The following is a 54,580-nucleotide window of genomic DNA, read 5'->3' on the forward strand; positions in this document are numbered from 1 at the left end:
CCCTCCACACCGCAGCGCTCACCTTCGAGCGGACGGATCGTACTTCCGGAAGCGATTTTTTAGGTGGGAGGCGGAAGTTCGTGCAAGCACCATCTACGTCGGCACTTGCGCCGACCGGAAAAGGTCGCGGCGTCTTATGCGCTCGTGCTCTGGCGAAGATGCGGGATCGCTGCGATCCGCCTCTTCAGATACGGTTCTGGGCGTCGTTAAAGCGCTCCACGAACCGGATAATGTCGTCGACCATCGGTGCGTCCCAAAGATCATTATGACCGAAGCCGTCGTAGATCAGCATTTGCTTGGGCTTGGGTGCGATTTCATATAGCGCCTCGCCCGAGGAAAGCGGAATGACAGGGTCACGTCGCCCGTGGATAAACAGCTTCGGTTGCCTGACCTTCGCTATTCTCAGATCGGAGCGGAACGGATCCTTTATAAGGAGTGCAACCGGGAAGTAGGGGTAGATCGACTGAGCGAGCGACAGCACCGACAGGTAGCCAGAAACGAGAATGCCGGCGATAGCCGGTCTTCGCCGCGCAATATCGACCGAGACGCCGCTTCCCAACGATTGGCCTAGAAGAATGATCTGGCTTTCAGATTCTGCGGCAAGCCAGTCGAATGCGGCAACTCCGTCGGTGAGTAGCCCGACCTCGCTCGGTGTCCCCGTCGACCCGGGATAGCCGCGATAAGAAATTGCGAGCAGGCCGATCCCCCGTGAGGCCAGCGCTTGGGCGAGAAAGCTATAGTTGTCGACCCGGTCAGCGTTGCCAAGAAAGAATAGCACGGCCGGCCTGCGGGGTTTGCCCCGGCTGTAGAGTCCGAAGAGCGTCTCTGCATCGGGCGTCCCAATATAGACAACGTCGCCCCAGCTTGCGTGCACCGGCGCCTGTCGCGCACCAGGGTAGAGGAGGGCTCTCTGGGAGAGGTAGGTCGCGCCGAGGAGGGACACATAGGCGATAATCGCCACAGTCAAGAACATCAGCAGGAGTTTTGCGGTGCTCACGACGCCATCCCCGGACGCCCAACCGAGTCCCTCAGCGCCAGAGTGATCGGCTTGCAGGGAGCCTCAACACCGCTTCGCTGCGGCCGCTAAACCTGTGGTGTCGCGGATCCCGGACTGGTAGGCATCGATCAGCTTCGCAGCAAGGACTTGAGCTTCCTCCGACTTCAGCGGCAGAGCCCGCAATTGCAGTTCGCTTCGGAAAATTCTCTCGATCATCTTGAGCTCGTCAGGCCCGATTGGGTCGAAGCTCCAAACTCGCTCGGATTTCATCAGCTTTTCCTCTGTGCCCGGCAACGCCGAAGGGTCGATGCTGGCGCAAAGTCTACGCCACTTCACCAATATGGCGAGTCATTAGAGCGCCTAGCGGATCAAGGGTCCGGAACCGTACGAACGAGGAGATCAGTCTGATGGGAAAAACAAAATTAGCCGACGGTGGCTCTGCTATTCCAATTACTCGGGGCGCAGATTGGCGGCGCGCAGCCGGCATGCTAATGTGCTATCCGTTTCGGTTATAGCGGAGCGGTCGGCGAGGCGCTGCGGTGGCCGGCTCCGCAGCCTAGGGGAGCGGCTATGGCAGTTCCTTCCCAAGCTTCGCTCAACAATCAGTTGCTGACCCTGCTCCCAGAGGCCGACTTTCGCCAGATCGCGCCCGATCTCGCCTCTTTCAATGTGGCGCGAGGGGCGTTGCTGGCAAGGGCTGGCGATCCCATCGAGCATGTCTACTATCTCACATCCGGCATAGGCTCGCTGGTCGCCTCCACGCCTGAAGGCAACAGAGCAGAGGCGGGCATCTTCGGGCGTGAAGGTTACATTCCGACCTCTGCCGCGATGGGTGTTGAGCTCAGCGTCCACGACGTCATCATGCAGATCCAGGGAGATGCTTACCGGATGGAGTTCACCGCATTCCGGAAGTGGATGGATCATAATCGGAACTTCGCCAGGGTCATGATCCGATGCATCGAGGCCTTCTCGATTCAGCTTACGTACACTGCCATTTCGAACGCCGTGCACGGGGTAGACGAGAGATTGGCGAGATGGCTGCTGATGTGTCATGACCGTGTATCAGGCGACGAAATTCCTCTGACGCATGAATTCATTTCGCTGATGCTCGCCGTTCGTCGTCCAAGCGTCACCACGGCGCTGCATGTTTTGGAAGGAAACGGCTTCATTCGCTCCGTCAGGGGGAACATCATCATCCGGAACAGACAGGCCCTCGAGGAGTTCGCCCGGGACGCTTATGGTAAGCCGGAAGCGGAATACCAGCGGCTTATGACAGGGCTTTTCTGATTCCGGAAGAAGGTCCCCAAGTCGCTCGCCAGCAGATGTCGTCGCGCTCACCCTCAGCGCTCAAAAAAAGCCCCTCGGAACATTTGCCGAGGGGCAGGCCATCAACGTGCAAGCCATTAGTGTGCGGTTTTGTAAAGTAGGGCACGAATCGAAATTGCTCCATCCTCGCTCGTCCTGCGTACGAAATCGGACCAAAGGCTCGCGCGGTGGAACGACACGTGCGCCTCCTGGTTGGATAGCAGGTTCATAGAAGGGAGGTCTCAATGAAGGAGATCCCCTGGCGCATAGCCCTTTCGGTAAGACTTCAAAACGGCATAGAGCGACGGTTCTGTGGCCCGTATGACGCCCTCGACTTCCTCGAACACGAGTGGCCGAACCACGGAAGACGTTACTACCAAGCAGTCAAAGATTGCCGTGCGGCGTTGTCGAGGCTTCAAACAGCCGAGGTGGCAAGGCTATCATTTATCGATGCCTGTATAGAGGCATCGATGCCATTTGCGGAGACCCGTGGCAGTCACACTCCGGCTCTACTTAAGGGCACGTCTGCGCGTCGGCGGTACTGACACGAAACTAGCGTGAATTCCCGACCGCACCCTCGAGCCTCTTTGAAGCTACGCAGACGATTTCACGCTCATTTGTATACGCATAGTCTGAATTCGAATTGGTTGTGTCCCGTCGAGTGGTGTAACTCGGCGGTAGCGAAGCCGCTCGGGAGCGCGCCCTCAACAGCGCTGTAGCGAGCGAGCGGCTAGCAGCGGTCATCGATGTTCCCCGGTAGGGTCGGGTTGCTCACACCAACCTGATTCGAAGGAAGCACCGATGACCGATGCCATGATGAACCTGCGCATGCTCGTGGAGAAGACCCCCGACGCCGATATTCTGCGCGAGATGATCGGCTTTGCCGCTGAACGGCTGATGGAGATGGAGGTGGGTGCCTCCACCGGCGCCGGCTATGGCGAGAAGAACCCGTTGCGCACGGCCCAGCGCAACGGATATCGCGACCGGGACTGGGAGACGCGAGCCGGCACCGTCGAGCTGCGCATCCCCAAGCTCAGGAAAGGCACCTACTTCCCTTCGTTCCTGGAGCCGCGGCGCATGGCTGAGAAGGCGCTGACGGCGGTGATCCAGGAGGCTTACATTCAGGGCATCTCGACCCGCTCGGTCGACGACCTGGTCAAGGCCATGGGCATGAGCGGCGTCTCCAAGAGCCAGGTCAGCCGGCTCTGCGAGGAGATCGACGGCAAGGTGAAGGCCTTTCTCGACCGGCCGATCGAGGGCGACTGGCCATATCTGTGGGTCGATGCCACCTACCTGAAGGTGCGCCGCGGCGGCCGCATCGTCTCCGTCGCTGTGATCATCGCCGTCGGCGTCAACACGGACGGCCGGCGCGAGGTGCTGGGCATGGAGGTCGGCACATCGGAAGCCGAGCCGATCTGGACAGAGTTCCTGCGCAAGCTAACTCGGCGTGGCCTGCGCGGCGTCAGGCTCGTCGTTTCCGATGCCCACGAAGGCATCAAGGCGGCGGTTTCCAAAGTTCTGTGCGCCACCTGGCAGCGCTGCAGGGTTCATTTCGCTCGCAACGTGCTGGCGCATGCCGGAAAGAGTGGCCGTCGTGTCGTGTCGGCCTTCATTGCCACCGCCTTCGCCCAGGAGACGGCAGAGGCGGCAAGCCTGCAATGGCGCGCCGTCGCCGACCAGATCCGCCCGAAAGTGCCGAAGCTCGCCGCCATCATGGACGAGGCCGAGCACGACGTCCTCGCCTACATGAGCTTCCCCAAGGAGCACCGCGTCAAGCTACACTCGATCAATCCGATCGAGCGACTCAATGGCGAGATCAAGCGGCGCACCGAGGTCGTTGGCATCTTTCCCAACGACGATGCCATCGTCCGCCTCGTCGGCGCATTGCTGCTTGAACAAAATGACGAGTGGGCCGTGCAGCGGGCTCGCTACATGACACTGGAAACTATTAGCCAGATGAGTGATGATCCGCTCATCAGCCTGCCGGCAGTGGCACGCTGATCAGTCCGGCCTACGCCGGAGAGCACGGCGACCAAAGCCGTCAGTTACACCACTCCAGTGGGCACGATCGAAAAACGCTGCACATTGTTCCTGAAATTGCCCTTAGCCTGCAGACCCGACCGATCTATCAGACGAGGTTGATCGAAACGTCGATGTTGCCGCGCGTCGCCTTGGAGTAGGGGCAGATGCCGTGCGCCGCATCGACCAGTTCACGTGCCAGTTCGCGATCGACGCCCGGCACGCTGACATTGAGGCGCGCCCGCAGGAAGTAGGAGCCGTCGCCGACGTTCAGATCGATCTCGGTATCGATCTCCGCATCGGCGGGGAGCTTGATCTTTCTCTGCGAGGCGGCGACCCCGACGGCTGCGATGAAACAGGCCGACCAGGCGGCGCCGAACAGCTGCTCGGCGGCCGGGTGCGGCTGCGCCAGCCTGAGGTCGAGCTGTCCGTCGCTGCTCCGCGTGCCGCCGTTACGGCCGCCGGTGTTGTGAGTCTTGCCGGTGAAAAGAAGCTTCTCGGTCATGCTGAAATCCTTTCTTGTTCGTTCCATTCGTTCCGATTTAATCGGATGCGAGCTAAGTAGCCGACGTAAGAGCCCATGTCAAGCGGATACGATTTAATCGGATGCGAGTATCCCTAACACTGTCCGCCATCGCCATTGCCGTCATACCGATGGTTCTTGTCGTGCCCGGCAACGCCCACCAGGCCGGCAGCGGCTGGACCTATCCTCCAGCCTGTTGCAAGGACAAGGATCTCGGAGGAGACTGCGCCGCCATACCCAGCTCAGATGTAAGAAAAGGCACCCGCGGCTTCTCCGTCACCCTGCTTCCAGGGGACCATCACCTCGCCACGAGAAGCCACCGGTTCTTTCATCCCCTATGGTGACGAGATTCCGTCCGGGGACGGCAACTATCACATCTGCCTTCATCCGACCGAGGACAACCTAAACTGCTTTTTCGCGCCGCCTGATAATGTGTGACGTGATGGGAGACGCATGATTTGCGAACCGGTGTGGTTGAAATTAAATCTGTGTTCAATTTTTAGAGATATTCGTGCGAGGCATTGTTGATTTCACATGAGTTGATATTGATGAGCGTATTTCAAAACAAAGCTGTTCGCCTGATGGCTGCCTGTGAAGCGGGGTCTTTGAATGATCTGGCAGAGCGCCGGAGGAAACTCTTGCTTTCGGCACTGGAACTCTACCGAGCGATAGGGGGATCGTTCGAGCAGCTCGAGGCGGTGATAATGCGCGATGAAGCGGAAATTCCCCGGCGCGTTGACGTGGTTCTCGGCGATCTGATGAGCGAATTGGCGGCTATTGGCTACGTCTATGACCTGGACATCATGCAGGCCGCGCACAACACGCTTGACAGCAGACGCCAAGAGGCGGCTGATCTCGCAGGCTGACCGCCCTCCAGTGCCGCGCTCATTGTGAACGCATGAGAACATCACCGTTCGGTAGACGGCAAGCAGGCTTCAAGATCAAGGGAACTAAGCGGCTATAGAACAGCATTTGACGGTGGACTTCATCAATTCTTAAATCGCCCAGTTTTACTCTGAGTTGTCTGATCGGGGCATCTAGCGCCAATATAACCGCATGAACGCGGGTCGGACACGACACTTCCTGCCGCCGTAAAATCCTATGCGAGGTCCTGGCCTCACGCCTACCCGTTCGACGTCGTCATGGGCGCCATTGCCTGCGACGTTCCTTTGAAAGGCGCTGCATGATGGCAATTGTGAATTCCTCTTCCAAACAACTTGCGCTGCAGAATCGCAAGGAACTTTTCTACAATGTATTTGCAACCTTGAACCGGCTGGAGATCGACGCATCTCCGGTGAACTACGAGCTCCTGTACGAGATCGTCAGCGGCAATAATCCGGAACTTCGTGAGAAATTCGCGCGGCTAAACAAGCCGATTTCCGAAGAGGAACTCGAGACGCTGGCACGAACCTATCTGCCGCATCACTTCGGGAAATCAATCCATGACCAGTCCGCAAATCGCCTGCAGAGCGAATTGACGACGTTGAAGGAGTCGCTGCTGTCGGGCCAGAACTCGCTATCCACCTACACCAGCATGCTTGGCCAGGCGACCGGCAAGATCTCCGCGGTCGATCCGCGCGACATGAATACAATACGGTCGGAGCTTCAGGCGATCCGGCAGTTGACGGAAGTGCAGCACTCGGCGAACACGCAGATCCTCGAGCGCGTATCGAACCAGATATCGGCCGTCGCGGAAATCACGAGCGATGTGGATGAGTTCGAGCGGACAAAGTTCACGCATCTCGTCACCAGTCTCGCCAACCGGCGTGGCTTCAACAAGAAGCTGGCCGAACTCTATGGTGGCCAACACTATCCCGACGGGGTGTCACTTCTTCTCTGCAATCTTCTGGTCCTCGAGCCCTTCGACGCCAAGGAACTCATCAAGGTAAAGGAAGCCATTTTGGAGCGCTTAGGATTCGCTGTGTCGCGCGCAGTCCAGGCCACCGACTTTGCCGCCTGGCTCGAGCGGCCACAGATTGGCATCCTCGTCTGGATGACCGCAGAGGCGGAAATCCAGAAAATGGCGGACCACCTTCGCAAGAGCTGCCTTGCGGCATTCGACAGCCGCCAAGCGAAGATGCCAGCCGTCGTCGCCCGGTTCGGCTGCAGCACCACCTATGACGCGAACACGGCCTCGGAACTGGTCGGCCACGCGGAAAAGGCCCTGCAGACCGCCACAGACGCGGCAAGCGACAAGGTTGCGTTCTTTTCTGCCGGCGGCGCCCGCAAAGATTGGATGCTCTACCGCGGATGACCGACAGGACGGGGCCTTCCTGCATTATAGTAAAATCATGTCGAATTGCAGTTCGGCCAAGCGAATAGGTGAGTAGGCGCGAACATGTCTGCGAACTCAGGAACCTAGGTTCGGATCGGGCCTAATGTAACGATGTGTTGCTTTGGATAAAGTGCAATAACGATGAATCGGTAGCTGCACGGCGATAAGGTGCAAGAACTATATAATTGATTTATGTTGGTTAGAGTAATCTCAAGGATTATTCGTTGATTGACGATTTTAACATAGAATATAAGACTACCAAAATAAATCAGCGAGGAAGCTATGCCGTACAAAGACAGCGTTCAGCGTGTTTCTCCGAGAAACGCGACTCAGATAACCGGGAACGTCAGTTGCAAGACAGGATCGAGCAACGGGATCGTCAAGGATCTTTCTGAAGAGGGGATCTGCTTTCAGCTCTTTTTCGACATCGGCGCCCGCACCGGACAGGAGGTCACGATCCGCAGCGCAGAGCTCGGCCTTCTGACCGGCATTGTCCGGTGGAACAGGGGAGACCGCATAGGTATCAAGCTCAAGCTCTCATCCAACACAGCGGCGCAGATCGCGTCATACTATAAGTTCTTCAAAGGCTGACGAGGATACAGGCCCGTTTCTCGACTAGCCGATCGGCTGCTTCGATCGGGCTCCATTATCGGGCCGCCCAGTTGGCGCCGCGGCGGAAGAGCGTCCTCATTTGCGGGACATCGAACTCCTTTGCCTGGTGGCCAAGCGAGGAATAAAAGACGCGGCCACGACCATGCTTCCGCTTCCAGGCGACGGGCATGACAACGCCATCGATCCAGTAGGAGTGATCGCCCGTGAACTTCGTCGTTGCCAGCACCTCGTTCGATGGGTCGACATGCATGTAGTATTGCTCTGACCTATAGGGAAAGTCGGTGATCCCTTCCATCACCGGATCGTCCGGCCGCGTGATGTTGACCGTGTAGTCGATGATGTTGCCGGGATGGGCGACCCATTGGCCACCGATGATGAACTGATATTCGACGCATTCGCGGAAGCTGTCGCCTGCACCGCCATGGTAGCCGGCAAGGCCGACGCCGTTCTCGATTGCGGCCGCCAGATTCTGGATCTCCTCCTTCTCAATCTTCGACATGGTGACGATCGGCACGACGAGGCTCAAATCATGCACGGATGGATCGGCGAAGGCTTCGCTGCCGTGCTCGACATGGACCTTGAAGCCGTCCTCCTCGAGCATGTCCTTGATGATGGCCGCGCATTGCTGCGGCTCGTGGTCGCTCCAGCCGCCCCAGACGATCAGTGCTTCACGCATGGTCTTCCCCTCAGTCCCAGTTGCCCACCCGCAGATCGGTGGCTCTGACAGAGGGCCGGACGCCCGGCCCTGGATCAGAGTTTTAGCGCCGCCGTGTATGTCTTGGCGGTGTCCGTCACATGGATCCGCATCAGCCGCTCGAATTCCTCGAAGGCCCCCTTTTCAAAAAGCTCGACGAAAGCGCGGTGCTCCTTGAAGGAGCGGGGTGTCTGCACGTCGATCGGGGCGCTGTAGTTGGTCCTGAGGGCCGCGACGCGCCCAGCCACCAAACGGTAGGATTCCTGGACGTAGCGATTTCCGCAGTGATTGACGAAAGTGTCATGAAAGGCCGTATCGGCGCGACCATAGGCGACCTTGTCCTTCGCTCCTACGGCCTTCTCCATCTCGCCGATCACCGTTTCGAGTGCGGCGAGCGTGCCGGACCGGTCGTTCCGGTAGGCCAGCCTGGCAGCCTGCGGCTCCAGAATGGCGCGGAACTCGCACAGCATGGCGATGTCGTCGGCGTCCGGGCTGAAGACGAAGCTGCCGACCTGCGGGCGGATCACAACGAGCCCCTGCAACTGGAGCTGGTTCAGGGCTTCCCGAACGGGCGTTCGGCTAATTCCGAAGGATTGCGCCAGCATCTCCTCGGCGATGACGGCGCCAGGCGGAAACTCGCCCTCGATGATCGCCTGTCGCAGGCGCGACGCCACCTTCTGGGCCAGAGATTGTGACGGCTCGAGCTTCAATGACGGCATGGCAGGATCCATTTACAGGCGATTGCCGCCGCTAGAGAGATCCGATCCGGGTCGGCCCGGCTTGCGGCGGCACGCCAGAGATATATACACGGCACCGGATGGCGACAAGCCGTACCGGCGCCGTGCGGATTGGCTTCCGGAAGGGGGTCATTCTCCCCGGATGCGCTTGAGCTCGCCGAAAACGAGGTCGAGCGTTTCGGGTCCGATCGATGCCGCATGGCGCTCGGAGATCACCTTGAGTTTGTCGCGTAGCCGCTCCATCTCCTCGGGCGTGATCTCGTTGACCTCCATTCCCTGGTCCTTGAGGTTCGCCAAGCTGACCTCGGACTTCTCCCGGTTGACCTTGCGCTGTTCCTTCTGGCCGACCAGGGCGCATTCCTTGAGGACGGTTTGCTCCTCCGGCGAGAGCCCGTCCCACACCTTCTTGGAGAACAGCACCAGTGTCGGGCTGTAGGCGTGTTTGGTGAGCGTCAGATACTTCTGAACCTCGTAGAACTTCATGTTCTCGATGTTGTTGAACGGGTTCTCCTGGCCGTCGACCGTTCCGGTCTCGAGTGCGGAATAAATTTCCGAAAAGGCAAGCGGTACTGCGTTGGTGCCGAGCTCCTTGAACGTGTCGATGAAGATGTTGTTCTGCATGACGCGCATCTTCACACCCTCAAAGTCCTCGACCTTGGTGATCGGGTGGCGCGAATTGGTGGTGTGGCGGAAGCCGTTCTCCCACCAGGCGAGGTTGACCGCGCCGACCGCCGGCAGCTGGTCCGAGAACCAACCGCCGACCTTGCCGTCGAGCAACTGGTCGGCTTCCTTCTCGTCGTTGAACAGGAAGGGCAGATCGAAGACGCCGAAAGACGGGATAATCGAGGTGAGCGGAGCCGTCGACGTCAGCACCATCTCGAGGGATCCGGTTCGAACGCTTTGGGTCGCAGTCAGATCGTTGCCGAGAGCGCCGTCCCAATAGGGCTGGATCTTCATCTTGCCGCCCGTTTTTTCGAGCGTGCAAGCTCCCATGGCGGCAAGGCCGTTGCCCATGGGATGTTCCTTGCTGACGCCGTTCGAGACGCGGATCGTCCGCTCTTCGAACTCGGCCTTAGCCGATCCCGCGGCAAACAGCGTCGAGGCGGCGATGGCCGCCGCAAGGCCGGTTTGTGTGATGAGCATGCGCATTGTTCAATCCTCCCTATGAATTTTTATCGGTGCGTGAGCCAGTCGAGTGGAACCATGACGAGACCGGGGAAGAGGACGAGCAGGAAGAGAACGATGAGCTCGGCCCATAGGAAGGGCCACAAGCCCTTCATCAGATCGCCCATGGAAATATTGGCGACCCTGCACATGACGTTCAGCACGATGCCGACGGGCGGCGTAATCAGCCCGATCGCGTTGTTCATGATGAAGAGGACGCCGAAATAGACCGGGTCGATGCCCGCCTGCTTGATCACCGGCATCAGGACGGGGGTCAGGATCATCAGGGTCGGTGCGAAGTCCAGCGCGGTACCGACGATCACCACGATGATCATGATGACGGCCATCAGCAGGATCTTGTTGTCCATGAAGGGGCTGAGCATCGCCTCGACCTGCGCCGGCAGCTCCGATAAGGTTATGAGCCAGGCGGAAATTAGCGCGGTCGCGATCAGGAAGACGATGACGGCGGTGCTCTTTGCAGCCGCGACGAGGATCGGGTCGAGCTGGCGCAGCGGCAGCTCCCTGTAGACGAAGGCGCCGACCACGAAAGCATAGACGCAGGCGGCGACACCGGCTTCCGTCGGGGTGAAGATGCCGAATTTGAGCCCGCCGATAATGCCGGCCGGCATGACGAGCGCCCAGATTCCGTCGATGCCGGCGCGCAACCGGGCGCTCCAATCCTGACGTGGCAGGGTCTTGACCTCGTCGCGCCGCGCAACCCACAGCCAGGCGAAGAGGAGAGAGAGCCCCATCATCAGCCCCGGAACAATCCCGGCCAGGAACAACTTGCCGATCGAGACGTTTGCGATGACGCCGAAGACGATGAGGCCGATTGAAGGCGGGATTACCGGCGCAATCACCCCGCCGGCTGCGATGAGACCGGCGGAACGCGGCACGTCGTAGCCGGCCCGGCGCATCATCGGGATGAGAAGCGCGCCAATCGCCGCCGCATCCGCCGCGGCACTCCCCGAAATGGCGGCCATCAACACGGAAGCGAAAATCGCAACGAAGCCGAGACCGCCGCGAAGATGGCCGACGAAGGTCAGCGCGAAGGTGACGATCCGCTTCGAAATGCCACCGGCATTCATGAGTTCGCCGGCCAGCATGAAGAACGGAATGGCAAGCAGCGGAAAGCTGTCGGCACCCTCGATGATCTTCTGCGACAGGATCGTGGTGTCGATATTGCCCTGCAGCACCATGAGCGCGACGGCGCAGATCAACAGGGCAAAAGCGATCGGCACGCCCAATGCGATGGCGCCGATCAGCGAACCGGTGAAAATCGCGATGGTCATCGGTCGACGCTCTCAGCTACGTGAACCGGGGGGATCTCCTCGCTCTCGCTGATTTCGAGAAGTTCGCTGTCGCTGATCTGCCCCGTTACCGCGCGCCAGAGCTTGACGAGTGCGTGGAGGCCGATGCCGGACGCCGACAGATAGACGACGCCATGGACCCAGATCATCGGAATTTCCGTCACCGGTGCCAAGGTGCTGGCATTGACCTCGTGCTGGAGCCATGTGCCGCGCAATAGCATTGCGCAGCAGATCAGGATCAGGCCCTGGCTGAGCACGCAACAGGCGATCTTGCCTCGCCGCGTCAGCGCCCGCACGAAAGTGTCCATTCCGAGATGCGAGCCGTCGCGCATTGCGACGACCGCTCCGATGAAAGTGATCCAGACGAAGAAGATGCGAGACAGCTCTTCGGAGACCGTGATGCCGGAATTGAAGACATAGCGCAGCACCACATTGCCGAAGACCATCACGACCATGCCGGCCAACAGAAGCGCGAGCAGCGTCTCAATCGCCTGGAACACCCGGTTCATAGCGAAATGACCTTGCCGGGGTTGAGGAGATTATCGGGGTCGAGCGCCCCCTTCAGCACCCTCATCAGGGCAATCTCGGCCTCGCTGCGGGCATGGCCCAGCCATTTCTTCTTCGTCGTGCCGATGCCGTGCTCGGCCGAAATGCTGCCGCTCATATCGCGCACGAGCCCGTAGATGATCGTATCCATCGCTTCCTTGGGTTGCTCATCAAGCGGCAGTCCCGGTACCCAGGCGACCAGATGCAGGTTGCCATCGCCGATATGCCCGTAATAGACGCTTTCGCAGCCGGGAATGCCCTCTTCGAGCGCCGCTTTGCATTGGCTCGCGAAGATGTCCATCCGGCCCACCTGGAGCCCGATATCGTAGGAGATATGGGGTCCAAGCCCGGTGCCGAATTCGGCGCAGGCGTCGCGTACCGCCCAAAAATCCTTCACCTGAGCATGGGACTGGGCGACCGCCGCATCGGCCAGAATGCCGCTCTCCATCATCTCCTCCAGCCAGGTTTGGAACCGCGCGGCATCGGTCGCCTCGTCGGATCCGTGCGTCTCGACCAGCACGTAGAAAGCGTGGCCGGAAGTAACCGGGGAACGGACTTTCAGGCGCTCTGTGACGACCTGCCAGTAATCGGGCCACATCACCTCGAACGCTGACAGGATGGGCCCGAGGCCGCTGCGGGCGCCGGCCAAGAGCGCCGCCACATCGTCGTAGCGCGAGAGGGCGCAAAGCGCCGCGGTCGTGGAACGCGGCTTGGGGAACAGCCGCAACACCACGCGGGTGATGATGCCGAGGGTCCCTTCCGATCCGATGAAGAGGTGCTTGAGATCGTAGCCGGCGTTGTTCTTCAGGAGCTTGTTGAGGTTGGTCAGCACGGTTCCATCCGGCAAAACCACCTCGAGGCCGAGAACGAGATCGCGTGTCATTCCATAGCGGATGACGCGATTTCCGCCCGCATTGGTGGAGAGATTGCCGCCGATGGCGCATGATCCGCGCGAGCCGAGATCCAGCGGGAACAGAAATCCCGCCTCGTCGGCGGCCTTCTGCACGACCTCGAGGGGCGTGCCTGCCTTGACGGTCATCGTCGCGCTGACCGGATCGATCTCTTCGATGCCCAACATGCGCTCCAGCGAGATGGCGACCCAGCCTGGCTCGGGCGTTGCGCCGCCGCACAGGCCGGTCAGGCCGCCCTGTGGTACGAAGGGCAGCCGGACGGCCCGGCAGGTCGCTACAGCGCGCGCCGCTTCCGCTGCATTGCTGGGTCGCACTACGGCGATTGGCTGACCAGGAGGCTTGCTGCTCCAGTCGTTCCTGTTGCGCAGGGGAATGTCGTTGCCGGTCAGGACCGCTTGAGTCCCGAGTTCGACCCTCAATTCCTCGAGTGCATCCTCCCTCGGACGATCCCGATCCACTGCATCCATCATCGGCTCTTTTCTTGTATGTAAGGTACTGTACCTTAGCAAAGGCAAGTGGTATGTCAAGCTCCGCCAACGCAGCAATGCCGCGGCTCCGATGTCAGTTATCGCGAGTGTCCGGTGCCAGCAGGAGGAATATCGTGATGCTAGAGAGATCCGGTCGGTTCGGCCTTTGCGCCGCAATGAGCACGCCGTTCCGGCCGGACGGCGCTATTGATCTTGCCCGCTTTGCGCGACACGCGCGGTGGTGCCTGGAGAACGGATGCGCCAGCGTGACCGCCTTCGGCACGACCGGCGAAGGTGCGTCGATCGACAGCTCCGGGCGCGAGCAAGTGCTCAGCGCTCTGGCCGGTGCGGGGATCGAGGGAAGGGACGTCGTCGTCTGCGTCGCTGCCGCCTCGGTTGACGAGGCGCTCGCGCAAGCGCGCATGGCTGCGGATTTCGGCAGTCGAAACCTTCTTCTGCCGCCGCCATTCTACTTCAAGGGTGTTAGCGATGACGGCCTGTTTCTATGGTTCAGCCAAGTCCTGGAAAAGCTGGGAGCGGCGGCGGGCGGCGTCATTGTCTACAACATCCCGGCGGTCACCCAAGTCGCCTTGTCTGTCGAGTTGATCGCCCGCTTGAGAGAGGCATTCCCGGGTGTTGTCATGGGCGTGAAGGATTCCTCCGGCGACTGGGCCTATACGCGGAAGCTACTTGCGGCGCACAAGGACCTCGCCATCCTGATCGGCGACGAGCGCTATCTGGCTGAAGGCGTGCGCCTGGGAGGAGAGGGGGCGATCTCGGGCCTCGCCAACGTCTGCCCGCAGGTGCTGCTGCCTCTGGCGCAGGACGGGCGAGGCGACGCGCGGATCAACAACCTGGTGGACGAGGTGCTCAGATACTCTGTTGTTCCAGCCGTGAAGGCCCTCGTCGCGCACCGCAGCGGCGATCGCACCTGGCTCAACGTCCGGGCTCCCCTGGTGGCGCTAGACGAGATTGAAGCGTCCCGCCTCGGTTCAGTTCTCGACCACCTCTTCGAAGTCCATACGGACTGACGTGGACACAGCGCAGTCCCATCTCACATTTTGTCGACCCTTAGCCCTTCAAGCAAGGCGCGGAACCCCTCCACCGCTCTCTTCGATGTTTCCTGGGGCTCGTCGGAATTGGCGATCCACAATGCGGCATGGCTGCTGGCGCCGTTGATCAAGCGCGCCGCCACCTCCTCGTCGATGTCGACGATCGCGCCCTCGGCTTTTAGCTGGCGCAGACTTTCGCTGAGAGCAGCGATGCAGCCGTTGGTGCTCGGCCATTGCGATATGTCCCCCAGCACGGCCGGGCCATCGCGGAACATGATGCGTTGGATTTCCGGCTCGAGTGCCATCTGGATATAAGCGACGCACTCCTCCACGAATCCCTGCCAGCGGCTCGGAGCGGCTGCCGAAACGCGATTGAGCCGATCCGTCATCTCGGCGTCGATTTCCTTGATGACCGCCTGAAAGAGGCCCTTCTTGTCCCCGAAATGGTGATAGAGGGCGCCTCTCGTCAGCCCCGCCGCTGCGGTGAAATCGTCCATCGAGGAGTCGGCATATCCGACGGTGCCGAAGGCTTGTCGGGCAGCGGCAATCAGCTTCGCCCGGGTCTCAGTGATCATGTCGTGGCGTTGTCTGCGCATATACTCTCCGGTCACATACGTCGCGTATTTTATTTGACATACGATACGTACGCAACTAACTAGGACATACGCCACGTATGTAAGTGGTGGAGCCGCACAAGGAACCTCCCATGTCCAATCCTTACGCAGAAATCTTCAGAGCGCCAGGAGCAAAGGGCTTTTCAGCGGCCGGCTTCCTCGCACGCCTGCCGATAGCAATGGCCCCGATCGGCATCGTTGCGATGCTCTCCCAGACGCACGGGGAATACTGGTTGGCGGGCGCGGTGTCGGCTACCTTTGCGCTGACGAACGCGCTGGTTTCTCCCCACTTATCGCGGCTGGTGGATCGCTACGGCCAGACGGCCGTCGTGGTCCCGACCACGATCATTTCGGTCTTTGCCTTCTTCGCCCTCATCGCGGCGGCCAATCAAGGATGGCCCGACTGGGCGCTCTTCGTCTCGGCCTTCCTGGCTGCAGCCATGCCCAGCATCCCGGCCCTGGTGCGGGCCCGGTGGACCGAGATCTTCCGCAATCGGCCCGAGTTGAACACCGCCTTCGCCTTTGAGTCATCGGCAGACGAGTTGGTCTACATCGCCGGCGCTTCGCTCTCGGTAGGCTTGGCGGTCGCTCTCTTCCCGGAGGCAGGCATGCTCGCCGGCACTATTTTCCTTGCCGTTGGAACTCTGGCATTCATCCTGCAGCGCTCGACCGAGCCGAACCTGCGCCATACGGAGATCGATGCCCCGCAAGGCTCGGCGATCCGCCTGCGTGCCGTGCAGATCATCACGCTCGCTCTCGTCTTCGTGGGTTCCATGTTCGCGACGGCCGAAGTGAGCGCCGTAGCAATCACCAAGGAACTCGGGCAGCCTAATGCAGCAACCATCGTCATCGGGGTTTATGCAATCGGCTCCTTCGTGGTCGGCCTGGTGCTCGGCGCTCTCAATCCAACGATGTCTTTGCACAGGCAGCTCTTGATCGCGGTCAGCGTGCTTGCCATCACGTCCTTGCCGCTCCTGGTGGCGGACACCGTGCCGCTTCTGGCACTCGCCGTGTTTGTCAGCGGTATCGCCATCTCTCCGACCTTCATTACCGCCTTCGGCCTGATCGAGCGCCGTGTGCCGGCCTCGATGCTGACGGAAGGAGTGACGTGGGTGATGACCGGCATCGGGATCGGCATGGCGCTCGGTGCCTTCCTCGCGGGCTGGGTCGTCGACAATTTCGGAGCGCAGAACGGGTTCTGGGTGTCCGTGATCGCAGGCGTGGCGACCGTGGTGACCATCGGTCTGGGTCAGCGGAGCCTGGCCGGCACGACAACGGAATGCCCTGTCGGCTCCCTTGCCCAGCCGGCAGAGTAGCGAAGCCGACGTCGCGCAGCTCAACCACATCGAAGTTGACGTGATGGTGGATTGGTGAATTTGAATACAACATGTCGCGCTCTCATGTGCGACATGTTCGTGGCGCTAAATCATCCGCATTCCGGGGCATGTCAACCGTATGTCGCAGTCGGCCGGTAACTCGCCGGAAGCCCGTCGCCGCTCGAACGCGCCGTGAGGGCCTTTGTCCGGCTCTCCTACACCGCGGCTGCGATAGCCACAGAAAGGCAATGCGCGCAAAAGTATGATTAATCAATAAACCCCTTATTTTTATTGTGTCTCTTATACTTTCGGATAATATCCTTTCTGCAACGGCACATTTTCCCCGAATTGCTCTTGGAACTTGCTGAATTGGCAAGGGGAATAAGCATTGCAGTGTCGATGCTCAATATTGCAGAAGATACGGTTTGAACATGATTAAGCCTGGGTCATTGCGATCCGGGCTTAATCCATATGCATCTGCCGGATATCTCTGAATACCTCATCTTGGCGCGTCCCCTGCTTGCGTCTCCTTACGGCCAGATTTGGTATACTTCATTGCGGATGGCTCTGAACATATTGCACCAATTGGCCAACAGGCCCGCCAATAAACACTTTCACCCGCCTTGAAGCTTAACGCCCGCCTTTGCTGTCGGCTGATTATCTAACGGTGCCGTTTTTCCCGGCGACGCCGGTTGCCATGCTCGGGCTGGCGCCAGGGCTCCTCCGGTTCGTTGAATCCAAATAACTCCGGGCCAACGCCTTGGTGGAGAACGTGACCGTTCCTTTCATCGGTATTGAGCGGTCGCGAGCAATTGCTGCAACACTATTCCCACCTGCCGACGGTTACCGGACCGATGAGGTGGCCCGTTCGTCCGGCTCGATGGGTAGATCTGATCCTATCGGCTTTTGAACCAAAGCTTCGAGGTCCCGTGCTAGAGCGGCGAGTTGCTCGGCTATCTCTAAAAGGGTCGAGGCCGGGGCGGTTGCTCTCGGATAGTCAATGTCGCAGTCGTCCATCTCTAGATTCCCTGCTAATAGAGTTTTCATTCGGCGCCGCTGCCGCGTGCAAAGCGGTCGCAGCCGCGCTTCGCTGTATTCACCTCGGAACTGCCGGTGATCGTGCTGCAATCGTAGAGGTTCCGGTCTTGGCCCATTTGGCTGCTGTCATCGCGGAGCCGAGCAGCAGAGCGGGCACAGCCAACGCTCCGATGAATCTAAGCAATTGAAGGCGACGCGTGCGCCTTCCTTCCCAATCGTAGACCATCTTCTGTCCGCCGGAATGGTTCTGAAGATCATGCCGCGGACATAGAAGCAGACAATCGCCGACAGGTCGAGATTTTTTTGGCGCAGCAACCTCCGGTCACGAAAGACTTTAGAACTCGCGAATTAATCGGCGTCGCTCTTCCATCTGGAGCGACTCGCGTGCCGGCATCGCGATGCCCTTCGGTGTTTCAGCGTAGTAAGGCGATCAAGCCCTTCTTGCATCCGAAGCACAATGCCGGGAGTCGGGGCCGCTACAGTCGCCGACACTCTTGAACAGCCGAAGTATCCCGGCATCGTCTGATCCGGACGGAGATGCCGCTCGGCGGTTCACAGATGTCATCTTGGCCGCAGCAAAAAGAGACATTCACTCAACGCAGGAGTATGATCGGATCAGCCTGGAATTCTGGCACCCCGAGAGTGGCAGTACACGAAGACTGGGTGGTCACATGAACGATGCGACGGTGCACAGACGTTTGACGGCCATCCTCGCCGCAGACGTTGTGACTTACAGCCGACTCATGAGCCGGGACGAGGCAGGCACCCACGCGGCATGGAAATCGCATCGCAGTGAACTGATCGACGCCAAGATCGCCGAGTATGAGGGGCGCGTCGTGAAGCTCACAGGCGACGGATTTCTGGCGGAATTTCCGAGTGTCGTGAATGCGGTCACCTGCGCGGCCACGGTCCAACTGGGTATGCTTGAGCGCAATGCGGGTGTGCCGCAGCGCAGCCGCATTGAGCTTCGCATAGGCATCAACCTTGGGGACGTGATCGTTGAGGGCGACGATATATTCGGGGACGGCGTCAATGTGGCGGTTCGGCTTGAAAGCATAGCGACGCCCGGCGGGATCGCGGTTTCTGCAGCCGTCCGCGACAATGTCGGCAACCGGCTCGATCTTCAATTTGATGATATGGGCGAGCAGACGCTCAAGAACATCGACAGGCCGGTGCGCGCCTATAGCATTACCCTGGACTTTCCACCGGCTCCCAGAACGCGCCGTTCGGATGCAAGCCCGCAAGAGCCCTGGGAGATCGAAAAGCCCTCCATTGCGGTCCTGCCCTTCAACAACATAAGCGGTGACCCCGAGCAAGAGTATTTTAGTGATGGGATCACCGAGGACATCATTACCGACCTGTCGAAAATCTCCGGCCTCTTCGTCGTCGCGCGCAACACGGCCTATACGTACAAGGGCAAGCCGGTAAAGGTGCAGCAGGTGAGCCAGGATCTCAGGGTCAATTTTATCCTGGAGGGAAGCGTCCGCAAGGTCGGCTCGCGTGTGCGGGTGACTGCGCAGCTCGTCGACGGAAGTGGCGGCGGTCATCTCTGGGCCGACCGGTACGACCGTGATCTCACGGACATATTTGCCCTTCAAGACGAGATCACCCATACCATTGTGGATCACTTGAAGGTCAAGCTGCTGCCAGAGGAGAAGAGGGTAATCGCTCGGGTGCCGACCGGGAGCTTCGAGGCCTATACGTACTACCTTAGAGGACGGCATTTCCTGCACTGGCACTCCAGATCTCATTACGTCCTGGCGAAGCGCATGTTCGCCATGGCGGTCGGACTCGACCCGCGTTTTGCGCGGGCCTACGCCGGAATTGCGGACTGCGATTCCTTCCTCTTTCTGCATTATAACGCGGATGTCTCGATCGATGGCATTCTGGCGACTAGCGCCAAGGCGCTGGAGCTTGAGAGCGGTCTCGCAGAAGCGCATGCTTCACGCGGTCTTGCTCTGTCACTTCGCGAGCGTCATCCGGAAGCGATGGAAGAGTTCGATCAGGCGATCGCCCTCGATCTCAATCTTTTTGAAGCCTATTACTTCTACGCCCGCGCCTGCTTCACCCAGGGGAAACTGGAGGAAGCAGCCAGGCTTTTCCAGCGCGCCGCAGAGATCAAGCCTGACGATTACCAAGCCTTGCTTGTGCTCATTAACATTCTCCGATCGCTTGGGCGCGAGCAGGAAATGAAGATGGCGGCGCGGGAAGGTGTTGCGCGCGCCGAGCGTGAGCTGAAGCTGCGTCCGGAAAATCCGAGACCCGCCTACTTGGGGGCTTTGGGGCTGGCGGCGCTTGGTGAGCTTGATCGTGCTAAGGAATGGGCGGGACGCGCTTTGGCCATCGATCCCGACGACCGCCTGGCGAAATACAACGTCGCTTGCTTCTATGCGCTCGAGGGCGAACATGAACGAGCGATCGACCTGCTAGTGGAGCTTCTCCCCGGTGCCACCCACGAAACGAAGAGGTGGGTGAAATACGACTCGGATCTCGATCCGATCCGTAGTCACCCGCGCTTCTCGAAGGTGCTTGAACTCCTCGGGTAAGAGGCATTGTCCTGTCACAGGTATGCAGGCCGCCTCGTCAGCCACTGGTTCTTCGCCCGCAGTCGTCTCTCGAACATGGTGATAGTCAAGGCGTCTGCCTTTTTAGCCGAGCTGTCCCGGGCGTATCTCTTGACAGAAATGGTATAACACCTTAACAGTTATACCATGAGCACGCTGGCGATACGCAAAAAACTCTCGGATGAAGTCCGCTTCCGCCTCGAGGAGATGATCCGGGAGGAGATCTACCCCTTGGGCACTACGCTTCCTTCCGAGCGGGACCTGATGGAAATGTTCGGGGTCGGGCGACCATCGATCCGCGAGGCGCTGTTCGCCTTGGAGCGCATGGGGCTCGTGAAGATCAACACGGGCGAGCGTGCCAAGGTCACACGGCCGACGCCGGATCATTTCCTCTCTTCGCTCGCAGGTGCGGCACGTATGCTGCTTGGCCGACCGGAGGGCGTCGCCAATTTCGAGCAGGCGCGGCTGTTCCTGGAGGAAAGTTGCGCCCGTCACCTCGCGGCGAACGCTACAGCGGCTCAGATTGAGGCGATCGAGGCCGCACTTGCCCGCAACGAGGCCGCGATCGGCAAGGCCCGCGCCTTCGCCATGACCGATGTCGCCTTTCATCGGACGCTGACGGAAATGGTTTCGAATCCCATTTTTCTCGCCGTCCATGATGCTTTCGTAGACTGGCTGATTGCTCAGCGGCCCTTGCCGGTCCAGCCGGAGATTTCCAACAGAGAGAGTTTCGAGGAGCACGTCGCGATCGTGGAGGCGATCCGCACCGGAGAGCCGGAGCGGGCCGGGCGCGCCATGCGCGAGCATCTGGAGAGTGCAGCACGCAAGTACAGGCAAACGAGCCCTTAGGGCCGATACGACAAGGGAGGAATGTTCAAATGAAAACGGGACTGATTTCACTGGCCCTCGCGGGCCTGCTGATGGCGTCGCAAGCCTCGGCTCAGGAGACGCGTACGCTGCGGCTGGGGATGCAGGGCACCGCCGGCGATCCGCAATTCGAGGGTGTCACGGAGGCGGCGCGGATCATCAAGGAGAAATCGAGCGGTCGGTTGACGCTGGAAATCTTTCCCAATTCCCAACTCGGTACCTTCAGCGAAATGATGGAACAGGTCACCCTCGGCGAGCTCGACTTCACGCTCAATCCGTTCGGGGGGATGGACGCCTGGGTTCCCCGCGCTGTGGTGGCCAGCACCGCTTATGTGGTTGGTGACTTCGATCACCTTCAAAAGATCATCGCCTCGGATTGGGGTAAGGGAATCGTCGAGGAGATGCGAACCGAGCACAAGTGGCGAACGGTCGACTCCTGGTATTTCGGAACGCGGCACACGACGGCGAAAAAGCCGATCGAAAAGCCCGCCGACTTCGCCGGCATGAAGTTGCGCGTTCCCAACTCGGCGCCGCTTCTCACCTGGGCGAAGGCGATGGGCGCCAGCCCGACGCCCGTGGCTTTCGCGGAAGTCTATCTGGCGCTTCAAACCAACCAGGTCGACGGCCAGGAGAACCCGTTGCCGATCATTGACTCGATGAAGTTCACCGAGGTGCAATCACATGTCTCGTTGACCGGACATCTAGTGCAAGACCAGCTCATCCTCATGTCGGAAGATACATGGAACGCGCTCGAACCGGCTGACCAGCAGGTCGTGATGGAGGCCTTCGAGGCGGGCGGCGTCCTCAACAACAAACTCGTCAATGAAAAGGAAGCGAGCCTCGTCAGCGCTTTCCGCGAGCGCGACATCACCGTAGTCGAGCCGGACAAGGCGGCTTTTCGGGAGGCCATGAAGCCTGTCTATGCCGATCTCGACGCAAAGTTCGGTGCCGGCACAGTGCAGACGCTCCTCGATCTCCGTTAGGCCATACAGGCGTTGCCGCAGGCGGCAACGCCTTCTGACCCCAAGGAATTCAGCAATGGCCAATCCAAGTCGCAGGCAAAGTCTTGCCCGTATCGAAGAGACACTGGCAGCCGGCCTCTTGGTCTTCGCATTTGCCGTAATCGCGCTTCAGATCATCACCCGGTTCATTCTCGGCGATCCGTTGTTCTGGACGGAGGAGGCTGCCCGCTACGCTTTCGTATGGCTGGTGGCGCTTGGCGCTGCAGAGGGGATCACCTCGCGCACGCACATCACCATGGATATTGTGCCGATGATGCTTCCGGAGCGGGCGCAGCTCGTCTTGCGGCTCATTTTGGATGGCCTGGTGCTCGGCGCGCTCCTCATCCTCGTCTACTACGGCATCTTCGGCGCAATTCGCGCCCATAAGGTGATGTCGATTGCGATCGGCGTGCCGGAATCCTGGCTCTACGGAGCTTTGCCGGTCTTCGGCATGCTTGCGGCGGTCAGGATCATGCTGGTTATGGCGCGGGATGCCCGAGCGCTTTTGAGCGGCGGTCATCCGGTCGCCGATGCCCCTTCCGAAAGGTACCTTTAGATGACGACGCTCTTCGGGGGATGGTTTGCTCTTCTGGTCGCCGGCATGCCGGTAGGCTTCACACTGATCGTGGCGGCTCTCGCCTATATGCTCTGGCAGGGCACGGGTCTCAATTTTGCTGGGCAGCGCATGGTCGCTGGCCTCAATAGCTTCCCGCTCCTTGCGGTTCCCTTCTTTATTCTCACCGCCCAGCTGATGAACGTTTCCGGCGTGACCGAGCGCATTTTCGATTTCGCCAAGGCCCTTGTCGGCCATATCCGCGGCGGACTCGGCCATGTGAACATCATGGCGAGCGTGATGTTCTCGGGCATGTCAGGCTCGGCTGTTGCCGATGCGGCCGGTCTTGGTCAGCTTGAGATCAAGGCAATGCGCGACGCCGGCTATGACGAGCAGTTCTCCGGTTCGATCACGGCCGCATCTGCGATCATCGGACCGCTTATCCCGCCCTCCATCCCTCTCGTGGTCTATGGCGTGATTGCCAACACCTCAATCGGCGGGCTTTTCCTGGGCGGTATCGTGCCGGGCCTCCTGTGTGCGGCCTCGCTGATGGTCATGGTCTATGTCATCGCCTGGCGGCGGAACTATGCGACAGAGCAGCGCGCCAGCCTTCGCCGGGTCTGGTCCACCTTCTGGCGAGCGCTCTTTCCGCTAATGACGCCCTTCATTATTATTGGCGGCATCTTTGCGGGGATCTTCTCGCCGACAGAGGCTGCCGTCGTTGCGGCCAGCTATGCGCTCTTGCTCGGCGTCGTAGTCTACCGCGAAATTACTTTCGCCAGACTCGTGACGGTGCTCCGCGAGACGGTCGGCCATACGGCCGCCGTCGGCCTCCTCATCATGGGCGTGTCGCTATTCGGCTATGTGATCGCGCGGGAGCAGGTGCCTCAGCACGTCGCCGCGTTCTTCCTCAACTATGCGGATGACCCGCTGACATTCCTCATCCTCGTGAACCTCATGCTGCTTGCACTCGGCACCTTCATCGAGGCGTTGGCGATCCTGCTGCTCATCGTGCCGGTGCTGGTGCCGACCGCGCTTCAATACGGTATAGATCCCGTCCATTTCGGTGTGGTGGTGGTGTTCAACCTGATGATCGGCATATTGACACCGCCGATGGGAGTGGCGCTTTTCGTGGTCTCGAAAGTCGCCAACATTCCCTTCGGTGTGCTTGCCCGCGGTATCCTTCCACTGCTCGTTCCGCTGATCATCGTCCTGGTGCTGATCACCGTCTTTCCAGCCCTCGTCACCTTCATTCCCGACCAGATGCTCGGAGCTGCTCGGTGAGCCTTCCCGCCAAACCGCCCGAAGGCGTCTGGGGAGCGGTGCTCCTGCCGCTCGATCAAAAAGGCGCGATCGATTGGCCCGCCCTACAAGAGCAGCTATCCGTGCTTCACGGGAGCGGCCTCGAGGGCATTTATACGAGCGGCACGGCAGGCGAATTTCACAGCCAGACGGAGGCAGAGTTCGACGGGCTTAGTCACCTGGTCGCCGATTTCTGCCGTAGCGTTTCCTTGCCTTTCCAGATCGGCGTCTCGCATACAAACGCACGCGTCGCACGCGAGCGGCTGGCCCGTATCGCAGTACTGAGGCCCGATGCCGTCCAAGTGACCCTGCCGGATTGGTGGGCACCGACCTATGACGAAGCGGAGCGTTTCGTTGCCGGCATGACGGCAACAGCACCAGACATTCCGCTGGTCCTCTACAATCCGCCGCATGCCAAGCGCCGGCTGAGCCTCGACGAGATCTCAAGGCTGCAGGCCGCAGTGCCCACCCTTATCGGCGCCAAGCTGCCGGGAGGCGATCGTACCTGGTACGAGGAGCTCCGCCGGAAGCTGCCGGATCTCGCTGTCTTCATTCCCGGACATTTCATGGCGAGCGGTTGCCTCGCCGGGGGGCGTGGCTCCTATTCCAATGTCGCGTGTCTCAGTCCCGCCGGCGCCGTGCGGTGGTGGCGGCAGCTCCATGAGGATCCGACGGATGCCCTCGCGTTCGAGACCCGCGTCATCGGCTTCATGAACGAGCATGTTCTGCCGCTTGCCGCGCGCTACGGCCTGTCGAACGCCGCACTCGACAAAGCGATGGCTGCAGCCGGCCGCTGGTGTCCAATTGGTCCGGAGCTGCTCTGGCCTTACAGTTCCGCGCCCAATGAAGCGGTTATCCAGCTTGGCGCTGCGGCCCGCCAGGAGCTGCCTGAGCTTTTTCCCACGAACCTTTGAAAGCGATCAAACCATGGACCTTGAAGGGATTTATTCGGCCCTCCTCACGCCGTTTTCCGAAGACGAGACTATCGACCGGCGGGCCATCGGTCCGCTTCTCGAGTTTCAGATCCGGCTTGGCATCGACGGCGTTTATGTCGGGGGCAGCTCCGGCGAAGCGATGCTGCAGTCGCTCGACGAGCGCGCCGACTATCTTTCCAATGTCGCTGCCGCCACGGGCGGCCGCCTAAAGCTGATCGCCCATGTCGGCACGATTGCCACGAGGGACGCGCTCAGGCTCTCGGAACACGCAGCCAAAGCCGGCTATCAAGCGATCTCGGCCATCCCGCCTTTTTACTACGATTTCTCCCGACCCGAAGTCATGACGCACTATCGAGAACTCGCCGATGCCTCCGGCTTGCCGCTCATCGTCTATAATTTTCCCGCCCGCACCAGTGGCTTCACGCTGCCTGAACTCGTCGAGCTTCTCTCGCACCCCAATATCATCGGCATCAAGCACACATCGAGGGACATGTTCCTACTCGAACGCATCCGCCATGCCGTGCCCGACGCCATCGTCTACAACGGCTATGACGAAATGTGCCTCGCCGGCTTTGCCATGGGGGCACAGGGTGCGATCGGCACGACCTATAACTTCATGGGCGACGTGTTTGTTGCCCTGAGGACGTGCGCGGCGGCAGGGCGGATCGAGGAAGCACGGCGACTGCAGGTCATGGCCAACCGGGTGATCCAGGCATTGATCAAGGTAGGGGTTATGCCCGGGTCCAAGGCATTGCTCGGCATCATGGGGGTCAACTGCGGACCTTCACGGCGTCCCTTCCGAAAGATCGAGGCGACCGATCTCGCCGCGCTTCGGGAAGCTGTCGCGCCCATATTGGCCTGGCGTGAAGACCGCGGGTGATTTCAGTCTGGGTCAGCGGAGCCTGGCCGGCGCCACAACAGAATGCCCCGTTGGTTCGCTTATCCAGACGGCGGAATAGCGGAGCGAATGCGGATGTCGCGCGCCTCGACCACTCCGAAGTTGACGTACGTCTTGGATTGCCGAATTCGAAGCGAACATGTCGCGCTATATCTTCGCGCGGCATGTTGTAGCGATGCGATTCACGTTATCAAGCTCGGACGAGAATCGGCAAATCGCGACAGGAGGTCATCATGAAGGCTCGTATCAAATGGGTTGAAGGGCGGACCTTCGTCGGCCAATCCGGGAGCGGCCACAATGTCGTGCTAGGCACGGCTTCTGAGCCGGAGGGAAGCACGCCGGGGCCGAGTCCGATGGAGATGGTGCTGATCGGTACCGGGGGCTGCTCCGCCTTCGATGTCGTCCACATCCTCGAAAAGGGTCGCCAGCCGGTCGAGGATTGTATCGTCGAGCTCAGCGCGGAGCGGGCGGATCAGGAGCCGAAAGTGTTTACCCGCATCCATATGCACTTTGTCGTCAAGGGGCGCGGGCTTGCAACCAGCAAGGTCGAACGCGCCATCGCGCTGTCGATCGAGAAATACTGCTCGGCGTCGGCGATGCTCGCCAAGACGGCGACGATCACCCACGACTTCGAGGTGGTCGATACGACTGCCGCTTCGCCGACCTGATTGCAAAAGGTTCCAAACTGGCCTCAACGCTGCCTTGCGGCGCCCGGAACGGCGGAAGCTAGCGGATGGATTCCGGCATTGACCGCTCATGGCAATGCCGGGTCCGGTCTACACGTGCAGGGACGTGCGCGAGGGTAATTGCCCTTGATTTCGCTTGCGCCAAAGCTATCTAAATACGCGTAATGCGACGTTCGAAGCGGTTCCCTTGGACGGAACAGGGCGCGAATGAGCGCCAGCTAATTGAGGATACGCCGCGATCGGAGCTGCAGTGGACCCGGCCAATCCGTCTGCAGCTCTGTTATGTGTAGCTAAGCCTATTCCGGACGTTTTATTCAGCTCAGGTGCCGCGGCGCTGGCAATGGCCGTTGTCATATCGGCTGTGTTCGATCATCGTCCTACCCTTTCCCGAGTTCGTCCATCGATATGCCCATGGCTGCCGCCAGCGCTCCTTTCCCGTTGTCCGGCATCATCGCGAGTCCAGATATGATCGCCTCTTGCCATGACGGCCCTCTCTCCCACGCCTCTTGGTAGGCATCGGCCAGAATATTGCTTTGGCGCGTCTCCCGCAGCGCCTCACAGAGCAACGAGGCCTGCAGTAGGTCCTTGTCGCGCTTCGCCCGCCCAAGCGCGTCTGTGAGTCGCCTGGACGCCACGATGAGCTTATGCACGGCATACCTTTCGGGCGCGGGGACGTTCACGCTCACGCCCTCCCTATGGAGCAGAACGGTCCTCACAGGCTCGTAGATCAGGAAATCCAAGAACCGGAGGTTTTCCGCCGACGCACCGCCGAGGGCTGGCATTGGCGACGGCTTGCCCGTGTATTCGTCCGATCCCCTGTTCCCCGTCAGGAATTCTACCCGATAGCCCCTGCCGTTCTGGAAGGCGACGACCTTCGCCTTGTCCGCTTGATGCGGGACCGCCCGGAACGCCGGATCGACCGATTGCAGGATTTCTAGAATGGGCGGCAGGCTGTCCCCGACCTCGGCCGAGATCGCGAAGTCCTGCGCGAAATCCGCATCGCCAGTCTGCATCGCCGTCGAAGGCAGCCGAACGCCGAGCAGGCCCGCATAGCAGCTAAAAGCCACCGACCCGATCAGCACGGCCCGTGGCCGGAACAGTCCGGCATCCGCAAGGGCTTTCGTGATGTCGCCCACGAAGGCATCGGGTCCCGACAGGCCGGCGGTTCGAAGGAGAGTGCTGACCATGCGCCGACGCTCGCGGAGCTCGTCTTTGATCTTCTTGTGAGCATTCACCCGCGCCGTGATTTCCGCGTCGCTGTGCGGGCCTACATAGCGCCGCTTGTCACCGTGGGGAGTAGGTAGATCGAAATACCAGTAGTTTTTCCCTTTGACGGGAACCGTTACAAACCGCCCCTCGAGCGGGAAATCCGCTTGGAACTGCGCATCGAGCGAGCGCTGCACCAGCTCGGCGAACATGGTCCGATATACCAGGTCGATCTGTCTCATTGGTTGCGATCCTTCGCAGCGGCTTTCGAGAGTGCCGAGGCCTCTTCCATGGTTTCGATTTCGTTAGACTGGACGGCGGGCCAGCCAAACCATCTTTAGGCAGCCAGGTCGGCCATCGCCTTCTCGAGTGCCGACCTCGCCCGAATCATTTTCGACGGACGACCGAGAAGCCGTTTGATTGCCTTCCACACCACGGGGCACCCTCGTTATAATGTTTCCGCAAAGACATCATAACTCCCTTTACGTCCCGAGTTATAACGTTTCAGCATAAACATTATAACTCCCATGCCCCATGTCAAGCTCGTCAGCCCAATCGCCTTGCAAACGCGGGCTTTCTTTGCCGTTGTTACACTTTGAATCAACGCCGTCCTGCCCCGTTAAGAACTGGATAGTCCCGGTTTTCGCGCGCTGGTCGAAAGGGTAGCCAAGCCTAGATCATCCAGTTCCCAGTGAACCCGACATCGTGACCCTGCCAATGCGGGAGCGTCACTTCGAAATCGTAGCAGGCGAGAACACCCGGAAACGCCGTCATCCCTGCGGGTTGGGGCAAACTGGTTCCGCAAGATGGCTCCGCCAGTTCATTTGATCGCTGGCGCTCGAATCATCGTCAAAGACGACGGAGAGTATGAGGCCGTGCCGTCGATCACGCGAGCCACCCAAGGTCGGATGCCCGGATCACCACCGGGATCGTCTCCGCCGAAGGGCGAGACATCGGGGCCGGCCCCCTATGACCACTTCATTCAGATCGATGCGCCGATCAATCGCGGCAATTCCGGCGGCACGGCCTTCGATGTCAACGGCGATGTGATCGGCGTCAACACGGCGATCTTCTCGCCGTCCGGCGGCAGTCGGCATCGGCTTCGATATCCCGGCCCACACGGCGAAAGCCGTCAACGCCGAGCTGAAGGACAGGGGCCATGTGACGCGTGGCTGGCTAGGCATCAAGGAACAGCAGGTCACTGCAGACATTGCCGAGGGCCTCGGCTTGAAGGAAGCCAAGGGCGCCCTAGTCGACGAAACGGACCCTGCCGCCCCGGCCGGCAAGGCCGATCTCCGCTCCGGCGACGTCATCACGGCGGTCGATGGGGCAACAATCAACGATCCGCGTGAACTGGCCGAAGGTCGGTGCGATGGCACCCGGCACCTCTGTGACGGTGAGCATTCTTCGCAATGGCGAGCCAAAGGACCTTGCTCTAAAGCTCGCAACGATGCCGGAGGAACGACCCGCGCCGGTCGAAGCGGCAAGCAGCGGCAGCGCTGCGCCAGCCAGCGAGCAGGATCTCGGGCTTCTGCTGGCGCCGGCGAGCGAGGTGGCCGGCCCCGGCGAGAAAGGCATGGTCGTCGTCGCCATCGATCCTAAAGGGCGGCGGCGCAGCATGACCCTCGAAGCGGGCGACATCATTCTCGACGTCGGCGGCAAGGCGGTCTCGAAAGCCAAGGACTTCCGCCGCGATCTCGCGTCGCTTCGTAAGGAAGGCAGAGTGGCCGCGCTGCTTCGCATCCAGTCGGGCGGTGCGTCGCGCTTCGTCGCTCTGCCGCTCGGACAGGCATAGTGGAGCGCGTGGGACGAGCTTGTCAGGAATCCATGCGAGAGGCGGGCTTGGCCTCTCGCGTCCCGCGCTTGGAGCAGGGATGTGGCTCCAGTACCACTCGATCAAAAATGCGCGCCGACAATGTGCTGGATCAGGCTAGCTGATCAAAGTGCCCCAGTTCGAGTCCCATTGAACATCTTCCACAAGCTCCACGTAAATCGGCGCTTCCCCCCTGCTATGTGCTTCGGCCAGACGAAAAGCGGCTTCCGGCTCCATTTCCTCGCCGGGGAAGATGACGTCGTCTTTGGACGGGTCGACGACCTGTCGTACATAGCCTCTCACTTCGTCGCCGTAGCGATAGAGCTTGACGATGATCGCGCCCGCCACCGGCTCGTCCGGCAACTGTTGGATCAGCATGGGCATCTCTCCATGTGCAGAGGTTCGAACCTCCCACGGCCGCTCAGTTTCCGGCAGACATAGACCGAGTTCTATAGCGAGCTAAGCCATTCCGGCCGGGTCACCGATCGGCAAAAGGGTCGGATCCGTTGGATCCTTGCTATCCTCCGGCTTTTTGATGGGCGGTTCGGCAGGCTTTTCCAGGCCGCGGTCCGGCCTGCCAGGAATGCCCTGTGGTTCCCTTGGAGTCTCGGCTGGGGTGGGAATAGGATCTTGCTTCGGCATGGCGTTCTCCTTTTGAAGGTCAACGACCATGGAAGGCGATGGTTCCTGGCTCATGTTTGCTTCATCGAAGACCCGGAAGCCGCGAAAACCGTCTACCAGCTCTCCAGGCCCTTTTCTTCCCGGGCCTCGTTCGTCATTGGCGGCGTTCATCAGGTCGTCTGCCGACCATCCTTCCTCCTCATTGCCTGTGCTATGGCGGCGTCTGCCGCTTTACGATGCTCAAGAACGAACATTTCCACCTGGTCTCAGCGCGACGAGCGGATGATCTGAACGCCCAGGTTCGCCTCCACCCTATCGCTAATCCGCTGCAGAAACGCGTCCTGCCGCAGCCGAGTGTGAACACAGGTGAGCGCTGAATTGTCGCAGTGAAAAGAACCTGACACTCTGCACGTGATGCTTGCACTCGCGAACAGAGCGCGCAAAGTATTCATCGCCTGTGAAGTCGAACGCTCGGGCGCAAAGCCTCTCTTGCCGGACCGGCGAGGGGGGCTTTTTCAGTTTGTCGCTAGTCACGCGCAAACGAATATCGCGGGACCATCCCCCTTGCCGCTTGTCGCGGCCTCATCTTAGCAAGTTGACTTACGCTTTGCATGCTCAGCTCGCGCCTGGCAAGGCAACTGGAACGTGCCGCGCCAAATGCCGACGCCGTGTGACCGTGCTTCTTCCTGTGCGCCTACATATACCCCTCTGCTATACTTCTCCCAATCCACGGCATTGCCGCTTTCGACAAGCCAGCGATTGACTTCGTGACCGTCGGCACGGAAGCAGACGCTGACGAACCGTCCGTATCGGTCGCGCTCGACGACCTCGCAGCGGATAGGGCGGGAAGCTGCCAGGAACCTGTCGAGTGCGAGTGCGGCTTCGTTGCCGCAGCGATAGGTGCCGCCGTCGCCATCCCCGCATTTTTGCCAGCTCTCCGGCGCGTCGACGCCGTGTAGACGGATGCGCTCGCCTCTGATCTCGATAGTGTCACCGTCGATTACTGTCGCTCGCCCGGCAATCGTTTCGGCGCCGCCAGCAGCCGCGGAAATTGCGAGAAGCAAGATCGGGGCAGCAGTCAGAAAGCGGCGAAGCATCATTGAGTCGTCCAGTTCAAAAAATCTTGCTGGAGTGGGCACATAGGAAGGCTGACGTCAAGAACGTCCGCCTCATCGGCCGATCCTGCCAATCTTGATGACGTTCCCGCCCTTATTCCCGCAGTCCGTGCAGTGCAGGTATCGCGCGAGGGAGAGAATCGGACGCTTCGCCCCGAACCGGCGCGCCAGCGCGCGCCGATCGATCCGGTTCTCGCGGCCGCATCTGCGGCAACTGCAGAACAGGTCATACCATTCCGGAAGGTTTGCGAAGGTGATCTCGTCGGGAGAGCCGGCCGGCGCCGCACCGTCGGCCGGTTCCATCGGGAGAACTTGTTATCCCGATCGGGCAGGGTATCTTGGTAGACCAGCCGACAACGGTCGTAGAACTTGTTGCCCGTTTTCACGCAACCGATGGCGATGGCCAATTCCGTCAACAAAGCGGGCATAGTGCGATCCCCGATCCGCTTTAGCATGGCCCTTGCGTCGTAGCGCCTCTTTACCCCGCATTCGCATTCGATCCGGATCTTGCGGTCGACAAGTTCGGACAGCCACCAGGCACCAGCTCTAGGCATTGCGCGGCTTCCATTCCGGACGGTGCTCGAGGCAGAACCAGTTCGGCTCCGCCTTGCCAACTGCGAAGCCGAAGGCACCCCATTTCTTGCAGTCGGGATGCTTGCAATAGTGCACGTAAAGCGTCGTATCGTGTTTGGCCGCGCCTTGCTCGTCGCTCACGTCGTCACCTCATCCTGGCGCTCTGGGCAGGGCGACCAGCCGCGAGTGAAGCCAAGACCCATCGCAATCTGAGCCAATGCTAGTTGCTCGCGCAGATGCTTGCAGTCGGCGAGCAGTGTGCGGATTGTCGCTTCCGCGTCTCCGCTATGCCAGGCAAGTGCTGATGCGACTTCATCCATCCACGCATCGAATTCCTCGACGTCGGAAGTTTGCCTTTCAGTAGGCATGACAACTCCTTCTCCGCGCACGCACGGAGTCCTATACCCCTCAGTTTCAGATTGGCGGCCGCAACGCCGATGAATGTTCCTATTATGTTCCGGTGGCGCTGAGAGTCAATCCGGCCCTTAGCCGTTGATTACTCCAATTGTGCAGCTTTTGCTAACTTGTGCCCTCTTCTACCATCGTCAGGCGAAATGCGGGAGGTGGCATGATTTATCGACAAGGCGACCGAAAGCAGCAACAGCGTTCTGCGCTTTTTGAAGCGCCGGGATTATTGGCCGCGGCGCTCGCGGTCGGCGCAGCCGGCGGCATCACCGTCAGCGACCTCCATGGTTTGTGGAACGGCTCAGGTGGCGGATCCTGCAACATCAAGGGTAATGTCAGCATCACGGGAGAGAGAATTTTCCACGTGCCCGGGCAGGAGTATTACTCGCAAACTCGGATAAGTCCGGCATATGGGGAACGTTGGTTCTGTTCCGAACTTGACGCGTGGGCCGCAGGTTGGCGGAAATCGTTTCGCTGACGCTTTTGCGGCGCCGCCCGCTTTAATCTGCGATGGCCAGATCTTCATCAAAAAAGCCGCCCGACACGCCTCAGCCAGACCCCATGCCTGCCCGCGTCGATCCCTGCGTCGCTATGCTCGTCGACAAGCCGCTAAAAGGGCCGGAATGGGCCTTCGAGGTGAAATGGGATGGCGTCGGTTGGCGCTTCATATCGAACCTGACAGAATCCGCATCATCACACGGGGTGGGTACGACTGGACGAACCGTTTTCCGTCAATCGTCGCCGAGGCGCGGCGGCTCCGGCTCACGGCCGCCATACTTGATGGCGAGGCGGTCATTCTCGACAAGCAGGGCCGATCCGATTTCGGCATGCTGCAGCGCGTCCTCGGCCGCCGTTCCTCCGCGCATGAGCCCGGCGAAATCATCCTCTTTGCCTTTGATCTCCTCTATCTCAATGGCCGCGACCTGCGCCGACTGCCGCAGCGGGAGCGCCGACGCAAGTTGGAGCCACTTGTTGCAGGCCGTGAGGGCGCCATTCGCTTGTCTGAACAGGTTGAGACAGACGGCGACGAGTTTCTCCGCGTCGTCTGCGAACTCGGCCTCGAAGGTGTTATCGCGAAGCACCGCGAGCGGCCGTATCGCTCAGGTCGAAACGATGCGTGGCGCAAGATCACCTGCACCCGCCGCGACAGTTTCGTCATCGTCGGCTTCGAGCCATCGACCGTTACCGGCGCAATCGGGCGTCTGCTGTTAGCGGCGCATAGAGGCGGCGAACTCGTCTACGTCGGAGGCTGCGGAACCGGCTGGACGCGTGAAGAGTCGGTGAAGCTTCGGGAGTTGCTAGAGGAGATCGAGACGGATTCGCCGGCGGTGAACCTGAAGCGGAAGGGCTCGGTCTTCACGGAGCCTTTCCTCGTCGCGGAAATCGCGTATCGCGCCTGGACGGAAGACGGCAAGCTGCGGCATCCGTCGTTCCAGGGGATCAGGGAGAGGGAGGATGATGCAATGGTGTTTGAGTTGAGTAACGGCAAATCGGCTTAGCGGTTCACGCGTGCCGCGAAGGAAGCAGACCAGCAGGAGAGATCGGCGGCGAGGTGCCGTTAGCGGCAGATATGTATTTCGGGGACCGTGGGGTCCCACTTTATGGGGCTGCGGCAGTGGATGCATCTCGTGAATGCCTTGGGTAGCTTTAACCAAGAACGACGCCACGCTGCGTTTCTTTCCTCTCGCACGTTAATGGCATCATCGCGGCGCTTCATCTCTGCCGCTCGTTCCTCGTCAGTAACGCCGCTCACTGCCATCCTCCGCCCCTAATCAGTACAACCAAGAGGCTTCAGCGTCGCACAGCGCAAGTTGCAGTCAAGGATTAGGGGCACCGCCCAAAGGGGCTACTGAAGCCCCGTGTAGCCTCTTTTCGTCGTCTATGGCTCGATCGATCGCCTCGATGCTCATCTGAAATTCAATCACGCCCTTTGCAGTTGCCACGATCTCCCCTGGCTCTTGATTACTGGCAACAGCGCGTCGACGCTCAACCAATTCCTGACGCAATTGGCGGCCTTCATGCCTTCAATGAGCCATTCCATGTACGTTTGCCCATCGATCGATACCGTGACTTCAGACGCTTGAGAATCGTCGCCGTAATTGCTGATATACTCACAGTGAGCGACACTGCGGATCGGCGTTCCGTAGGCGTTGGGCGCGTCATAGCTGATGATAACGGTGAACACCTTGGGGCTCACCTGTCCGTTGTCGTACTCCTGCATCTTGCTTTTGAAGTAGCTTGTGGGGATGTCAGTTCTACCAGCAACGCGCTTGGCAAAGGCCTGCGGATCCATTTTTGCTTCGGAGCGGACGATCTCAATGCGCTCGTATCTTGAAGGGGATCGCAACCGCTTTTTCAGGCTTTCCTCGCATGCGGTCACCAATTCGGAGTCAAAGAAATTACAGCCGGACAGTGCAGGCAAGATCAGCACGGCGGCCGACACACGTGTCAATCGCATCAATGGTTGACCTCCTCGAAGACTGTCCTTCCTTGTGCATGACAACGATCGAAATGTGTAAGCCACAAGCTCAAGAAGGAAACCAAAAGCCAAAGAGCATCTAGGGTCTCACAACTAGCGGTGACGTCAATGGCTTATGTCGTAACCGTGGCGTGTTGGGCGGCGATTTTTTGCGCGCCTTTGATCAACAAAAAAGGCCGGGCGAAATCATCGAATGGGCCGAAGCCCAGAAGCGCCAGAAGTTCACATGAAGATCACGGCCCGCGATCAAAGCGCCCGCGTCCTGAGACCGAGGCTGAGAACAAGCTGCGCGACATCGCCATGCTCGATGCCGTCATTGCCATCTGCAAGGGCGGCGGCATGACGGTCGTTGCCTCGAAATACGCGCGCATCGAGAACGATCTCTATCAGACCGAGCCCTGGGCCACGGAAGCTCTCGTTCGCCATTTCCCTGTGAAAGGGATGCGCATCTGGGAACCGGCTGCCGGCAATCACCTGATCGCCGATGTTCTCAAGGAAGCCGGCGCAACCGTCCACACAAGCGACTTTGCGACCTATTCCCGCCAGCAGGATCAATGGGTGGATTTCTTGGATGACCTGCCGATTACCTTCGGTGGCGATGGCATCATCACGAATCCGCCCTATGGCGTCCAGAACCGGACGGCTGTGAAGTTCGCGGAAAAGGCACTCGAGCGCTGCACCGGCCTCGTCGCGCTGCTGCTAACTGCCAAGTTCGATTCCGGCAGCACCCGCACACACCTGTATCGCGATAACCCGCGCTTCGCCGCAAAGATCACGCTGACCGATCGGATCAGTTGGACCCTCGACGGCATCACCGGGACGGAAGATCACGCCTGGTACATCTGGACAGAGACGCCCCGGCTGCCTCGTTCTCCCGTCATCCTCTACGCCGGGAGGCAGGCATGAACATGCACGCCGAGTTCAAGCTCAACGATCGGATCACCGAAGACGACGCATTCCAGGCCGCCGAGAAGTTCTTCGCCTGTGTGATGAGCGACAACAACATCATGGCCGACTGTGGCCTTGACGTCGACGACTTCGCCGAGGAGCTGCACAAGCGCATCTTTCGGGAGGCGGTGAAGCTCTTTCAATCTCAGCAGCACATCAACGCCGTGTCGCTGAAGCCAGCGGTTCCGAAGCACATCGAGCGCCTGCCGTGCTCGCCGGCCGAGTACCTGGTGAACCTGCAGAAGCTGAGCGTGAACCCGGCCATCCGATATGAGCTCGACGCCTCGCTGCAAATCATCAAGGGCGTCGCTCTCGCCCGCGGCCTGGCCGAGGATGCGAAGCTGGCGACGGAGATCGCTTCCGAAGGCCACTCGCTACTGACGCTCGATGAGGAGATCGAATCCCTCGAACAGCGTCTGAAAGAGCGCAGGACGCGCCTTGCATCGCTGAAGGCAGGAGTGTCGCCCGGAGCCTCATATCTCAACGCCTTCAACGCCTCGGCGCGCCGCGATGGCGTGGTCGGCGTTCCGATTGCCCTTCAGGAGATCGCCAAGGTTCTCTCCGAGCCGGTGCTCGAGGCGGGCAATCTCTACGGGCTCCTGTCCTCCTCGGGTGAGGGCAAGACCAGCCTGACCATCCAGCTCATCCTGCACGCGGTCAAGCACGGCCATCCGGTTCAGTTCCTCTCCTATGACCAGTCGGCCGCGCAGTGCGTGCGCCAGATGATCGCCCAGGAGAAGGGGATCGACATCCGCCAGCAGCGCGACCCGTCGAAGCTGATGACCCAGCATGAGCAGGATGAATGCGTCCAGTTCGCCATGTGGCTCGACAAGCAGCCGCTGGAAATCGTCCGCTGCCAGCGCGAGGGCGTCGGCCAGCTCGCCGCCTATGCCCGCCGCTTCATCAAGAAGAACGCCACCGGCCAGACGCCGCTGATCGTCATCGATCACATTGGCAAGGTGAAGCCGCGCGATCCGAAGCTCTCAGCCGACCGGATCTCAGGCGAGGTGACGGTCGAGCTAAAGGCCCTGGCTGACGAGACGCAGAGCGCGGTGCTCATCCTCAATCAGCGTAACAGCTTTGGCACCAGGCGAGACAACCCCCGGCCGATCGCCGCCGACCTTTATGGCGGCGAGGGCGCCCGCGCTGACTATGACGCCGTCATGTACCTCTACCGGGCCGAAAAATACAAAGCCGCGCGCGAGAAGATCGCCGCGAGCGAATCCGACTGGAAGAAGATCCACAAGGTGTTTGGCTCCGAGGTCGAGGGAATCGCCGAGATCGGTTCGATCAAGGTCCGCTTCGGCGATCCGACCATTACCGAAACCCTGAAATTTGAGGCCCGGTACACCCGCTATGTGTCGAACCGGCCGGCGGTCAGCCAAGAGAGGATGTTCTAATGGGGGTCCTCCAGAATATCCGCCTCGATGCACGCTTCGATGAAATCATCCTTGATCGAGCACGCCGCTACACGCCGTCCGAGCGCCGCCATGCACAGCCGCTTGGCCTTGTCATATCGGTCACCACGGACGTCCGGCCATCGGTGCGCCATGACGTTCAAAGCGGCATACGGACCATCTATCTCGAGAGGTTTCGCCCGGCCAATCCGGATCCTCACAGGTTCCGTCCAGTGAATATCACTGCAGTTTATTGCTGCTTCTATAAGCATTTTTGGGCTCCTCCCCGAGGCGAACGAATAACGGCGAAAGCTAATATTTGTTCCGTCAGGAGGCTCTCTTGAATGTGGCTGTACATCCCCAAGACAGCCTGCGGACCGCCGCCCAGGACGTTTCCAATCGGGTGAGGACCTCGGTTGATGCCGGCGCCGGATGACGGTGAAACGCAGGCCGATTGCATTCGCCGCTTTCGCCAGCAACACAGCGTTCCCATCCTTTCCGCCCTCAAGGAATGGCTCGACGAAATCGCCCCGAAGGTCTTGCCAGACAGCAAGCTCGGCGATGCCGTGTTCTACACCCTGAACCAATGGGGTTATCTGACGCGCTACACCGAAGATGGCAGGATGCCGATAGACAACAACCTTCTCGAACGCGATATCAGAATCTTTGCCACCGGCCGGAAATCCTGGTTGTTCAGCGACACAGTCCACGGAGCCAAGGCCAGCGCCGCCATCTACAGTCTGATGTTGACCTGTCGGGCCTGTGGCATCGAACCGTTGGCCTACTTGCGCTATGTCCTCACTGAATTGCCTCAGCGTGCCGAAAACGCCAATATCGACGATCTGCTGCCCTTCAACTTCCCGAAAGCTACAGCGGCCTGATCAAACCGCATGCAGTTCCCATTCCACCACGATCTGCCAAAGCGCGGGCGTCAACGTGCAGCGAAATGAGCGCTTACGGTCGAAGAGCATCCGGGTCCGGAGGATCACGCTTCATCAGAAGGTCGCCGCCTCGGCCCAGCGCGTGCTTGAGAAGGTCGCATCGACCTATAGCGCGAAGGAGAGGGCGGATCTCGGCCTCAATCTCTTCGGAGGTTAGCTGAACGTTCGCAAGATGCGCGGCGGCAACAGCTATTCGATGCACTCGTGGGGGATCGCGATGGACTTCGATCCCGAGCGCAATCAATTGCACGCATATAAACCGTCGGCGCGCCTCTCTCACTCCGACGCTGTTCCCTTCTGGGTGGCCTGGGAGAGCGAAGGCTGGCTCTCCCTCGGCCGCGCCAGAGATTTCGACTGGATGCACGTCCAGGCGGCCCGTCTGTAACTCCCACCAACCCTCAAAAGGGAAATCGAACAATGCGCTACCTGCTTCTCGCAGTGGCGGCCTTTGTGCTGTCCGCTTGCCAAACCACGTCGTCGATAGACACAGCCATCCAGAAGAACCTGCCGCAGATCTGCTCGGCGGCGGCGACGGCTCACTCCGCATTCCTGATCGTCGCCAGCACCGGAAACATCAAGCAGCGCACCATCGCACGAGAGGCGGCTGCTTGGTCGGCTCTCGACGTCGTTTGCAAGGATCCTGGCAGCGTCACCGCGGCGACCGCACTAGTGAAGGCTGCTGAGGCCTATGCGGCAATCACGCTCGCATTGCGCGAAGCCAAGGCAGCGGAATAAGGAGATCGCCATGAACACTGCACAGGAAAAGCTCGAGAACAAGATCGCCGCGGCGGTGACGGCGCAGCTTGGCGAGCGGGTGACGAACCTCGGACGCCGGCAGACAGACCTCGAGGCCGAGATGAGAACCGGCTTCAAGCAAATGGAATCTGCGGTTGGCGCGCTTGCGGCCGAGATGCGCAATTCCGTCGCCGCTCTGTCATCGACGCTTGCAGAGCGCAACCGTCCACAATGGCAAGCCCTCGGCGTTGCATTGAGCTTCTGCACGATACTTGGCGCTCTCGCCTATTGGCCGATCAATAGCGCGACCAGCGACCTGAAGGCCTCGGTCGCCATCCTGAACGAAAAGATGGTGACGCAGAAGGAGATGGAATGGCGATCGGCGCGCGGCGCCGAGGACCGGCTGCAGCAGCAGTCTATGCTAAAGGATCTCCGAGACGCTCAGGTCCCGCGCGCCGAGCTCGATCGGGTGTGGCAGTCCTACGATCAGCGCTTCTCCGACCATCAGAGGCAGATCGATGAGGTGAAGCAGGCGCAAGGCAGCGTCTACAGCCAGCGGGACATCATCCTCGACCTAAAGGAAAACCAGCACCGTCTGGAGCGGGAGATTGCCAGGCTTTTGGCTGCAAGCGGCGGCGGAGTGGAGCGGTGATTGCTCTGCTCCGTCACCGTCTGGTAACGAACAACAAGACGTTTCGCCGCCGGCCGTCTACAGGACGAAGTAGCCCTTCTGCAGGGTGACGGCGTCATCGAGATGGATCGCGAAGTCGGCTTTCTTGTCACCGTTGACGTCGCCGTAGATATAGGTGTCGGAGGCAGCGCGGTCGTAGCGCAACTCCCCCTTCTTGCCACTGAAAGCGGCGGCGAAGGTGAAGGCTTGATCGCCGCTCGTGGCCGAGTCGGCGTCGATCGCGGAAAGATCGATCCGATCGGAATCCGAGGCGGCGAAGTCGTAAATGGTGTCGCGGCCCGACGTGGAAACGGTGCTGTCCGCTACTGCCTTGAACTGGAATGTGTCGGCGCCAGCGGCGCCGAATAACTTGTCTGCGCCGCCGCCGCCATAGAGCGCATCGTTGTTCGATTCGCCGTACAAGGTATCATTGCCGTTGCCACCATAGAGCTTGTCCGCGCCCGAGCCGCCATAGAGCGTATCTTTGCCGGAAGCGCCACTCAGCGTGTCATTGCCGCTATTGCCCCACAGCCGGTTAGCCGCCTGGTTGCCGATGATCTTGTCGCCCGCCGAACCTCCCTTGACGTTCTCGATCAGCGATCGGGTATCGCCATGATAGAGCAGCGAGTTGAAGATGTTGCCTGCGGCAAAGCCGTTATTGGAACCGCCGCCGAGCCAGGCAAGCTGGTCGACGCTGAAGGTCGACGCGTTGCCGGGCCGCAGGTCGATCTTGAGGCCCGTTAAATACGCCGAGAGATCGTAGGTATCGTTGCCGCCGCCATCCCAAATCGTGGCGAAGATGCGGTTGGCGCCTGGTGCTATGCCGACAGCGCCATTGACAAGCGTGGCACCGCTGCCGGGCGTCCATTTGTAGACCGTGTCCCCGCTGTTGGTGGTGAAATCGGCGCCGTACATTTCCTGCAGCGCCGCAATGTCAGCCATCATGAAGGTTTGCGGCGCGCCGTATTGCTCGTAGTAGTAACCGTCGCCCGCTCCGACATAGCCACTATAGGTCATGATCGAATATTCGATCGAGTCGTATTGAGAAGGCAGAGGCTTGAAGGCCCCCTCTGCTTCGTGGCCGTGTTTCAGACCGAGCGCGTGGCCGAGTTCGTGCATGAGCGTGTGCCACGCATAGTTGCCGGCAACCGGCTTGCTGTAGTCGTAAATTGTGCCGGCGTAGCTCGTGCCAAACCAGATGTCGCCGGCTTCGGCATAGGTGCCCGGCAGATACGCCCAGGCGGTCGAGGGCATGGTCGACTGTGCAAACCGGATTGTCGCGCTGGATGCGCTTCCGGAGGTAAAGTCGGCATTGGTGAAGCCCTCGACGGAGAAGCCGTCATTGGCGGCCGAGCCGAATGTTTGCTCCATCGCGAAGAGCGCGGCGTTTATCTGCGCCTGTGAGACCTCGGCAAAGCCGTTGTCCTTTTCGCCGCTATAGCTGTAGCTGCTCTTCGATGCCGGAAAGGCATAGGTGATCGTCCCGGTCCAGGCATAACCCGAAAGTACGCCATCGATCAGACTGTTGCCGGTCGTATTTAAGGTCTTCCCGGTCTTGCCCGTACCGCTCATGCCAAATTCCTATCATAAGAGCGCAGGGCCGTTGCCTCGGCTCCAAAAAGCGCAGATCGTGCCGGCGACGATAGGCTCCGAATTCCTACGATTGTCGTAACGAGTTCAGCCCAAATCTGAGCGAACCTCGCGATTGCGCTGATTTGCTGATCAGCGCGCGGGTTACGTTATCAATCTGCTGTCTATCGGCCTCGATAGGCGCGGAGAAGAGTTTCCGGCTGCACCACGCATCGCCAACGAGCGCGGGTTTTAACGGCAGCTATGCGTACTGTCCATTAGACCCGGTGGACTAGACTTGAGAGAATACGTCAGACTTCATTCGGGCTTCAGAGGCGCGCCGAAGCGCTTACTCGCGGGACTGGCGTCGGTCCCTCGCTCAAGGCGGTGACAACGCTTCGCCTTTATCTAAAGGCCGAACCCGCCAGGGGCACCTTGAGCGACACTCGGCCACCAAAGGCCTTCGGCACCACGCCAGCCGACAATCGGAATGTCGCACTTGCGATCGAATTTCCCGATTGGCGCCTTGCGCTCACAATTTTTTGCGGTCTTGAACTTGTGGCCCGGAATTTGGACTGTGCTTCCCTCCGCAGGGGAGGAAAGACCAAACGACATGGCCAGCGCCGTTAAGGTGCACAGTGTTCCCCTCGACATATTTCTCCCCTTCGCATTTAAGAAAATGCTGATTTTACATCAGGCGGGGCAGGTTGAACTTTAGCCAATCGGATTTAGCTCGGACGGAGCACATCGCGTTTAGACGAGCCGGCAGCCCTTGATCTCGCTTGCGCTCTCACTATCTCAATATCCAGGCGACGTTCGAAGCGGTTCCCTTGAATGGAACGGGCGAGAGCCAAGTGAAGTTGAAAAAAGGGGTCGCGATTGGAGCTGCAGTTGGTCGCCCTCTGCAGCTCTGTTTATGCAGGACAATCCCAGATCAGCTTCTTCATCTTCTCGGTGACGGTCAGGATTCGCTCAGCAAGACGGCTCCCGCCTCGCATGTTCGGCGCGCGCCTGGCAAGGCAACTCAAACTTTCCGCGCCAAATGCCCGCTGATCGAGAACGCGCGTTCTCCTGAGCATCTGCATAGGCTCCCTTGCTGTACCGCTCCCAATCCACCGCATTCCCGACCTCCACGAGCCAGCGATTGACCTCGCGTCCGTCGGCACGAAAGCAGACACCGACGAAACGATCATAGCGGTCGCGCTCGAGGATCTCGCAGCGGGTGGGGCGGGAAGCTGCCAGGAACCTGTCAAGTGAGAATGCTGCCTCCTTGCGGCAGCGATAGGTGCCGCCGTCGCCATCCCCCGCATCTTTGCCAGCTCTCCGGTGCATCGAGGCCGTGCAGCCGAATGCGCTCTCCTCTGATTTCAATGGTATCGCCGTCGATGGTCGGACGGCCGGTGATGTCGTCAGCGGCGACCGCCGAACTGAACGGAGCAATCGCGAGCGCGATGGCGGCGACTGCAGACGGGATAGAGACACACTTCATGGAGTTGTTTCTTCCGTGAACCGACCATTCTGTCAATTGGCCAAGGCCCGGCGCACTTTGAACCACGTCGGGCCTCGTCGGTTACGCGAAGAGGAAGTCGGCGGCCGAGAACATGGAAGCGTTAATCGTACCGTTGATGTCTTTGATACGAATCGTGAAATCCTCACCGGTCGACAACTCGCCGCGGACCACCACGTCGCCCTGAGAGGCGTCATAGGCCCAGACCGATGCCACGTTGGTGCTCTCATCCATGTTGTCGGCATAGGTATTTATGCCGAGGTTCTCGATCACGATCCGGTCGACACCGTCCTGCCAGTCCCAGATCACGTCCGTGTTGCTCTCAACAAGTACGGCCTGGCCCTTGAAGACGAACGTGTCGGCATCTAGTCCGCCATAGAGCTGATCGCTCCCACCGCCGCCGATCAGGGTGTCGACGCCATCGCCGCCTTGCAACACGTCGTTGTCGCCGCCGCCGTCCAGGTAGTCGTTACCTGTGCCGCCGAGCAGCAAGTCGTCGCCGGCATCGCCAGTCATCTGGTCATTGTCTGCGCCACCATCCAGGGTGTCATTGCCCCCGCCAGCCGCGATCCGATCATCTCCGGCTTCGCCATAGAGTTCATCAACGCCCGCCTCGGTGTCGAGAATGTCGTTACCGTCGCCGCCCCAGAGGCGGTTGTTTTCCGAGCCGCCGTCCAAGGTGTCATTGCCGACTCCGCCATAGAGCCAATCGTCACCGGACTGGCCTTTCAGCAGATCATTGCCACCTTCACCATAGATCGTGTCATTTCCTGCGCCGCCTCCGACAGCCTGGAAGACCGGCTGGCCTCCGAATCCCGGCCACGGATGCGTTTGGCCGTTGAAGCCATCATCGCCGTCGCCAGCGTAGATCACATCGTTGCCAGCGCCGCCATCAATGTATTCCCGGCCTGCTCCGCCGTAGATCGTGTCATTTCCGCTACCCGCAACGAAGATGTCGTCTCCGTCGCCACCCTCGGCATAGTCGTCACCAGCTTTGAGATCAAATACATCCCAATCGATGGTGCCGATAAAGCTGTCGTTGTTCAGAGTGCCGTTGTAACTCGCCATAATCGGCTCCTTGAGTTAAGGTTGAGCGCCGGCACGCTACCATACTACAGGTAGCATTTACATACGGCAATTTTGCCTGAACGAGCAGTCTGTTCCTCCGGAAATTAATCTACGTGGAGCAGCGACGTCGCCGCGTTGCGGGACTTCCATTTCGGCTGGTGCTTGAAGCAGAATCAGTGCGGCTCGGCACGTTGCCCTGTCCTGCTGGCGCCGATGTGTTTCCCGCCGCCTTGCGAATGCCGACGGATCGTCAGGTGTTCAACCGAGCATCTGCCGCGCTTCTGCAACGCACGCCATCTCACCGGGTGGTGAGTTGCTGCTGCACGCTCTCGGCATAGCCGTCGGTCGCCGGCTTGGCCATGAACATGTAGACCAGGTCGTCGCAGCCGAGGCCGCAGCCCTGACGCTCTCTCGGATTCGGCCAGCGGTGGCAGGTGCCGCCAATCATGGCAATGAAATCGCGGATGGTAGTTTCCGGACCGAGCCTCTCGAGCAGGCGGGCGACATTTTATTGGCCCTTGCGGCAACTGATTGCACGTCAGCGCCATGTGAGGCAGCTTGAATTCGGCGAGCGTTTTCGGCTTTTCCGGCATGCGGAATCCTCCTCTGTCGAGGTGTCGATATCCCGCATGTCGTGAAAGGCGCCCGCACGCGCCGTATGCCCTCAATATGTTTCTGGACGTCGCCAAGTCAACGCGGCGGTTCATCGTTGCTGTGCGTTAATTGGCGCATGGGAAAAAACCTCATCAAAAAAACCACCCGCTCGATAACCCTCCCAATAGATCACGGTGTCCTAGCGCGGCATTTAAGGGTGCGCTAAAATGCTGCTATGGCCCAGCGATATGAATTGAAGGATGAGGGCAACGGACTTTGGAGCGTGATTGACCGCTTCACTGGAATGCCAGCACGTTGGGAGGGGGTGCTGCAGACTGGCTTGCAGCTATACGCTGCGGACAATCTAAACGAGTTGCTCAACCTGCTAGACGAACGCAGGCGTGCAAAGGGCAAACCAGAGCGAGACCAGCTGTTGTGAGAGGAGACGGCTACACGATAGCGATCTGGTTTAGGCGGTCGTTCTAGGCGTCCGGCTCGGTCCCACACATGCGGGGGCACAATCTGGACGTTCCTGCTAGCAGAGAAGTGAGCAGTGTCCGACGGAGATAGGATTGCGGACACTGCTCTGTCTCTCGATATGGTCATCGCCCAAGGAGGCGACGACCTACTAACCCAGAAATTGTAGAAACGTTCCAACACGAGATCAGCCGGGGCCACCGCCCTTCGCCCGATCAAACTCTTGGCAAAAAAACTGGCGAGCCGATTGCGAAGCTGAATTGTCGCAGTAAAAAGAGTCTAACACTCTGCGGGCGGTGCTTGCATCCGAACGAACCGCGCGAGATTTGATTCGCCTGTGAAGTCGAACGCTCGGGCTCTGGTCGGAATCAGCGAGGGGCCTTTTCTTTCACAGAGGCTCGAAGCCTTTTCACTTAGTCACATACCGGAGGCGCGTGAACTGATTAGGCCCTGCGGTGTTGTATTCGCACTTGGAGCACTCATAGATCCTTCGTCCGGTACTCGATTGATAGCCAACAGCTAGCATGATGGTGGGAGGAAACGCGCAGTGGCAAAGCTCGTATCCCATAACCCTCGCCACTTCTGCTTCCGCGACTGCCAGCTGTTTGGTGCTGCTCTCTATGGCCAAGGCTGCAGCCTCCCGTTTGTCCTCGGGTAACAGATCTTTTGCATCCTTAAAGATACCCAGCAGACCTCGGACGGCATCGAATGCCATTTCTGCAGCGCCAGCTTTTCGAGAGAAGCTCGCTGGATCGAAGTGGTTCATAAGGCTTTCCTTTCCGAGCACCAGATCTGTCGAAAGGTGGGAAAAACGGCACATCCCGGGTAAGCAGTGACACAAGAGCATCCGTGGAGGGGTTTCAGAACCCGTCTTTTGCGGTCTTGATCGTGACAGAGTAGGTGAAGTTGTCCAGTAAGCCGTTCTGACTAGCCTGATAGGCTTGTTGGGTCTGGGTCGACGAGCCGGTCACACGACAATGCGGCGTTTCGGCGGATCCGTGCGTTAATAAGCGCACGGCCAGAGCTTCATCAAAAAAGCCGCCTGATACGCCTCCGCCAGACCCATGCCGGCGCGCGTCGATCCCTGCGTCGCGATGCTCGTCGACAAGCCGCCAAAGGGCCGGAATGGGCCTTCGAGGTGAAATGGGATGGCTATCGGTTGGCGCTTCATATCGAACCTGACAGGATCCGCATCATCGCACGGGGTGGGTACGACTGGAGGAACCGCTTTCCGCCAATCGTCGCCGAGGCGGCGGCAGCTCCCGCTCACGACGGCTATACTTGATAGCGAGCCGGTCATTCTCGACAAGCAGGGCCGATCCGATTTCGGCATGCTGCAGCGCGCCCTCGGCCGCCGTCCGTCCGCGCATGAGCCCGGCGAAATCATCCTTTTTGCCTTTGATCTCCTCTATCTTAATGGCCGCGACCTGCGCCGACTGCCGCAGCGGGAGCGCCGATGCAAGTTGGAGCCACTTGTTGCAGGCCGTGAGGGCGCCATTCGCTTGTCTGAACAGGTTGAGGCAGACGGCGACGAGTTTCTGACGAGATCACTTTCGCGAATCTTCCCGAATGGTGCGACGTTCTATGCAAGTGCCGACGCTGCGGTGACATCGACAGGCGCTTGCCACGCGGCTTCGGCAAAGGCCAGAGAATTCTTCGCCTCGAAGGGCGAATGCGATGCAAGAAGTGTGAAAACAGGGACGGCAAAACGACGATCTTGATAGGAAAGCCCCGACAATAAGGAGAAAGGGCTATGCGCCGTAGACGCGGAAATCGATCTGATCCCTGAACAGGACACCATTAATCCGGATCGCGACACCAGTCATCTGCGGCTCGCTAGCTCGCGCAGATCCCCGTTCGACGCGGCGCCGCGCCAAGTGCGACCACAATCAATATGCGCGCGCCGATCGGACGAAGGTCCGTTACGCTTCCAGACTTTGCGCAGGCGCGCCTTCAGTCTGAAGTCCCAGCCCGGAACACGTCATGCTGGTCTGGATTGGTAGGCAGGTTGCAGCCACATGGACATCAATGTGAGGAAAGGAACTTCGAATGCGGTATTTCATCAGGACGGCCCTCGCGGCAGGCCTTCTCGCGGGCACGACGCTGGGCGCATTCGCGCAATCGAGCACGACCGTCGGTACCGGCGGCACCAGTGCGGGCGGCGGCACCTCAAGCAGCACCGTCGGAACAGGCGGGAGCTCGGCTGGCGGCAATTGCGATCCGAACACCAGCGATTGCCAATCCGGCTCGGCATCGACCCTCGGAACGGGCGGTTCTTCGGCCGGCGGCGGCACGTCGAGCAGTTCCGTCGGTACGGGAGGCTCGGCCGCCGGTTCCGGTAGTGGTTCCGCTTCGACCCTTGGTACCGGCGGCTCTTCGGCAGGCGGCGGAAGCTCCAGCAGCTCTGTCGGGACCGGTGGTTCAGCCGCCGGGTCGGGTGACGCAGGATCGTCTTCCACCCTGGGGGCGGGCGCCTCCACATCGGGCGAGACCACCGGCAGCGTCAAGAGAGATGAAAACAGTGCCCGGGACGCCGCCCAGGATGACGAGAGCAACAAGGATTGTCCTCCTGGCCTGGCCAAGAAGGACGGCTCGAAGGGAAACAGGCCGTCCTGTTGATCTTAAATCGGCTGGCTTCGGAGCGCCCTCCGAAGCCGGCTTTTCGAACGAGGAGGAGACCCGATGACCTCCAATCCATTTGCACTCCCGATTGCCGCGGCAATGATCGCGACCACAATGGCTGCTCCCAACCGTGCGGAAGCGGAAGAAATCAAACTTGATGACGGTTCGACGTGCATGATCATCGAACAAGAATCGTCGAATCGGAGCGGCGCTTCCACGTCAGTTACAGTCGGGTCCGGCAGCGTATCTTCGTCCACGACGGTAGGCGGCGGCACAACAGCGAGCGGTGGGTCTGCCACCACCAGCGCCGGATCCTCGGTGACGAGCGGATCCTCCGGTGGCGAGAGCTTTGCCACCGCGAGCGTGACCCGCCCAGACGGGACGACGATCACGCGCCGTTCGGATGGGACCTGCGCAATCATCAAGCTCGAGAAATGAAAGGAGCTGTCATGAGTCGAGGAGCGATATTCGCTGTTGCCGTCGCGGCAGCAACGGCAATTTCCGCGCCGATTGAAGCGCAAGAGTGCGCTGCGGCTGGAACCGTCGGGACGGGCGGAAGCGCCGCAGCCGGGGGCACCTCGGCCAGCACGATCGGAACCGCGGGCACATGCAGAACCGATGGCGGAACCACGTCGTCGATCGGCGTCGGTGGAAGCGCCGCAACGGCAGAGGGAAAGGCAAAGAACCGGACGAAGATAAACGAGAATCCCTCCCAATAGCAGGGTCAGTCAAAGGCTCAGGCCATCGATAAAGGCACATTCAGCAAGTCACAGACCAAGACCAAGGTTACGGACGACGGACTGCAGAGCCGGACGAAGTCCATGTCGCATGTCCCCGGCCAGAAGCCGACCAAGAGCAAGACGAAAATCCTGCTTCCCTTACCGCAGCAAGAGTGACTGCGGCATCTACCGCTTTGGCGCCGCCGAACCGATCGGTGGCCATGACGTCCCCTGAATGGACTTCGGCCGCTGCTTAGATGCAGCAAATGCGGGAATAGGGAAGGAAATGGCCTTGAAATCGGCAGGGCATACGGCGGTGGAGAATGGGAACGCATGCGCGATCGATACCGTGTCGAGTTTGACGAGCTGTGGCCCGTAGCCATGACCGACCACGCGAACCCGACGACTGCGGTGTTCCCCGAAAACCACTTCCACAGGAAGCGGCGTTACGTCAGATAAGAAAGTGGAGGAAATGCGACGAGTGCTGACCAGCGTACCATGATGTCCATCGCGCTTGTTGCCGCGATCGCCCTTGCCGTGGCGTCACTGATTGGAATATTTCTCGCCTGATGGCCTGGTTGGAAAGCAAGTCACTGATCTCGAATAATAATCCACTCGGTCTCAAATTCGAGCCGGTCGCTTGAAAGGTAAGGTGAGCTTTTTTAGCTCTGCTTGGAGCGGAAACGGCCAAACAAGATGATCCGCCAAGCGCTGAGGCGATCCCGCTCACCCTGAGAGAGCCATGCCCCGACTGCGGCGGCCGGATGCGCATCATCGAGATCTTCCGACGCGGTCAGAAACCCAGATCCCGGCACCACCGAGAAAGCAGGCCGCATGACAGGGTGCCCGTCACATTGGCCAAAGCCGATAAACACGCCGCATTCCGTGATTGCATCGCTCTGCGCGCAATAGCGTTGAGCATCGCAAGAGGATCGTGCCCACTGGAGTGGTGTAACTGACGGCTTTGGTCGCCGTGCTCTCCGGCGTAGGCCGGACTGATCAGCGTGCCACTGCCGGCAGGCTGATGAGCGGATCATCACTCATCTGGCTAATAGTTTCCAGTGTCATGTAGCGAGCCCGCTGCACGGCCCACTCGTCATTTTGTTCAAGCAGCAATGCGCCGACGAGGCGGACGATGGCATCGTCGTTGGGAAAGATGCCAACGACGTCGGTGCGCCGCTTGATCTCGCCATTGAGTCGCTCGATCGGATTGATCGAGTGTAGCTTGACGCGGTGCTCCTTGGGGAAGCTCATGTAGGCGAGGACGTCGTGCTCGGCCTCGTCCATGATGGCGGCGAGCTTCGGCACTTTCGGGCGGATCTGGTCGGCGACGGCGCGCCATTGCAGGCTTGCCGCCTCTGCCGTCTCCTGGGCGAAGGCGGTGGCAATGAAGGCCGACACGACACGACGGCCACTCTTTCCGGCATGCGCCAGCACGTTGCGAGCGAAATGAACCCTGCAGCGCTGCCAGGTGGCGCACAGAACTTTGGAAACCGCCGCCTTGATGCCTTCGTGGGCATCGGAAACGACGAGCCTGACGCCGCGCAGGCCACGCCGAGTTAGCTTGCGCAGGAACTCTGTCCAGATCGGCTCGGCTTCCGATGTGCCGACCTCCATGCCCAGCACCTCGCGCCGGCCGTCCGTGTTGACGCCGACGGCGATGATCACAGCGACGGAGACGATGCGGCCGCCGCGGCGCACCTTCAGGTAGGTGGCATCGACCCACAGATATGGCCAGTCGCCCTCGATCGGCCGGTCGAGAAAGGCCTTCACCTTGCCGTCGATCTCCTCGCAGAGCCGGCTGACCTGGCTCTTGGAGACGCCGCTCATGCCCATGGCCTTGACCAGGTCGTCGACCGAGCGGGTCGAGATGCCCTGAATGTAAGCCTCCTGGATCACCGCCGTCAGCGCCTTCTCAGCCATGCGCCGCGGCTCCAGGAACGAAGGGAAGTAGGTGCCTTTCCTGAGCTTGGGGATGCGCAGCTCGACGGTGCCGGCTCGCGTCTCCCAGTCCCGGTCGCGATATCCGTTGCGCTGGGCCGTGCGCAACGGGTTCTTCTCGCCATAGCCGGCGCCGGTGGAGGCACCCACCTCCATCTCCATCAGCCGTTCAGCGGCAAAGCCGATCATCTCGCGCAGAATATCGGCGTCGGGGGTCTTCTCCACGAGCATGCGCAGGTTCATCATGGCATCGGTCATCGGTGCTTCCTTCGAATCAGGTTGGTGTGAGCAACCCGACCCTACCGGGGAACATCGATGACCGCTGCTAGCCGCTCGCTCGCTACAGCGCTGTTGAGGGCGCGCTCCCGAGCGGCTTCGCTACCGCCGAGTTACACCACTCGACGGGACACAACCAGGTCTGATTCCGCAAGTCCGGTACGTCTAATCAAATAATGATCGGCATGGCGACTTTTTTAGTCCTTTCCATCCAGCACAATCTTCAACGTCGTGATGATGGCGGCCGCGTCGAGAAAGGCGTCTCTAGTCTCGGCCGCGGATGGCCTATTAGCGCGCTCCGCCGCGACTGGTAGATCGGTCAGCACGTCTTTCCTGCGGTTGCTGCCTTGAATGCCGATCTCGAGCATGTCGCATATCGTGGCGCTCGAGCGGTTGAGCAGCCGCTTTATATCGAACGGGCTTAGCCGGTCTGCCTCATTCGTAGCTTTGATCAGCTCGGCGATGAACTCGGTTGTGAGGCTCATTACCGGGAGGCTCCTTTTGTCCTCGGCTTAAGTCAACACCCGTCCCAGAATACGCCAGGCTTCAGGTGAAACTGCACGAAAATAGGCGCCCCTGTGGAGCTTATTTATCCGGAAACGGTAAAATCTCCGGCTTGGTAGACCCGCCAGAGATGGCGCACCTACAAACTCCCTCATCAGAGCGAGGGAAAGGCTATGCAAGACAATATCTGCCCAATTTCACCGATCAGCATTGCCGGAATCGAACCGCAACAACCTCCTACTGGCATGCCGATTTGCAAGACCGTCACTCCGTGCGACCTATTTGTTGATCCGGCCTATCAGCGTGAGATCAGCGAAAAGACATGAGGCAAATTCGCCGTATCATAGAGAGTTTCGATTGGGCAAAGTTCAAGCCGCCGATCTGCAATTATGCAGAGCAAGGCGGCGAGACTGTGCTGAAAGTGCTTGTTGGCCAGCACACAGCAATAGCAGCGGCGAGCAACCCGCATGTTTCCAGGATTCCCGTCATGATCGTTGAGGCAGAGGATACCGTCGCCCAGGCCAAGGCTTTCATTGGCCAGAACACTGAGCGTCTCGGCGTGACTAAGTTGCAGCTCCATCAGGCTGCCCTTGCCGCCGCAGATGAAGACGCCCAGACGCTCGAGCTCGTGTGCCAGCGTGCTGGCGTCACGGTTCTGAAGCGGCCGGCTCCTACAGTTCCACCAATTCCAGACAAACGATTGCGATTACCTCGATCGAAGCCCTAGTAAACCGAAGAGGGCCCATCCTCTCCCGTCAGATTCTTGAAGTGCTCGCAAATGCGGAGAGGGGTCCGCTCACAGCTCCCCAAATCAAGCCCGTCGAGTTGCTCATGACGGATCCTGAATACGCGGAGAAATTCAATCCTGAGGACCTGACCGAAGCTATTGTCGACCTGCTTCACACTGCGGAAGAGGAAGCGAAACTCTTGGCTGTTACACACAAGATAGCCATCTGGAAGGCGCTCGCCATCACCTGGTTCAGGAAATGCAAGAAGCGGCGACAGATTCCTGTAAAGGCGGCATAGAAGGTAAAACCGCTCATGCTATGCGCTCCCCTCCGTCTCGCTCCCTTCATCCAACTCATGGACCGGCAGAAAGCCGTACTGCTCCAGCCACTCTCGAAGGATGAGATGGATCACTTCTTCTCGCGTCATCTCCAGTTCTTCGCAGGCGGCAGTGATCGCGGCCTCAACGTCATCATCGAAGGTCATCAGAGCTTGACTTTCAGCGCGTTAATGGCCGTTCCCTCGGCCACTACTCGAGATGACGCCCTTGCTTACGAGCCACGCCTCGAAGGTCGCCGGACACCCCTCGTGAGTCCACTTCCCGCGATAGGAGAAACAAGGACCATGGACGCCACGCCCAATGGCGCTGAAGCCTTCATCAGGGAGGTGCTGGGCGCCACCTTACTATTTGCACGTTTCCGCGAAGTTTCCTCTTCGGCCCTCTGATCTTCACTGCCTGCCTCCTACGCACTACAACGAGAGGTCGTAGGGTCTCACAGCGCAGGCTGCAGTCAAGGATTAGGGGCGCCGCCCAAATAGGCTAGTGAATCCGTCGCTTGCGGGGATGCTGGAGATATCAGGTTGGGATTTGGGGAGTTCGTTTGCCTGAAATGAGACGAACACGCGGCCGGCGGTCCGCTTTCAATCGCTCCGAACGAAGGCGACCACCCTCGCGCATAGCCCGCGATTGTCGGGTGGTCGCTTGAATCAGGAACCAATTTAGTCCAGTTAGAGCTGGATCGACTGCGCCCGGATCAAATAGTACGGCGAAATGCACTCCTGGCGCGGCCCATAATAGGGCTGGAACGTGTTGTCGTAGGCTCGATACGAACGATAGCTCGCGTAGCACCATTCGACATGGGCCGAACTAGCGTCCGAATAGACCCTGCGCGGGGGCGAGGCGATTGCTCCGGCGATGGCCAGTCCGGCTCCGAGGGGATTTGATGTCGAACGCACCAGTTCAGGCAGCCGCCCTCAAGTTCCGTTTGCGCCGCCGCGTTTCACCACGCCGGACACAACGAAATTATATTCTCCGTCGAGCTGGTATGTTCGCTTCTTCCACCTCCGGCATCTCTCTGATCACGGACAGGCAGCCAGTCGCCTCGGAATGTCTCCTTAAACGAGCGAAATGGATCCGCCGCAAAGTCTCGCTGCTGCTGTCGCGCTTCACCGGAGCCGCGAGCTCGACACCTGGAATAGCTTGAATCTTAGTCAATAGCCGTTCACGTTCTTCGACGCTCACGCCGGCCCGGATCGTAAACATGATGTCAGTCATTGTCTGAATTCCTGGTCGCTATGCTGCCGATCAGCTGCTCCAAGTTCAAACGACCATAGCCGAAATCCGGGGTAAAGTCTTGGCCGCTCATGGCGGCGACCTTGTCGGCGCTTGAAGCCAACGCACTTCGGATCACTGCCGGGTCTCTCGCGCCACCATTTGCGATATAGAGCGCCGCAGCCGCAGCCACATGGGGAGATGCCATTGATGTTCCGGGCCAGGCATCATAATCGGTCTCGCGTATGTCGGCCTTTCCCTGCCTCCAGCGCCCGTCGGGACTTCTTTCCGCTTTCCAACGCAATTGACCAGGATAGGTCGGCAGCGTCGACCAGATCGCGTCACCGGGCGCTGCGATAGTTATGTGGTTGCCGCGGCTCGAAAAATTCGTTATCCGGTCCTGAAGGTTTGTCGCGCCCACGGCGATGACGCCGGGTGTGGCTGCCGGATAGGAGATCGGGCTGCCTTCGCGCCTTTCGTTTCCCATCGCCGCAACGATCGTCGTTCCATTCGCAAGCAGTGCCTCGAATGCCGCACTCTCCGTCGGGTCGGGCGCGCCCCCACCGCCGATCGAGAGATTGATAACGTCAATACCCGCATCTGCGCAGTCGAGCAGTGCACGCAAATACATCACCGGGTCGACGAAATAGGCGAACTCCGCCGTGCCATCAGGATAGGTCAGAAGGTCGGGGCGATCATCGAAAATCTTCCAGGCGTGGATCCTGGCTCTTGATATTCCATTGATCCCGAGATCATTGTTGATCGTTGCCGCAATGGTCCCTGCTACATGGGTTCCATGTCCGACAAGATCCTGTGCAGAGCTCGCTGCAGGAAGGTCCGGATGCTCATATACGTATCCACCGATTTGGTCCTTGAGGTCAGGGTGATCAATATCAATGCCCGTGTCGAGCACCGCGACCTTGACCCTGCTGGCGTCATCGAAGCCGCTTAGATTGCGCGCTTCATCCCACTTGATTTTGCGGAGATTCCACAACGTATGAGCAGGCAGCGGTAGCGCGGCAATTCGGCCACGACCGCCGGGCGACGATTTCCTGGAGGTGGACCCGGTGGTTTTTCGCGGCGATCTCGCCACCAGGTAGCGCAGCGGCACCCGGGACACGGATGCAACCGTCGGATCTCCGGCGAGAGCCAATTGAAGCTGGCGTAAATCGACGTCACTGACCAACTCGACCAGGCTGGTTGCTCCGCCCGGTGTTCGTTCATCGATGGCGGCGTTCATGTTCAGGGCCGTTGCCGACCATCCTTCCGCCTCATTGCCTGGGATCCCCACCAATTCCGCTTGGGCGCCGGAGTCACGGTTTGGCCGGACCAGCATTCGACTGGCGTAGTGTGGCGACTCCCGCGACAAAGGTGTCACGCGTTTCACCATCCCTGCTCGCTCGTAAAAGGACAATGCGTGGAGACCGCTGCTCAGGGGTGTGCGGGCGGCCGCAAAGGTCGCTTCGAAGTTTGGCTGGTGCGGCTGCGGCTTCATGCGGACAAACAACATCGCTTCATGGTAGGTCGGGAGCCCCGCGTTCCTGAATAGTGGTCCCATCGGTGCAATCCTCCGAATAAGTCTCTTGAGACAATTTCCTGCGATGCTGGGTATTGCACCGTACTCGGCGTCTGCCGCTCCGATTTCGAAGCATTAGTTTCAGGTTCGAGCAACGAGTTGGCTGCGCTTAGCGAGCGCCCAGTCGCCATTGGTACTGGATCGATTACCGCCGTTCGCG

At 59.9% G+C, this 54,580-nt stretch carries 55 protein-coding genes and 9 pseudogenes; 35 read left to right on the plus strand and 29 right to left on the minus strand.

Features of this window, described 5'->3' with window-relative positions; translation table 11 throughout:
* Window positions 1–184: 184 nt before the first annotated feature.
* Both USDA257_RS13400 and USDA257_RS13405 read right to left on the minus strand, forming a co-directional pair.
* On the minus strand, window positions 185–997 hold the full coding sequence (locus USDA257_RS13400; protein ID WP_014763502.1) for an alpha/beta hydrolase: 813 nt from the start codon (window positions 995–997) through the stop codon (window positions 185–187).
* Window positions 998–1,060: 63 nt separating this feature from the next.
* On the minus strand, window positions 1,061–1,267 hold the full coding sequence (locus USDA257_RS13405) for a hypothetical protein (RefSeq protein WP_041414189.1): 207 nt from the start codon (window positions 1,265–1,267) through the stop codon (window positions 1,061–1,063).
* A 300-nt stretch (window positions 1,268–1,567) separates the two neighbouring features.
* Here USDA257_RS13405 and USDA257_RS13410 point away from each other — a divergent pair, with 300 nt between their 5' ends.
* The 3 genes from USDA257_RS13410 to USDA257_RS13415 all read left to right on the plus strand — a co-directional run bounded on the left by USDA257_RS13410 (window position 1,568) and on the right by USDA257_RS13415 (window position 4,303).
* Complete coding sequence (locus USDA257_RS13410) at window positions 1,568–2,284, plus strand: Crp/Fnr family transcriptional regulator (RefSeq protein WP_014763504.1); 717 nt, start codon at window positions 1,568–1,570, stop codon at window positions 2,282–2,284.
* Between the two features lie 263 nt (window positions 2,285–2,547).
* Window positions 2,548–2,847 (plus strand): DUF982 domain-containing protein, encoded by a 300-nt coding sequence (locus USDA257_RS34015; RefSeq protein WP_080605584.1) that lies wholly within the window; start codon window positions 2,548–2,550, stop codon window positions 2,845–2,847.
* Window positions 2,848–3,103: 256 nt separating this feature from the next.
* Window positions 3,104–4,303 (plus strand): IS256 family transposase, encoded by a 1,200-nt coding sequence (locus USDA257_RS13415; protein WP_014761859.1) that lies wholly within the window; start codon window positions 3,104–3,106, stop codon window positions 4,301–4,303.
* A 127-nt stretch (window positions 4,304–4,430) separates the two neighbouring features.
* Here USDA257_RS13415 and USDA257_RS13420 read toward each other — a convergent pair whose 3' ends face one another.
* A complete protein-coding gene (locus tag USDA257_RS13420) occupies window positions 4,431–4,826 on the minus strand; it encodes an organic hydroperoxide resistance protein (RefSeq protein ID WP_014763506.1) in 396 nt (131 codons plus the stop codon).
* A gap of 149 nt (window positions 4,827–4,975) precedes the next feature.
* Here USDA257_RS13420 and USDA257_RS37800 point away from each other — a divergent pair.
* The 4 genes and pseudogenes from USDA257_RS37800 (at window position 4,976) to USDA257_RS13435 (ending at window position 7,710) form a co-directional block, all read left to right on the plus strand.
* Window positions 4,976–5,282, plus strand: a pseudogene (locus tag USDA257_RS37800) (hypothetical protein).
* 110 nt (window positions 5,283–5,392) lie between these two features.
* Window positions 5,393–5,710 carry a hypothetical protein gene (locus USDA257_RS13425; RefSeq protein ID WP_041415226.1) on the plus strand — a complete coding sequence of 106 codons (318 nt, stop codon included), beginning with the start codon at window positions 5,393–5,395 and terminating at the stop codon, window positions 5,708–5,710.
* A 320-nt stretch (window positions 5,711–6,030) separates the two neighbouring features.
* Complete coding sequence (locus USDA257_RS13430; RefSeq protein WP_041415227.1) at window positions 6,031–7,098, plus strand: diguanylate cyclase domain-containing protein; 1,068 nt, start codon at window positions 6,031–6,033, stop codon at window positions 7,096–7,098.
* A 303-nt stretch (window positions 7,099–7,401) separates the two neighbouring features.
* The gene (locus USDA257_RS13435; RefSeq protein ID WP_014763509.1) at window positions 7,402–7,710 is read left to right on the plus strand and encodes a PilZ domain-containing protein; all 309 of its coding nucleotides are present in this window, start codon (window positions 7,402–7,404) and stop codon (window positions 7,708–7,710) included.
* 55 nt (window positions 7,711–7,765) lie between these two features.
* Here USDA257_RS13435 and USDA257_RS13440 read toward each other — a convergent pair whose 3' ends face one another.
* From USDA257_RS13440 to USDA257_RS13465, 6 genes are all read right to left on the minus strand, one after another.
* Window positions 7,766–8,407 carry a ThuA domain-containing protein gene (locus USDA257_RS13440; RefSeq protein WP_014763510.1) on the minus strand — a complete coding sequence of 214 codons (642 nt, stop codon included), beginning with the start codon at window positions 8,405–8,407 and terminating at the stop codon, window positions 7,766–7,768.
* Window positions 8,408–8,481: 74 nt separating this feature from the next.
* Complete coding sequence (locus USDA257_RS13445; protein ID WP_041415231.1) at window positions 8,482–9,144, minus strand: GntR family transcriptional regulator; 663 nt, start codon at window positions 9,142–9,144, stop codon at window positions 8,482–8,484.
* 147 nt (window positions 9,145–9,291) lie between these two features.
* Window positions 9,292–10,311: a TRAP transporter substrate-binding protein gene (locus tag USDA257_RS13450; RefSeq protein ID WP_014763512.1), complete on the minus strand. Its 1,020-nt coding sequence runs from the start codon at window positions 10,309–10,311 to the stop codon at window positions 9,292–9,294.
* Between the two features lie 23 nt (window positions 10,312–10,334).
* On the minus strand, window positions 10,335–11,618 hold the full coding sequence (locus USDA257_RS13455) for a TRAP transporter large permease (RefSeq protein ID WP_014763513.1): 1,284 nt from the start codon (window positions 11,616–11,618) through the stop codon (window positions 10,335–10,337).
* Window positions 11,615–12,145: a TRAP transporter small permease gene (locus USDA257_RS13460; protein WP_014763514.1), complete on the minus strand. Its 531-nt coding sequence runs from the start codon at window positions 12,143–12,145 to the stop codon at window positions 11,615–11,617. Before USDA257_RS13460 ends, USDA257_RS13455 begins: the two co-directional genes overlap by 4 nt.
* Complete coding sequence (locus USDA257_RS13465; RefSeq protein ID WP_041415233.1) at window positions 12,142–13,560, minus strand: FAD-binding oxidoreductase; 1,419 nt, start codon at window positions 13,558–13,560, stop codon at window positions 12,142–12,144. Before USDA257_RS13465 ends, USDA257_RS13460 begins: the two co-directional genes overlap by 4 nt.
* 137 nt (window positions 13,561–13,697) lie before the next feature.
* Between USDA257_RS13465 and USDA257_RS13470 the strand changes: the two genes are divergently transcribed.
* Window positions 13,698–14,591 carry a dihydrodipicolinate synthase family protein gene (locus USDA257_RS13470; protein ID WP_014763516.1) on the plus strand — a complete coding sequence of 298 codons (894 nt, stop codon included), beginning with the start codon at window positions 13,698–13,700 and terminating at the stop codon, window positions 14,589–14,591.
* Between the two features lie 23 nt (window positions 14,592–14,614).
* Here USDA257_RS13470 and USDA257_RS13475 read toward each other — a convergent pair whose 3' ends face one another.
* Window positions 14,615–15,208: a TetR/AcrR family transcriptional regulator gene (locus tag USDA257_RS13475; RefSeq protein ID WP_014763517.1), complete on the minus strand. Its 594-nt coding sequence runs from the start codon at window positions 15,206–15,208 to the stop codon at window positions 14,615–14,617.
* Window positions 15,209–15,318: 110 nt separating this feature from the next.
* On the opposite strand from USDA257_RS13475, the gene USDA257_RS13480 reads away from it, so the two are divergent.
* The 9 genes from USDA257_RS13480 (at window position 15,319) to USDA257_RS13520 (ending at window position 26,368) form a co-directional block, all read left to right on the plus strand.
* Complete coding sequence (locus USDA257_RS13480; protein WP_014763518.1) at window positions 15,319–16,542, plus strand: MFS transporter; 1,224 nt, start codon at window positions 15,319–15,321, stop codon at window positions 16,540–16,542.
* 1,709 nt (window positions 16,543–18,251) lie between these two features.
* Entirely contained in the window at window positions 18,252–20,126 is a 1,875-nt protein-coding gene (locus USDA257_RS13485) for a TPR end-of-group domain-containing protein (protein ID WP_014763519.1), read from the plus strand.
* Window positions 20,127–20,291: 165 nt separating this feature from the next.
* Window positions 20,292–20,993, plus strand: a complete 702-nt coding sequence (nanR, locus tag USDA257_RS13490; protein WP_014763520.1) for a transcriptional regulator NanR — start codon at window positions 20,292–20,294, stop codon at window positions 20,991–20,993.
* Window positions 20,994–21,022: 29 nt separating this feature from the next.
* Window positions 21,023–21,994 (plus strand): sialic acid TRAP transporter substrate-binding protein SiaP, encoded by a 972-nt coding sequence (locus USDA257_RS13495; protein WP_014763521.1) that lies wholly within the window; start codon window positions 21,023–21,025, stop codon window positions 21,992–21,994.
* A 55-nt stretch (window positions 21,995–22,049) separates the two neighbouring features.
* Entirely contained in the window at window positions 22,050–22,568 is a 519-nt protein-coding gene (locus USDA257_RS13500) for a TRAP transporter small permease (protein ID WP_014763522.1), read from the plus strand.
* Entirely contained in the window at window positions 22,569–23,849 is a 1,281-nt protein-coding gene (locus USDA257_RS13505) for a TRAP transporter large permease (RefSeq protein ID WP_014763523.1), read from the plus strand. It abuts the gene before it with no gap.
* Window positions 23,846–24,781, plus strand: coding sequence for a dihydrodipicolinate synthase family protein (locus tag USDA257_RS13510; protein WP_014763524.1), 936 nt, complete (start codon window positions 23,846–23,848; stop codon window positions 24,779–24,781). The genes USDA257_RS13505 and USDA257_RS13510 overlap by 4 nt, the downstream gene beginning before the upstream one ends.
* Window positions 24,782–24,794: 13 nt before the next feature.
* Window positions 24,795–25,682, plus strand: a complete 888-nt coding sequence (locus tag USDA257_RS13515) for an N-acetylneuraminate lyase (RefSeq protein ID WP_014763525.1) — start codon at window positions 24,795–24,797, stop codon at window positions 25,680–25,682.
* Window positions 25,683–25,933: 251 nt separating this feature from the next.
* Window positions 25,934–26,368, plus strand: coding sequence for an OsmC family protein (locus tag USDA257_RS13520; RefSeq protein ID WP_014763526.1), 435 nt, complete (start codon window positions 25,934–25,936; stop codon window positions 26,366–26,368).
* Between the two features lie 395 nt (window positions 26,369–26,763).
* On the opposite strand, the gene USDA257_RS13525 is transcribed toward USDA257_RS13520, so the two are convergent.
* Window positions 26,764–27,834: a nucleotidyltransferase family protein gene (locus USDA257_RS13525; protein WP_014763527.1), complete on the minus strand. Its 1,071-nt coding sequence runs from the start codon at window positions 27,832–27,834 to the stop codon at window positions 26,764–26,766.
* A gap of 919 nt (window positions 27,835–28,753) precedes the next feature.
* On the opposite strand from USDA257_RS13525, the pseudogene USDA257_RS37805 reads away from it, so the two are divergent.
* Together USDA257_RS37805 and USDA257_RS37810 are read left to right on the plus strand one after the other, a co-directional pair.
* Window positions 28,754–28,894: pseudogene (locus USDA257_RS37805) on the plus strand (hypothetical protein); the annotation flags it as partial.
* Window positions 28,895–28,916: 22 nt separating this feature from the next.
* Window positions 28,917–29,387 carry a PDZ domain-containing protein gene (locus tag USDA257_RS37810; RefSeq protein ID WP_014763528.1) on the plus strand — a complete coding sequence of 157 codons (471 nt, stop codon included), beginning with the start codon at window positions 28,917–28,919 and terminating at the stop codon, window positions 29,385–29,387.
* A gap of 135 nt (window positions 29,388–29,522) precedes the next feature.
* On the opposite strand, the gene USDA257_RS13535 is transcribed toward USDA257_RS37810, so the two are convergent.
* From USDA257_RS13535 to USDA257_RS13555, 5 genes are all read right to left on the minus strand, one after another.
* Window positions 29,523–29,783: a hypothetical protein gene (locus USDA257_RS13535; RefSeq protein WP_014763529.1), complete on the minus strand. Its 261-nt coding sequence runs from the start codon at window positions 29,781–29,783 to the stop codon at window positions 29,523–29,525.
* Between the two features lie 81 nt (window positions 29,784–29,864).
* Window positions 29,865–30,197: a hypothetical protein gene (locus USDA257_RS37815; RefSeq protein ID WP_223843430.1), complete on the minus strand. Its 333-nt coding sequence runs from the start codon at window positions 30,195–30,197 to the stop codon at window positions 29,865–29,867.
* 416 nt (window positions 30,198–30,613) lie between these two features.
* The gene (locus USDA257_RS13545) at window positions 30,614–31,126 is read right to left on the minus strand and encodes a thermonuclease family protein (RefSeq protein ID WP_014763531.1); all 513 of its coding nucleotides are present in this window, start codon (window positions 31,124–31,126) and stop codon (window positions 30,614–30,616) included.
* A gap of 561 nt (window positions 31,127–31,687) precedes the next feature.
* Entirely contained in the window at window positions 31,688–31,855 is a 168-nt protein-coding gene (locus tag USDA257_RS37120; protein ID WP_014763532.1) for a hypothetical protein, read from the minus strand.
* Window positions 31,852–32,082 carry a hypothetical protein gene (locus USDA257_RS13555; protein WP_041414195.1) on the minus strand — a complete coding sequence of 77 codons (231 nt, stop codon included), beginning with the start codon at window positions 32,080–32,082 and terminating at the stop codon, window positions 31,852–31,854. Before USDA257_RS13555 ends, USDA257_RS37120 begins: the two co-directional genes overlap by 4 nt.
* A gap of 200 nt (window positions 32,083–32,282) precedes the next feature.
* Between USDA257_RS13555 and USDA257_RS34035 the strand changes: the two genes are divergently transcribed.
* Both USDA257_RS34035 and ligD read left to right on the plus strand, forming a co-directional pair.
* Complete coding sequence (locus tag USDA257_RS34035) at window positions 32,283–32,597, plus strand: sunset domain-containing protein (RefSeq protein WP_080605587.1); 315 nt, start codon at window positions 32,283–32,285, stop codon at window positions 32,595–32,597.
* A 32-nt stretch (window positions 32,598–32,629) separates the two neighbouring features.
* Window positions 32,630–33,618 (plus strand): annotated as a pseudogene (gene ligD / locus USDA257_RS13560) (non-homologous end-joining DNA ligase).
* A gap of 422 nt (window positions 33,619–34,040) precedes the next feature.
* On the opposite strand, the gene USDA257_RS13565 reads toward ligD, so the two are convergent.
* Window positions 34,041–34,577 (minus strand): hypothetical protein, encoded by a 537-nt coding sequence (locus USDA257_RS13565; protein ID WP_014763534.1) that lies wholly within the window; start codon window positions 34,575–34,577, stop codon window positions 34,041–34,043.
* Window positions 34,578–34,898: 321 nt separating this feature from the next.
* On the opposite strand from USDA257_RS13565, the gene USDA257_RS13570 reads away from it, so the two are divergent.
* Complete coding sequence (locus USDA257_RS13570; protein WP_196777096.1) at window positions 34,899–35,504, plus strand: hypothetical protein; 606 nt, start codon at window positions 34,899–34,901, stop codon at window positions 35,502–35,504.
* On the plus strand, window positions 35,501–36,946 hold the full coding sequence (locus USDA257_RS33205) for a replicative DNA helicase (RefSeq protein WP_014763536.1): 1,446 nt from the start codon (window positions 35,501–35,503) through the stop codon (window positions 36,944–36,946). The genes USDA257_RS13570 and USDA257_RS33205 overlap by 4 nt, the downstream gene beginning before the upstream one ends.
* Here USDA257_RS33205 and USDA257_RS38790 read toward each other — a convergent pair.
* Window positions 36,943–37,215 (minus strand): DUF982 domain-containing protein, encoded by a 273-nt coding sequence (locus tag USDA257_RS38790; RefSeq protein ID WP_048657384.1) that lies wholly within the window; start codon window positions 37,213–37,215, stop codon window positions 36,943–36,945. The two genes, USDA257_RS33205 and USDA257_RS38790, sit on opposite strands and share 4 nt — an antisense overlap.
* Before the next feature lie 156 nt (window positions 37,216–37,371).
* On the opposite strand from USDA257_RS38790, the pseudogene USDA257_RS13585 reads away from it, so the two are divergent.
* The 4 genes and pseudogenes from USDA257_RS13585 to USDA257_RS13600 form a co-directional block, all read left to right on the plus strand.
* Window positions 37,372–37,824 (plus strand): annotated as a pseudogene (locus USDA257_RS13585) (IS66 family transposase); the annotation flags it as partial.
* Window positions 37,825–38,056: 232 nt separating this feature from the next.
* Entirely contained in the window at window positions 38,057–38,269 is a 213-nt protein-coding gene (locus USDA257_RS37390) for a M15 family metallopeptidase (RefSeq protein WP_014763540.1), read from the plus strand.
* Between the two features lie 32 nt (window positions 38,270–38,301).
* Complete coding sequence (locus USDA257_RS13595) at window positions 38,302–38,619, plus strand: lipoprotein (RefSeq protein WP_014763541.1); 318 nt, start codon at window positions 38,302–38,304, stop codon at window positions 38,617–38,619.
* A 10-nt stretch (window positions 38,620–38,629) separates the two neighbouring features.
* On the plus strand, window positions 38,630–39,271 hold the full coding sequence (locus USDA257_RS13600; protein WP_014763542.1) for a hypothetical protein: 642 nt from the start codon (window positions 38,630–38,632) through the stop codon (window positions 39,269–39,271).
* A gap of 57 nt (window positions 39,272–39,328) precedes the next feature.
* Here USDA257_RS13600 and USDA257_RS13605 read toward each other — a convergent pair whose 3' ends face one another.
* The 5 genes and pseudogenes from USDA257_RS13605 to USDA257_RS13630 form a co-directional block, all read right to left on the minus strand.
* A complete protein-coding gene (locus USDA257_RS13605; protein WP_014763543.1) occupies window positions 39,329–40,861 on the minus strand; it encodes a M10 family metallopeptidase C-terminal domain-containing protein in 1,533 nt (510 codons plus the stop codon).
* A 969-nt stretch (window positions 40,862–41,830) separates the two neighbouring features.
* Window positions 41,831–42,347, minus strand: a pseudogene (locus USDA257_RS13610) (thermonuclease family protein).
* An 81-nt stretch (window positions 42,348–42,428) separates the two neighbouring features.
* Entirely contained in the window at window positions 42,429–43,433 is a 1,005-nt protein-coding gene (locus tag USDA257_RS13615; protein ID WP_014763545.1) for a calcium-binding protein, read from the minus strand.
* Window positions 43,434–43,731: 298 nt separating this feature from the next.
* Entirely contained in the window at window positions 43,732–43,881 is a 150-nt protein-coding gene (locus tag USDA257_RS37820) for a hypothetical protein (protein WP_014763546.1), read from the minus strand.
* A gap of 1,032 nt (window positions 43,882–44,913) precedes the next feature.
* On the minus strand, window positions 44,914–45,270 hold the full coding sequence (locus tag USDA257_RS13630) for a hypothetical protein (RefSeq protein WP_041414199.1): 357 nt from the start codon (window positions 45,268–45,270) through the stop codon (window positions 44,914–44,916).
* A gap of 251 nt (window positions 45,271–45,521) precedes the next feature.
* On the opposite strand from USDA257_RS13630, the pseudogene USDA257_RS13635 reads away from it, so the two are divergent.
* The 5 genes and pseudogenes from USDA257_RS13635 to USDA257_RS38795 form a co-directional block, all read left to right on the plus strand.
* Window positions 45,522–46,042, plus strand: a pseudogene (locus USDA257_RS13635) (ATP-dependent DNA ligase); the annotation flags it as partial.
* Window positions 46,043–46,553: 511 nt separating this feature from the next.
* Window positions 46,554–47,123, plus strand: a complete 570-nt coding sequence (locus tag USDA257_RS13640) for a hypothetical protein (RefSeq protein ID WP_014763551.1) — start codon at window positions 46,554–46,556, stop codon at window positions 47,121–47,123.
* Window positions 47,124–47,186: 63 nt separating this feature from the next.
* The gene (locus USDA257_RS13645) at window positions 47,187–47,564 is read left to right on the plus strand and encodes a hypothetical protein (protein ID WP_041414200.1); all 378 of its coding nucleotides are present in this window, start codon (window positions 47,187–47,189) and stop codon (window positions 47,562–47,564) included.
* A gap of 11 nt (window positions 47,565–47,575) precedes the next feature.
* Window positions 47,576–48,022: pseudogene (locus tag USDA257_RS37825) on the plus strand (hypothetical protein).
* Window positions 48,023–48,513: 491 nt separating this feature from the next.
* A pseudogene (locus tag USDA257_RS38795) lies at window positions 48,514–48,683 on the plus strand (IS91 family transposase); the annotation flags it as partial.
* 161 nt (window positions 48,684–48,844) lie between these two features.
* On the opposite strand, the gene USDA257_RS13655 reads toward USDA257_RS38795, so the two are convergent.
* Together USDA257_RS13655 and USDA257_RS13660 are read right to left on the minus strand one after the other, a co-directional pair.
* Complete coding sequence (locus USDA257_RS13655; RefSeq protein ID WP_014763555.1) at window positions 48,845–50,044, minus strand: IS256 family transposase; 1,200 nt, start codon at window positions 50,042–50,044, stop codon at window positions 48,845–48,847.
* A gap of 215 nt (window positions 50,045–50,259) precedes the next feature.
* Complete coding sequence (locus USDA257_RS13660; protein ID WP_014763556.1) at window positions 50,260–50,547, minus strand: hypothetical protein; 288 nt, start codon at window positions 50,545–50,547, stop codon at window positions 50,260–50,262.
* Window positions 50,548–50,739: 192 nt separating this feature from the next.
* Between USDA257_RS13660 and USDA257_RS36610 the strand changes: the two genes are divergently transcribed.
* The 3 genes from USDA257_RS36610 to USDA257_RS33015 all read left to right on the plus strand — a co-directional run bounded on the left by USDA257_RS36610 (window position 50,740) and on the right by USDA257_RS33015 (window position 51,592).
* Window positions 50,740–50,892: a hypothetical protein gene (locus USDA257_RS36610; RefSeq protein WP_153297028.1), complete on the plus strand. Its 153-nt coding sequence runs from the start codon at window positions 50,740–50,742 to the stop codon at window positions 50,890–50,892.
* Entirely contained in the window at window positions 50,889–51,293 is a 405-nt protein-coding gene (locus USDA257_RS33010; RefSeq protein WP_014763557.1) for a hypothetical protein, read from the plus strand. Before USDA257_RS36610 ends, USDA257_RS33010 begins: the two co-directional genes overlap by 4 nt.
* Before the next feature lie 104 nt (window positions 51,294–51,397).
* The gene (locus tag USDA257_RS33015) at window positions 51,398–51,592 is read left to right on the plus strand and encodes a hypothetical protein (RefSeq protein ID WP_014763558.1); all 195 of its coding nucleotides are present in this window, start codon (window positions 51,398–51,400) and stop codon (window positions 51,590–51,592) included.
* An 18-nt stretch (window positions 51,593–51,610) separates the two neighbouring features.
* Here the strand turns inward: USDA257_RS33015 and USDA257_RS37125 are convergent, their stop codons facing one another.
* From USDA257_RS37125 to USDA257_RS13675, 4 genes and pseudogenes are all read right to left on the minus strand, one after another.
* Window positions 51,611–51,778 (minus strand): hypothetical protein, encoded by a 168-nt coding sequence (locus tag USDA257_RS37125; protein ID WP_014763559.1) that lies wholly within the window; start codon window positions 51,776–51,778, stop codon window positions 51,611–51,613.
* A 522-nt stretch (window positions 51,779–52,300) separates the two neighbouring features.
* Window positions 52,301–52,504, minus strand: a pseudogene (locus USDA257_RS34050) (BA14K family protein); the annotation flags it as partial.
* A gap of 91 nt (window positions 52,505–52,595) precedes the next feature.
* Complete coding sequence (locus tag USDA257_RS13670) at window positions 52,596–52,847, minus strand: hypothetical protein (protein WP_014763561.1); 252 nt, start codon at window positions 52,845–52,847, stop codon at window positions 52,596–52,598.
* A complete protein-coding gene (locus USDA257_RS13675; RefSeq protein ID WP_014763562.1) occupies window positions 52,840–54,402 on the minus strand; it encodes a S8 family peptidase in 1,563 nt (520 codons plus the stop codon). Before USDA257_RS13675 ends, USDA257_RS13670 begins: the two co-directional genes overlap by 8 nt.
* Window positions 54,403–54,580 lie beyond the last annotated feature (178 nt).

The organism is Sinorhizobium fredii USDA 257, assembly GCF_000265205.3.
Lineage (GTDB): Bacteria > Pseudomonadota > Alphaproteobacteria > Rhizobiales > Rhizobiaceae > Sinorhizobium > Sinorhizobium fredii_B.

Excerpts from the sequence above, each read along its gene's own strand:
- USDA257_RS13405 (WP_041414189.1), bottom strand. The coding sequence starts at position 1,267 with ATGAAATCCGAGCGAGTTTGGAGCTTCGACCCAATCGGGCCTGACGAG.
- USDA257_RS13410 (WP_014763504.1), top strand. The coding sequence starts at position 1,568 with ATGGCAGTTCCTTCCCAAGCTTCGCTCAACAATCAGTTGCTGACCCTG.
- USDA257_RS34015 (WP_080605584.1), top strand. The coding sequence starts at position 2,548 with ATGAAGGAGATCCCCTGGCGCATAGCCCTTTCGGTAAGACTTCAAAAC.
- USDA257_RS13415 (WP_014761859.1), top strand. The coding sequence starts at position 3,104 with ATGACCGATGCCATGATGAACCTGCGCATGCTCGTGGAGAAGACCCCC.
- USDA257_RS13420 (WP_014763506.1), bottom strand. The coding sequence starts at position 4,826 with ATGACCGAGAAGCTTCTTTTCACCGGCAAGACTCACAACACCGGCGGC.
- USDA257_RS13425 (WP_041415226.1), top strand. The coding sequence starts at position 5,393 with ATGAGCGTATTTCAAAACAAAGCTGTTCGCCTGATGGCTGCCTGTGAA.
- USDA257_RS13430 (WP_041415227.1), top strand. The coding sequence starts at position 6,031 with ATGGCAATTGTGAATTCCTCTTCCAAACAACTTGCGCTGCAGAATCGC.
- USDA257_RS13435 (WP_014763509.1), top strand. The coding sequence starts at position 7,402 with ATGCCGTACAAAGACAGCGTTCAGCGTGTTTCTCCGAGAAACGCGACT.
- USDA257_RS13440 (WP_014763510.1), bottom strand. The coding sequence starts at position 8,407 with ATGCGTGAAGCACTGATCGTCTGGGGCGGCTGGAGCGACCACGAGCCG.
- USDA257_RS13445 (WP_041415231.1), bottom strand. The coding sequence starts at position 9,144 with ATGCCGTCATTGAAGCTCGAGCCGTCACAATCTCTGGCCCAGAAGGTG.
- USDA257_RS13450 (WP_014763512.1), bottom strand. The coding sequence starts at position 10,311 with ATGCGCATGCTCATCACACAAACCGGCCTTGCGGCGGCCATCGCCGCC.
- USDA257_RS13455 (WP_014763513.1), bottom strand. The coding sequence starts at position 11,618 with ATGACCATCGCGATTTTCACCGGTTCGCTGATCGGCGCCATCGCATTG.
- USDA257_RS13460 (WP_014763514.1), bottom strand. The coding sequence starts at position 12,145 with ATGAACCGGGTGTTCCAGGCGATTGAGACGCTGCTCGCGCTTCTGTTG.
- USDA257_RS13465 (WP_041415233.1), bottom strand. The coding sequence starts at position 13,560 with ATGGATGCAGTGGATCGGGATCGTCCGAGGGAGGATGCACTCGAGGAA.
- USDA257_RS13470 (WP_014763516.1), top strand. The coding sequence starts at position 13,698 with ATGCTAGAGAGATCCGGTCGGTTCGGCCTTTGCGCCGCAATGAGCACG.
- USDA257_RS13475 (WP_014763517.1), bottom strand. The coding sequence starts at position 15,208 with ATGCGCAGACAACGCCACGACATGATCACTGAGACCCGGGCGAAGCTG.
- USDA257_RS13480 (WP_014763518.1), top strand. The coding sequence starts at position 15,319 with ATGTCCAATCCTTACGCAGAAATCTTCAGAGCGCCAGGAGCAAAGGGC.
- USDA257_RS13485 (WP_014763519.1), top strand. The coding sequence starts at position 18,252 with ATGAACGATGCGACGGTGCACAGACGTTTGACGGCCATCCTCGCCGCA.
- nanR (WP_014763520.1), top strand. The coding sequence starts at position 20,292 with ATGAGCACGCTGGCGATACGCAAAAAACTCTCGGATGAAGTCCGCTTC.
- USDA257_RS13495 (WP_014763521.1), top strand. The coding sequence starts at position 21,023 with ATGAAAACGGGACTGATTTCACTGGCCCTCGCGGGCCTGCTGATGGCG.
- USDA257_RS13500 (WP_014763522.1), top strand. The coding sequence starts at position 22,050 with ATGGCCAATCCAAGTCGCAGGCAAAGTCTTGCCCGTATCGAAGAGACA.
- USDA257_RS13505 (WP_014763523.1), top strand. The coding sequence starts at position 22,569 with ATGACGACGCTCTTCGGGGGATGGTTTGCTCTTCTGGTCGCCGGCATG.
- USDA257_RS13515 (WP_014763525.1), top strand. The coding sequence starts at position 24,795 with ATGGACCTTGAAGGGATTTATTCGGCCCTCCTCACGCCGTTTTCCGAA.
- USDA257_RS13520 (WP_014763526.1), top strand. The coding sequence starts at position 25,934 with ATGAAGGCTCGTATCAAATGGGTTGAAGGGCGGACCTTCGTCGGCCAA.
- USDA257_RS13525 (WP_014763527.1), bottom strand. The coding sequence starts at position 27,834 with ATGAGACAGATCGACCTGGTATATCGGACCATGTTCGCCGAGCTGGTG.
- USDA257_RS37810 (WP_014763528.1), top strand. The coding sequence starts at position 28,917 with ATGGGGCAACAATCAACGATCCGCGTGAACTGGCCGAAGGTCGGTGCG.
- USDA257_RS13535 (WP_014763529.1), bottom strand. The coding sequence starts at position 29,783 with ATGCTGATCCAACAGTTGCCGGACGAGCCGGTGGCGGGCGCGATCATC.
- USDA257_RS37815 (WP_223843430.1), bottom strand. The coding sequence starts at position 30,197 with ATGAACGCCGCCAATGACGAACGAGGCCCGGGAAGAAAAGGGCCTGGA.
- USDA257_RS13545 (WP_014763531.1), bottom strand. The coding sequence starts at position 31,126 with ATGATGCTTCGCCGCTTTCTGACTGCTGCCCCGATCTTGCTTCTCGCA.
- USDA257_RS13555 (WP_041414195.1), bottom strand. The coding sequence starts at position 32,082 with ATGCCTACTGAAAGGCAAACTTCCGACGTCGAGGAATTCGATGCGTGG.
- USDA257_RS34035 (WP_080605587.1), top strand. The coding sequence starts at position 32,283 with ATGATTTATCGACAAGGCGACCGAAAGCAGCAACAGCGTTCTGCGCTT.
- USDA257_RS13565 (WP_014763534.1), bottom strand. The coding sequence starts at position 34,577 with ATGCGATTGACACGTGTGTCGGCCGCCGTGCTGATCTTGCCTGCACTG.
- USDA257_RS13570 (WP_196777096.1), top strand. The coding sequence starts at position 34,899 with ATGCTCGATGCCGTCATTGCCATCTGCAAGGGCGGCGGCATGACGGTC.
- USDA257_RS33205 (WP_014763536.1), top strand. The coding sequence starts at position 35,501 with ATGAACATGCACGCCGAGTTCAAGCTCAACGATCGGATCACCGAAGAC.
- USDA257_RS38790 (WP_048657384.1), bottom strand. The coding sequence starts at position 37,215 with ATGCTTATAGAAGCAGCAATAAACTGCAGTGATATTCACTGGACGGAA.
- USDA257_RS37390 (WP_014763540.1), top strand. The coding sequence starts at position 38,057 with ATGCGCGGCGGCAACAGCTATTCGATGCACTCGTGGGGGATCGCGATG.
- USDA257_RS13595 (WP_014763541.1), top strand. The coding sequence starts at position 38,302 with ATGCGCTACCTGCTTCTCGCAGTGGCGGCCTTTGTGCTGTCCGCTTGC.
- USDA257_RS13600 (WP_014763542.1), top strand. The coding sequence starts at position 38,630 with ATGAACACTGCACAGGAAAAGCTCGAGAACAAGATCGCCGCGGCGGTG.
- USDA257_RS13605 (WP_014763543.1), bottom strand. The coding sequence starts at position 40,861 with ATGAGCGGTACGGGCAAGACCGGGAAGACCTTAAATACGACCGGCAAC.
- USDA257_RS13615 (WP_014763545.1), bottom strand. The coding sequence starts at position 43,433 with ATGGCGAGTTACAACGGCACTCTGAACAACGACAGCTTTATCGGCACC.
- USDA257_RS37820 (WP_014763546.1), bottom strand. The coding sequence starts at position 43,881 with ATGATTGGCGGCACCTGCCACCGCTGGCCGAATCCGAGAGAGCGTCAG.
- USDA257_RS13630 (WP_041414199.1), bottom strand. The coding sequence starts at position 45,270 with ATGAACCACTTCGATCCAGCGAGCTTCTCTCGAAAAGCTGGCGCTGCA.
- USDA257_RS13640 (WP_014763551.1), top strand. The coding sequence starts at position 46,554 with ATGCGGTATTTCATCAGGACGGCCCTCGCGGCAGGCCTTCTCGCGGGC.
- USDA257_RS13645 (WP_041414200.1), top strand. The coding sequence starts at position 47,187 with ATGACCTCCAATCCATTTGCACTCCCGATTGCCGCGGCAATGATCGCG.
- USDA257_RS13655 (WP_014763555.1), bottom strand. The coding sequence starts at position 50,044 with ATGACCGATGCCATGATGAACCTGCGCATGCTCGTGGAGAAGACCCCC.
- USDA257_RS13660 (WP_014763556.1), bottom strand. The coding sequence starts at position 50,547 with ATGAGCCTCACAACCGAGTTCATCGCCGAGCTGATCAAAGCTACGAAT.
- USDA257_RS36610 (WP_153297028.1), top strand. The coding sequence starts at position 50,740 with ATGCAAGACAATATCTGCCCAATTTCACCGATCAGCATTGCCGGAATC.
- USDA257_RS33010 (WP_014763557.1), top strand. The coding sequence starts at position 50,889 with ATGAGGCAAATTCGCCGTATCATAGAGAGTTTCGATTGGGCAAAGTTC.
- USDA257_RS33015 (WP_014763558.1), top strand. The coding sequence starts at position 51,398 with ATGACGGATCCTGAATACGCGGAGAAATTCAATCCTGAGGACCTGACC.
- USDA257_RS37125 (WP_014763559.1), bottom strand. The coding sequence starts at position 51,778 with ATGACCTTCGATGATGACGTTGAGGCCGCGATCACTGCCGCCTGCGAA.
- USDA257_RS13670 (WP_014763561.1), bottom strand. The coding sequence starts at position 52,847 with ATGACTGACATCATGTTTACGATCCGGGCCGGCGTGAGCGTCGAAGAA.
- USDA257_RS13675 (WP_014763562.1), bottom strand. The coding sequence starts at position 54,402 with ATGGGACCACTATTCAGGAACGCGGGGCTCCCGACCTACCATGAAGCG.